Below are 56365 nucleotides of genomic sequence, written 5' to 3' on the forward strand. Positions count from 1 at the left end.
CCGCGGCAATATCGAGCAGGTCGGCTCGCCGATGGAGCTTTACCGCACCCCCGCCAACCTCTTCGTCGCCGGCTTCATCGGCTCGCCGCGCATGAACCTCATCACCGGTGACTTTGCCCGCAGCAAGAACGCGACCACCGCCGGCGTGCGGCCGGAGCATCTGGTGCTGTCGAAGGAAAGCGGGCTGTGGCAGGGCAAGGTCACCGTCGCCGAACATCTCGGCTCCGATACCTTCCTGCATCTCGAGGTGAACGGCATCGGGCCGATCACTGCCCGCACGGATGGCGAGTTCGAATGCAGGCATGGCGATACCGTCTTCATCACTCCGGACGAGACCAAGATACACAGGTTTGATGAGAAGGGTGTGGCGATATGACGGGAAGACTGGAAGGTAAATCCGCGCTGATCACGGGTTCGGCGCGCGGCATCGGCCGCGCCTTTGCGGAGGCCTATATACGCGAGGGGGCAACCGTCGCCATTGCCGATATCGATTTCGAGCGCGCCAGCAAGACCGCCCGCGAGATCGGCGAGAATGCCTATGCCGTCGAACTCGACGTGACCAAGCAGCATTCCATCGACACCGCCATTCGCACCGTGGAAGGCCAGACGGGCGGGCTCGATATCCTCATCAACAATGCCGCGCTGTTCGACCTGGCACCGATTGTCGAGATCAAACGCGAGAGCTACGAAAGACTGTTTTCGATCAACGTGTCCGGCACGCTGTTCATGATGCAGGCCGCCGCAAAAACAATGATTGCTCGGGGAAAAGGCGGCAAGATCATCAACATGGCAAGCCAGGCGGGCCGGCGCGGCGAGGCCTTGGTGGCGGTGTATTGCGCCACCAAGGCCGCTGTCATCAGCCTCACCCAGTCGGCCGGGCTCGATCTCATCAAGTACGGCATCAACGTCAATGCGATTGCGCCGGGCGTGGTCGATGGCGAACACTGGGACGGCGTGGATGCGCTGTTTGCGAAATATGAAAACCGCCCCGCCGGTGAAAAGAAGCGGCTGGTCGGGGAGGCCGTGCCCTTCGGCCGCATGGGCCGTGCCGAAGACCTGACCGGCATGGCGATCTTCCTTGCCTCCGATGAGGCACAATACATCGTCGCCCAGACCTATAATGTCGATGGCGGCAACTGGATGAGCTGAGTATCGGGCGCCTGTCGCCCGGCCTTGGCACGAACAACGTTTCCCCTTCGAGGATCGTGACATGACATGCAAACTCTCCCTCGCAACGCTTGACGACGCCAGAAAAACCGCGGCTGTTCCGGCCTATTCCCGGGCCGATCTTTCCGCCGGCATCGTGCATTTCGGCGTTGGCAATTTCCACCGCGCCCATCAGGCGGTTTATCTGGATGACCTCTTCAACACCGGAACGGACCATGACTTCGCTATCATCGGCGCGGGCGTTCTGCCGTCCGATGCGGTGATGCGCGAAAAGCTTGCCGCGCAGGATTTCCTGACCACGGTGGTGGAGCAGGACAATAACCGCACCGGCGCGCGCGTCACCGGGCCGATGATCGACATTCTGAAGGTTGGCGATACAAAGGCCATCATCGATACGCTCGCCGATCCGAAAATCCGCATCGTTTCCATGACGATTACCGAGGGCGGTTATTTCATCGATGCTTCCGGTTCCTTCAACCCGCAGCATCCGGCCATTGCCGAAGACGGCAGAAACCCGGCTTCGCCGAAAACCGTGTTCGGCCTCATCGTCGCCGGGCTGAAGGCGCGCCGCGACAAGGGGCTGCAACCCTTCACCGTCATGTCCTGCGACAACATTCCGCATAATGGCAAGGTCACCAAAAATGCGGTGGTCGGGCTCGCGGCCCTGTCCGATCCGGCCTTTGCCAACTGGATCGGCGAAAATGTCGCTTTCCCGAATTCCATGGTCGACCGCATCACGCCCGCGACAGGCGAGCGCGAACGTAATATTGCCCGCGACGATTTCGGCATCGAGGACAACTGGCCGGTCTTCTGCGAGGAGTTCAAGCAATGGGTAATGGAGGATAATTTCCCCGCCGGCCGCCCGGCGCTGGAAAAGGCCGGCGTACAGTTTGTCAGGGACGTTGCGCCCTATGAGCACATGAAAATCCGCATCCTCAATGGCGGCCACGCGGCAATCGCCTATCCGGCGGCGCTGCTCGATATTCATTTCGTGCATGAGGCGATGGAGCATCCGCTGATCCGGGCATTTCTGGCAAAGCTTGAAAATGAAGAGATCATTCCGGTCATTCCGCCGGTTCCCGATACGAATCTCGCCGATTATTTCGCGCTGATCGAGCGGCGTTTCCTCAATCCGAAGATCGGCGACACCATTCCGCGTCTGGCGCAGGACGGTTCCAACCGCCAGCCGAAATTCATTCTGCCCTCCACCGCCGACCGTCTGGCGCGCGGCGAGGATATTGTCGGCCTTTCTCTGGTTTCGGCGCTCTGGTGCCGTTATTTCCAGGGCACCTCCGACAGCGGCAAGGAAATCGCCTTCAACGATGCCAGCGCCGAACGCCTTCAGGCAGCGGCGATCAAGGCCAAGGACGATCCGATGGCCTTCCTCGCGCTTGAGGATATCTTCGGAACAGTTGCCGAATCGGAGCTTTTCCGTAAACGCTTTGCCCATGCATTGAAGACGCTGTGGCAAGAAGGCACGGCGAAGACCTTGCAGCTTTATCTGGATGACAAGCTGGCTGAAAAGTGACTGAGAGATGGAAGACGAGACCGGGCCCCTTTTGATTTTCGACTGCGACGGCGTTCTCGTCGATAGCGAGCCGGTCTCCATCTCCGTCCTTCTCGATATGCTCTCCCATCTCGGCGTGACGATGGGGGAGGAAGAGGCCTATGAGCGCTTTCTCGGCCGCAGTGTGGCCAGCATGACGGCGACGCTGTTTGAGGATTACGGTGTCGAAACCGACATCGATTTTCTCGACCATATGCGGGCGACGCTGTTTGAGCGTTTCCGCACCGAGCTTCGGCCGATTGACGGCATTGGCGAAACGCTGGACAGGCTCCTGCCGCTGCGGCGCTGCGTCGCTTCATCAAGCCAGCCGGAACGCATCCGTTATTCGCTGGGGCTGACCGGCCTGATCGACAAATTCGAACCGCATGTCTTCAGCGCCACCATGGTGAAGAACGGCAAGCCGGCGCCCGATCTTTTTCTTCATGCGGCGCGCGAAATGGGCGTTGAGCCGCGTCACTGCATCGTGATCGAGGACAGCCCGGCCGGCATTGCCGCCGCAAAGGCGGCCGGCATGGGCGTTTTTGCCTTTACCGGCGGTTCGCATGCGCGCTTTCCCGCATTCCGTGAAAAGATCGCCGGGCTTGGGGCGGATGCGGTGTTTGACGCGATGCCGGATTTGGTCCAACTTGTCGGCAATTATGTGGGGAAGGGCGGTTTTGACGGCCAAATGGAACGTGATGCGGGCTGAAGCAGATTTTGCCTGCCGTCGTCGCCGGGTCGTTGCGCAAGGGATGGAATTGCAGTCTTGATGCGTCAAAATCTCGTCGCTGTCGATGTCGGCACCGCCAGCGCCCGGGCCGGCATTTTCGATCTGGCCGGCCGGCTGCTTGCCCGCTCCACCCATCCCATCCTGATGCAGAGGCCGCAGGAAAACCACGCCGAGCACGATTCCACCGACATATGGAACGCGGTCTGCATCGTGGTGAGGGCGGCGCTTGCCGAGGCCGGGGTTTCACCGCAAAGCATTGCCGCCATCGGCTTCGACGCCACCTGCTCGCTGGTCATCCGCGATGGGCGGGGTGAGCCGGTTTCGGTTTCCGTTACCGGTGAAGACCGGTTCGACACCATCGTCTGGCTCGATCACCGGGCGATATCGGAGGCCGATAGCCTGACGGCATCCGGCCACCGGGTGCTGGATTTTGCCGGCAACAGCGTCTCGCCGGAAATGCAGATGCCGAAGCTGATGTGGCTGAAGACGCATATGCCGGCAAGCTGGTCGCGCATGTTCTTCGCTTTCGATCTGGCGGATTTCCTGACGTGGAAGGCGACCGGTTCAGCGCAGCGTTCAAATTGCACGCAGACGGCGAAGTGGAATTTTCTGGCGCAGGAAAATCCCGGCTGGCAGGCGGATTATCTGGAACTGGCGGGCCTTGCCGATTTGAGGGAGCGGGCAGGGCTGCCCGAAACCACGGTAATGCCGGGGGAAAGCATCGGCCCGCTTTCGCCCGAAGCGGCCGCCGAACTGGGTCTCGATACCGGCTGCCAGGTGGCGGCGGGCATGATCGACGCCTATGCCGGCGCGCTCGGCGCATTGGGCGGCTGCCTGTCTGCGGATGTGGGTCGGCATGTGGCGCTGATCGCCGGTACATCGAGCTGCCTTGTCGCCATGTCCGAGCGGCAGATGCCCGGCCACAGCCTCTGGGGTCCCTATTGGCAGGCGATCCTGCCGGGTCACTGGCTGGTGGAGGGCGGGCAATCGGCCACCGGCGCGCTGCTTGATCATATTGTGCGCATGCATGCGGCAGGCGGTGAGCCGGATACGGCGCTGCATGCCCGCATCGTTGCGCGGGTAACGGAATTGCGCGCGCTTGAGGGCGAGGCCTTCGCCGAGCGGCTGCATGTGCTGCCGGATTTCCACGGCAACCGCTCGCCGCTTGCCGATCCCCATGCCGTCGGCGTCATCAGCGGGCTGACTTTGGATACGTCTTTCGACAGTCTCTGCCGTCTTTACTGGCGCACAGCCGTCGCCATTGCGCTCGGCGCCCGCCATGTGCTCGATGCGATGGAGCGTTTCGGTTATGCGGTGGAAAGCCTGCACGTTACCGGTGGGCATGTGAAGAACCCGCTGCTGATGGAGCTTTATGCCGATGTGACGGGCAAGCGCATCGTCGTTCCCGCCACCGCCGATGCGGTGCTGCTCGGCACGGCGATGACGGCGGCGACGGCCGGCGGGGTGCATGCGAACCTTGCTGCTGCAGGGGCCGCCATGTATCCGGGCAATGCGGAAATATCGGGCAATCCGGCGCGTGGCCCCCGTTATGAGCGGGATTATCGCCGCTTTCTCGCCATGTATCGCCATCGTCAGGAACTGGAAAGCCTTTGATTTTCTAAAAGGAAATGACAGGCTTTAACGGCTGCCGCGCATTTCTTCTCCCCGCCGGGGAGAAGGTGGCCCGAAGGGCCGGATGAGGGGGAACGCCAGCGATAGAACGCACTCTAGCCCCTTCATCCCGCTGCCGCGACCTTCTCCCCGACGAGGAGAAAAAACGAGCGGTAACCACTCGATCCCTCGGCCCCGTATTGCCGCCAAACGCAATTAGCTGCGCAGCGCGCGTTTCAGGGCCGTGAGGTTCTTTGCCCTTGCTCTGCCGCTGTCATCGGCGCTGGCGCCAAGCGCACAGAGGGTGAATTCCAGCAGGGAGACCAGTTGCAGCAGGCCCTGGCCGCCATTCTGCGCCTGCGGCATGGCAAGGCAGAGATCTGCGCTTTCCGGTCCCCATTCATAAAAGCGTGTGGTGATCAGCAATGTCCTGTAGCCGCTCTTGCGCGCCATTGCCGACAGGCGTTGCAGCGGCGACAGGGCGCCGCCGCAATCCATGATGACGAGCAGCGCCTGCGCGGGGTCGAAATCCCACAGGGCGACATAGGCCGCGCTGTCGCTGCCGAGATAATGGATATGGCCCCGGCTCTCCAGAAGCCGCCCGTAAAAATGCCGCCCGGCATCGAGACCTTCCGGAGAGGTTGCCAGAAAAACATTGCCCGCCGTGGCGATCTCGTTCATGGCAACCCGCCAGATCGATTGGGTGGTCATGTCGAAAGCGGTCTGGATGGCCTGAATCTGCTGCGACAGAAGCTGTGAAAACGGGTTGGAATGGCGTTCGCCGCCTTCGGCCATGGCGGGCTGGTCCGCGCCGGCCGTTTCTTCGGCATGGCGCAGATCGGCGCGTATATCGCTGAATTGCCGGTATCCCAGCGAGCGCAGGAAACGGCCGACCGTCATCGGACTGAGGCTGAGCTTGGCGGCCAGCGTCTGCGCCGTCTCGAACGGCAATTCGTCCAGATGTTCGATCAGATATTTGGCGATCTTGCGCTCTGAAGGGGTGCCTGCCTTCATGGCGCGCGTAAGGTTCAACAGCAGCTTTTCCACCAACGCCTCATTCTTTTATCTTTATTGAACGATGATGCATGCGCGCGCGCAAACGAGCGTGCGAACCGCAATTTGACGGTGGGGGATAGCTTTTCCGGCCTTGTCCTCCACCGGACCGGAATGCGAAATATAATAGGTATATTATTATATTTTAGAGATACCTTTTATTCAAGAGAAATTCCATCTGCGGTTTAAATCCAGGCATTTGGCATCTTTCCGCCCGTCTTGCAGAGCGGGCGGGCAGCGCTTATCTCTCGTCTGGTAAGTGTGTTTCAACGCGAAAGGCGTCGAGGAGTTCCGGATGATTTTTGATGCGGCGAGGCTTGCCTTCCACAATCTCTTTGCCGCCGAAACCCGGTCGGTCTTCTGGAAGGTTCTGGGGCTCACGCTTCTCGTGCTTGCGGCGCTGTGGTTCGCCATCCGCTCGATCTTCATTTATTTCGCCCTGCCGTGGGTGGATACGCTGATCCCCGGCGTACCGGACTGGGCTGGCTGGCTGACCTTCGTTTTCGCCATTTTCGCCGGCATCGGGCTGGCGCTGGCGCTCGCGCTGCTCATTTCGCCGGTCACCGCCGTCATTGCCGGCCTGTTTCTCGATGATGTCGCCGAAGTGGTTGAGAAAAAGAGCTATCCGGACGATCCGCCGGGCAAGGCGATGCCGGTCGGCGAGGCCGTTCTGTCGTCCATCAAGTTCTTCGGTGTCGTCATTGCCGGCAACCTTGTCGCGCTGTTGCTGCTTCTGGTGCCGGGTATCAATCTCATCGCGTTTTTTCTGGTGAACGGCTATCTGCTCGGCCGGGAATTCTTCGAGTTCGCGGCGATGCGTTTCCGCGCGCCCGCCGAAGCGAGGTTGTTCCGCTCAAAACACCGCACCACCGTCTTCATGGCCGGGCTGGTGATCGCGGCCTTCCTGGCGGTGCCGTTTCTCAACCTGTTGACGCCGCTTTTTGCCGCCTCGATGATGGTGCATCTGCACAAGGCCGTCAGCCGGCGCGATCCCTCATTCGCTAGCGGCCGCACCGAACAGCTGCGCGGGTAACTCCACCAGCGGCGCTGGAATATCGAAGGTCTTTTCCGGCGATTTGCAGATATCGGCAATCACGCAGCGTTCGCATTCCGGTTTGCGCGCCTTGCAGCAATAACGCCCGTGCAGGATCAGCCAGTGATGGGCATGGAACAGATATTGTTCGGGAATGATGCGGATCAGCCGGTCTTCAACCTCGTCAGGGGTTTTGCCCGGCGCAAGACAGAGCCGGTTGGCAATGCGGAAGACGTGGGTATCCACCGCAAGCGTGGGCACGCCGAAGGCCATGGACATCACCACATTGGCCGTCTTGCGGCCAACGCCAGGCAGCGTCACCAGTTCCTCGCGGGTTTTCGGCACCTCGCCGCCGAAATTGTCGATCAGCATCTGCGACAGGGCAATGACGTTTTTCGCCTTGTTGCGGTAAAGGCCGATGGTCTTGATATAACCGATCAGTTCTTCCTCGCCGAGCGCCAGCATCTTTTCCGGCGTATCGGCCACCTTGAACAGCGCGCGCGTGGCCCGGTTCACGCCCACATCGGTCGCCTGCGCGGAAAGCGCCACGGCCACCAGCAGGGTGAAGGGATTGGTGTGTTCCAGCTCGCCTTTCGGCTCCGGTCGCTGAATGGAAAAGCGGCGGAAGATCTCGGTGAGCTCGTCCTTGGAATAGGCCGTTTTCACCCGCGCCGGCTTGCGCGCGGATGCCGGATTTGACTTTTTCAATGTTTGGGTGCTGGATCGTTTTTTGGCGACTGTCATGGACTATCTATAGCCAGCCCGCCCTGAGGAAAGCAACGTGGATACGCTCAACGACCAGCCGATTTTCGCGGCGGAACTCGTTCCGCACCGTTCGCTTGGCAGAAGCGGTTTCCGGCTGCTCCTGCTTTTCTCCGGCCTGGCCTGCCTTGTCTATGGCGGCTTTTTCCTCGCCACCGGGGCATGGCCGGTCGGCCTGTTCTTCGGGCTGGATTTCCTGCTTCTTTATGCCGCCTTTCGCGCCAATTACCGGGCGGCGAAGGCGCGGGAAGAGGTCAGCGTCTCGCGCACCAGCCTGTCGATCCGCAAATTTTCTCCCGCCGGGCGGATGGTGGAACATCGCTTCAATCCCTTCTGGGCGCGCTTCCGGGTGAGGCGGCATGACGAGATCGGCATCGTCTCCATGCATGTGACGGGCGAGGGGCGGGCGATCGATATCGGCTCGTTTCTCAACCCGGATGACCGGGAAAGCTTCGCGAAGGCGTTTGGTGGCGCGCTGGCGACTGTGCGGCGGCGCATGTGAACGAATCAGGAAGTTGTCGTGGCGCGGTGGTCTCCTTCCCTCATCCCTGTGCTTGTCACAGGGATCCAGCCAGCCCAAGTCTTTGGGCTGAAAAGAGTCCCTCGCCACGCGGACGCGCGTCGGCTGGATTCCTGTGACAAGCACAGGAATGGGGGTGCGCGGGTGTTCCGGCTAACGAACATTCCTTGCGTATCGTGATGCCGCGCAAGAAACGGGTGGAGACGAAGTCGCTTTAATGGTTTTCTCTTACCCGTTAGGAGATTTGCGATGAACGCCAATATTACGCTGAACGAAGACATCACCCCCATCGGAACCGATTACGACACGGTGCGCGGGGTTATCGAGCTTTTGACGCTGGATTATCGCGAGCAGCCCTCCCTCGAAGCCATTGCCGCAGAGCTTGGCCAGTCGCCGACGCAATTGCAGAAGACCTTCACCCGCTGGGCCGGCCTTTCACCCAAGGCTTTCCTGCAGGCCGTAACACTCGATCATGCCAAGCGGCTGTTACGCGAAGAGGACCTGCCGCTACTGGAAACCTCGATCGAGGTCGGCATGTCGGGGCCGGGACGCCTGCACGATCTGTTCGTCACCCATGAGGCCATGTCGCCCGGCGAATGGAAGGCCAAGGGCGGTGGGCTGACGATCCGTTACGGTTTCCACACCTCGCCCTTCGGGCTTGCGCTGGTCATGGTGACAGATCGTGGCCTTGCCGGCTGCGCCTTTGCCGATCCGGGTGAGGAAAGGGCCTGCTTCGAGGACATGGCCGGCCGCTGGCCCAATGCCAATTATGTCGAGGATCGCGAAGCGACTGCACCCTACGCCGCGCGCATCTTCGATCCGTCCATGTGGTCGGCGGACAGGCCGCTGCGCGTCGTGCTGCTCGGCACGGATTTTCAGGTGCGTGTCTGGGAAAGCCTCCTGAAAATCCCGATGGGCCGCGCCGTCACCTATTCGCACATCGCCTGCGATATCGGCCAGCCCACCGCGTCGCGTGCGGTCGGTGCTGCCGTCGGCGCCAACCCGGTGTCCTTCGTCGTTCCCTGCCATCGCGCCGTCGGTAAAAGCGGGGCTCTGACGGGGTATCACTGGGGCCTGACCCGCAAGCGGGCGATGCTCGGCTGGGAAACGGGGAAGGTGTGACGCCGGTCTCCCTCTTCCCTGTGCTTGTCACAGGGATCCAGCCAACCCAAGTCCTTGGGTTGAAAAGACTCTTCCCGTCGCGCAGACGCGCGCCGACTGGATTCCCGTGACAAGCACAGGAATGAGGGCGGGCCTAAATCGACTGACGAAGCCTAAACCAGTTCCATCAACGCCCGCGCCGCCGCCTCGTCTGTTATCAGCGTATTGCACCCGATCCGCTTGATCGTGGCGCGGATGGCGATGGCGCGGTGGGCGCCGCCGGAGGCCAGCACGATGTGTTTGGCCTTGCGCAGCGTATCGAGATCGATTGCCATGGCGCGCTGGTTGATCGGGTGATCGACCGAGCGGCCTTCGGCATCGATGAAGTTGAACATGGTATCGCAGACGCAGCCGGCATCGATGAGTTCCCGAAGTGTCTCCTTCGAAATGAAACCCTCCGACAGCGAGGTCGAATGAGGGCCGATATCGCCGCAGGAGACGATGGCGAGATCGAGCGTTTCGGCGAGATCGTAAAGCGTCGCTAGCCCGCATTTTTCGATCAGCGCCCGTTTGGTCTCAACCGAATCCACCAGGAGCGGCGCGAGGAACATGTAACATTCCGCCCCGAGCGCGCTCGCCAGCCGCCAGGTGTAATCCAGCGGGTTGGTCTGGTGCACGGCGACGATACCGCCGAGCAGCGACACGACCTTGCAATTTTCCCGGCGCGGCGGGCGGAAGCTGGAAAGCGAGGCGGTCATGGTGCGGCCCCAGCCGACGCCGATGGTAGCCTCGTTCGGCACCGCTTCGGAAAGGAACTGCCCGAGCGCCAGCCCGACCGCCTTGGCCGTGCCTTCGGCGTTCGCCTTATTCGGGGATGGGCCGGGGGAAGGGATGATCACCGCCTCGTCCAGCCCGTAAGCCGCCTCCAGCCGGCCGGCCAGCTCGACGAAATCCTCAATGCCTTCGTTGATCCATATCTGCACTTCGGAGCGCTTCATCGCCTCGTCCAGAAGGCGGATGACGGTGGAGCGGCTGATGCCCAGTTTCTCGGCGACATCCTTCTGCGTCATGCCCTGATTATAATAGAGCCATGCGGCGCGCAGCCGCAGAGACGCCGCTTCCGAATAGGCCGTATGGGTTTCTCTTCTCAGTTTCGCCACGGTTTCCGCCATTCTTTATTAGCGGCCGAGTATCGCAGGCATGAAACTTATGTCAATTGCGATGCGCAAATGTCTTGACTTTCGACCGTGCCGCTTGCGATAGTCGGAGCCGGACAAACCGCGATTTCGGCCTTGGGCGCACCCATGGTGCGGGAACGAAATGACGGCAGAGCAAGTTTTAAAGAGATCATGAAGGATCATTCGATATGACGTCCAAACTCGAACAACTTCGCGCCATCACCACGGTCGTTGCCGATACCGGCGATATCGAGGCGGTTGCGCGCCTGAAGCCGGTGGATTGCACCACCAACCCCACCATCGTTCTCAAAGCGCTCGGCACACCGGCCTTTGCCGATGCGGTGAAGGAAGCCGTCGCATGGGGCAAGAAGCAGGGTGGCCAGTCCGACGCCGTGGTTGCCGCCGTTGCCGACCGTCTTGCCATTTCCGTGGGCGCAGCCCTTGCTGGCCTCGTTCCGGGCCGTGTGTCGACCGAAGTCGATGCCGACCTTTCCTTCGATACGCAAGCCTCCATCACCAAGGCGCGCCACATCATTGCCGCCTACAAGGAGCGCGGCATCGAGCGTGAACGCATCCTCATCAAGCTCGCCTCCACCTGGGAAGGCATCAAGGCTGCCGAGGTTCTCCAGTCCGAAGGCATCGACTGCAACCTGACCCTGCTGTTCTCGCAGGCCCAGGCGATCGCCTGCGCCGAAGCCAAGGTCTTCCTCATCTCGCCCTTCGTCGGCCGTATTCTCGACTGGTACAAGAAGTCCACCGGTGAGACCTACACCGCCGAGACCGATCCGGGCGTCGTGTCGGTGCGCAGCATCTACAATTATTACAAGGCTAATGGCATCAGCACCGTCGTCATGGGCGCGTCCTTCCGCAATGTCGGCGAAATCGAAGCGCTGGCCGGTTGCGACCGCCTGACGATCAGCCCGGCGCTGCTGGAAGAGCTGGACAAGGACAGCGGCAAGCTGGAGCGCAAGCTTTCGCCTGACAATATCAAGGCAGAGCCGCTGCAGTCGCTCGACGAGAAGGCATTCCGCTGGGCGCTCAACGAAGACGCGATGGCCACCGAGAAGCTTTCGGAAGGCATCCGCCTCTTCGCCAAGGATCTGGTGACGCTGCGCGAGATGGTCCGCAAGGAACTGACGCTGGCTGCGGCCTGATACAAAAGGGGGAACCATCCACGTTCCCCCTGCGTTTAAGAGATATAAATCTCCAGTCACTCAAAACGCGATCGGGTCCCTGCCGGTCGCGTTTTTTTGTGCGTTTCAGGAATTTCCGTTTCCTGTCGCCACTTCGGAAATCCGCTTTGCCGCCTCGCGGATCAGCGCTTCACAGGCCTCGCGTGTCGGGGCCTTGCCGCCAAGCGGCGTGATATAGGGGCAGGTGATGACGGCAAGCGCCGTACCGTCCAGCGTCAGCACCGGGGCGGAAATATTGCGCACGCCGGCGGTCTGAAGGCTGTCCATGGATTCGAAACCGTTTTTGCGCACCTCCGCCAGCCGTCCCGCAAGGTCCGGCGGCACGGTTTCGCCGCTGCCGCGCACCTGTTCGGTTATCATGATCTGGCGCTGCGCCTCGGTCTGGAAGGCCAGAAGCACATGGCCGGAGCCGGTGTGGAACAGGCTCATCTGCGCGCCGACCCGCATGGACATGGCCCAATAGGTGGATGATTCCTGCTGGGCGATCACGACGACGCTGCCGCGATCATAAATTGCCAGATGGCAAGCCTGCTCGGCGCTTGCCGAAAAATCGCGCATGACAGGTGCGGCGAAAGAAACCAGCCGGCGGATCGGCGCGTGGAAATGCGCCAGCCCGAACATCTTCAGCGTCAATGAGAAGCGGTCTCCGTCAAGCCGCTGCACATAGCCGCGGCGCACCAGCCGGTCCAGCATGCGGTAAAGCTCGTTCGGGCTTTTGCCGATAGACTTGGCGATCTCGATCTGCGTCAGCCCGCCATCGGTGCGGGCCAGAAGTTCGAGAATGTCCAGACCCTTGTCGAGGGCGGGAGCGCGATATCTTTCGCTGTCGTCGTCGGTCATCTGGCCTCGATGGTGTTTTGCGCGGTCGCCGGGTGGGCAGCCTGAAAATATGGTTGCCCGATAGCCGTCATCCACGCAAGTTTGCTTGACGCCATATGAATACCGCGTTTACATATGAATTGTCGATCCATATTTGAGATCATCGAAATTCAGCGGTCCGGTGCCTGAAGGGCGGGCGGGCCTTTAGCGGGAGGCTATTCATGGTGCAGGATTTTAACGGCCGGACAGTGGTGATCACCGCCGCCGGCCAGGGTATCGGCCGGGCGACGGCGGAGCGCTTCATATCGCTCGGCGCGCGCGTCATCGCCACCGATATCAATGAGCAGGCGCTTTCGACGCTGAAGGGTGCGGAAACCCGGGTTCTGAACGTGCTCGACGGCGATGGCGTCAAGGATTTCGCCGCCGATATCGGCCATGCGGATGTGCTTTTCAACTGCGCGGGTTTCGTTCATTCCGGCACCATTCTCGATTGCGAAGAAAAGGACTGGGATTTCTCCTTCGATCTCAACGCCAAGGCCATGTACCGCACCTGCCGCGCCTTCCTGCCTGGCATGCTGGAAAAGGGCAAGGGCGCAATCGTCAACATGTCCTCCGTCGCTTCCAGTGTGAAGGGCGTGCCGAACCGTTTCGCCTATACCGCCTCCAAGGCGGCCGTAGTCGGTCTGACCAAGGCGATTGCCGCCGATTTCGTGACAAAGGGCATTCGCTGCAACGCCATCTGCCCCGGCACGGTCGATAGCCCGTCCCTGCATGACCGCCTGCGCGCCACCGGCAATTACGAACAGGCGCTGGCCGATTTCATCGCCCGCCAGCCGATGGGCCGCATCGCCACGCCGGAAGAAATCGCGGCGCTGGTTACCTATCTCGCGTCGGACGAGGCAGGCTTCACCACCGGCCAGATCCATGTGATCGATGGCGGCTGGACAGGCTGAATTCCATTACGGGAGAGAGGAGAGGCGGCCGGCTCTTGCACCGGTCGCCTTTTTTCATTCAGACGACGGCGCTTCCGGCCATCAGTGCAAGCACGAGGAAGACCAGGAAGATCACCACGGCGATGAAGAACAGGATACGGGCCACGCCCGCCGCGGCCGCCGAAATGCCGGTAAAGCCGAATACGCCTGCGATCAAAGAGATAACAAAGAAAATAAGAGCCCACTTCAGCATGGCGCTTCCCCTTTTGCAATTTTCCCGAGCCCGCCGTCCCGCGACAGGCTCGGTAAAATGACGCGCAAAAGGCGAAAATGTTCCATACGCCCGCAAAAATCGTTGTTTTAGAGTGTTTTCGCTTTGCTTCGAATAGCGAAAACACTCTAACTCTTTGTTTTGGCGCATTTCCGGACGGAAAACCGGGCTCCACTTTTCCTGGAAGTGCTCTAGAAACCCGTTTCACGCGCCGCATCGATCCGGCGGGCATTCCAGATGGTGCGGATGAAGGTGGCGACGAAAGCAAGGCTCATGAACATGACGATGGTGGGAGCCGGCGCGCTGTCGATGAGGAAGCTCAGCCATATGCCTGCCAGCGATGAGGTTATCGCCACCGCAATGGCCACCAGCAGCATGGCGGAAAAACGCCGGGTCAGCAGGAAGGCGATTGCGCCCGGCGCGACCAGCATGGCGACCGAGAGGATGATACCCACCGCTTTCAGCGCTCCGACGACGGTGAGCGACAGAACCATCAACAGGCCATAATGCAGGACACGCACCGGCAGGCCGATGGCTTTCGCATGCTGCGCATCGAAGGCGTTGACCAGCAGATCCTTGCGCAGAATGCCGAGAAACAGCGTGGCGAAAAGCGCGATCAGGCCCGTCTCCAGCATATCCGACGGCGCAATGCCCAGCATGTCGCCGAAGAGGATGTGGTCGAGATGCACATCGCTCTGCACTTTCACATAAAGCACCAGCCCCAGCCCGAACATGCCGGAAAAGACGATGCCGAGCACCGTGTCTTCCTTGATGCGGCTGTTTTCCTTGATGAAACCGGTGCCGAGCGCGCAGATCATGCCGGCGATGAAGGCGCCGATGGAAAGCGGGATGTTGACGATATAGGCCAGCACCACGCCGGGCAGCACGGCGTGGGAAACCGCATCGCCCATCAGCGACCAGCCCTTCAGCACCAGAAAACAGGAGAGCATCGCCATGGGAACCGCGATCATCAGGGTGATGATGAAGGCATATTGCATGAAGGGCAGCTGAAACGGCAGGATGGCGAGTTCGAGATAGTCGCTCATGGCGTCTCCTCCAGCGCCCTGCGGGCCTTGGCGCGGGAAGCGAGAAGCCCGTGCTTGGGCGCGAAAACGAAGGCAGCAAGGAATATCGCCGTCTGCAGCACGACGATCACGCCGCCGGTCGCACCGTCGAGGAAATAGCTGAGATAAGCGCCAACGAAGCTGGTGGTCGCGCCGATGATGAGGCTCATCAGGATCAGCCGCTCGAAACGGTCGGTCAGCAGATAGGCGGTGGCGCCGGGCGTCACCACCATGGCAACGACGAGGAAGGCCCCGACGGTCTGAAGGGCGGCAACCGTGGAGGCGGCGAGCAGGGTGAAGAATATCACCTTCAGCACTTCCGGCTTCAGCCCCACGGTGCGGGCGTGGTTCTCATCGAAGAACACCACCATGAAGTCACGCCATTTCAGCGCCAGCACGATGAGGCTGATGCCGCCGATCAGCGCGAGTTGAATGGTGTCTTCGGCGGTGATCGCCAGAATATTGCCGAGCACGATGGTCTGGATATTCACCGAGGTAGGTGAGAGCGACACCATGAACAGGCCAAGCCCGAAAAACGAGGTGAAGATCAGCCCGATGATCGCATCTTCCTTCAGCCGCGTCTTCTGGTTCAGGAACAGCATGGAGCCGGCCGCAAGCCCGCCGGAAAGGAACGCGCCGAGCGAAAAGGGCAGGCCCAGCATATAGGCGCCCGCCACGCCCGGAACAATCGCATGGGAAAGCGCGTCGCCGATCAGCGACCAGCCCTTCAGCATCAGATAGGCCGAGAGAAAGCCGCAGACGCCGCCCACCAGTGCGCTGACCCAGATGGCGTTCAGCATGTAACCATAGGTGAAAGGCTCAAGAAGGCTGTTTATCATCGACTTTTTCTTTCGGAGCCTGCGGATCATGTCCGGTCTGGCCGTTCTTGCCGTAAATCACGAAAGGCCGCTCGTCATCGGTGATGACCTTCACCCGGCGCGGATCGGCGTCGTTATGCAGGTCTGCCCCGCCAAGCACGAAGTGACGCAGGCTGCCGCCGAAGGCCTTTTGCAGGTTCTCCTCGTTGAAGGTATCCGCCGTCTTGCCCGATGCCAGCACCGTGCCCTTGACGAAGACGGCGCGGTCACAGAATTCCGGCACGCTGCCGAGATTATGGGTGGAGACCAGCATGACGCGGCCCTCGTCGCGCAGCGCCTTCAGAAGCGCGACGATCTGCTCTTCCGTCGTCACGTCGACACCGGTGAAAGGCTCGTCCAGCAGGATCACCTGACCCTCCTGCGCCAGCGCGCGGGCCAGAAACACCCGCTTCTTCTGCCCGCCGGAGAGTTCGCCGATCTGACGCTTGCGATAATCGAGCATATTGACGCGTTTCAGCGCCTCTTCGACCATGTGATGATCGCGTTTCGAGGGAATGCGCAGGAAATTCATGTGGCCGTAACGGCCCATCATCACCACATCCTCCACCAGCACCGGAAAGCTCCAGTCCACCTCCTCGGCCTGCGGCACATAAGCGACGAGGTTTTTCCGGAGCGCTTCCTTCACCGGCAGGTCGAAAATAGAGACGGAGCCGGCGGCCAAGGGCACGAAACCCATGATCGCCTTGAAAATCGTGGACTTGCCGGCGCCATTGACGCCGACAAGTGCAGTGATCGTTCCGCGGGGGATGGAAAAGCTGGCATTTCTTAATGCGGTGTGGCCGTTTCGATAGGTCACTGTCGCATTTTGAACCGTCAGGCCGCCGCCTGATTTTTTACTGCCCATTCTCATGAAGACAGCCCCTTGGCGATGGTTTCGCTGGTCACGCGCAAAAGGTCGAGATAGGTCGGAACCGGGCCGTCCGCCTCGCTCAGCGAGTCCACATAGAGGATGCCGCCATAGGCCGCGCCGGTTTCCTTGGCCACCTGCTGGGCGGGATCGGCGGAAACCGTGCTTTCGCTGAATATGACGTGGATATTGTGCTCGCGCATGGCGTCGATCACGCCGCGCACCTGCTGCGGTGTGCCCTGGCTGTCGGCATTGACCGGCCACAGGAACAGTTCCTTCAGGCCGAAATCGCGGGCGAGATAAGAAAACGCGCCTTCGCTCGTTACCAACCAGCGCTTGTTTTCAGGCAGAACAGAAAGCGTGTCGCGGATCGGCTGCACGGTGGCTCTGATCTTGTCCGAATAGGCCTTGGCATTGGTGGCATAGACATCGGCATGGGCGGGGTCGATTTCGGTCAGGCCCTTGCGGATATTTTCCACGTAGATCAAGGCGTTATCGGGGGACATCCAGGCGTGCGGATTGGGTTTTCCCTGATAGGCGCCGCCGCTGATGGCCATGGGTTCCACGCCGTCGCTCACCGTCACGCTCGGCACGCCGGAGAGGTTGGCCAGGAACTTTTCGAACCACAATTCAAGATTGAGGCCGTTACGCAAGACCAGATCGGCCTTGCGGGCTTTAAGAATATCGCGCGGTGTCGGCTGGTAGTTGTGAATTTCAGCGCCCGGCTTGGTAATGCTTTCCACCTCGGCCGCATCGCCCGCCACATTGCGCGCCATATCGGCGATGATGGTGAAGGTCGTCACGACGGTCGGTTTTTCCTGAGCAAGGGCGACGCCGGGAAGAAAAAGCGAAAAAGCGAAAATGGCGTGGCGGATTTTATGGAAGTTCACGGGGCTCACCAGATTTTGTTGCGATTAATTCGCAATACCATCTGTTATAAAATCACGCTTGTCAACGCTATTGCAAATCATTCGCAAATTAGCGCATTTCGCAAATGTCCGAAAATGGTGCGTTTTTGCCGGTGTTGCGCCGGCGGGATTAAACTTTTTTCAATGAGAAAGCGGCACTATCGCAAGGCTCGGACAGCGTGGTCCGGAGCTTGTCCCGCGTGTGTTCCTCATCCTTCGAGCCACGTTTTGGGGTGAGGGCGTAAGACGGGGTACTTGATGTCAGGATGTTGCGGGTGAAAGCTGTATTCGGACGAATGCGGTTTTCGCGCAAGCTCGTTATGATTGGAGGCGGGATCCTGCTTTTGGCGGGTGCGACCGGCTCTGTTGCCGTGTTTATCGGCAGCGAGCGGCTGCTCGGCCCATCCTACGCCTCCACCAACGGGCTTTCCTGCGACGCGGTCCAGACGGTCAATATCCGCAAGAACGGTTCTCTATGGATCCGCAAATTCATTCGCACCCAGGGCGGTGACGGCACAGAGCGGCTGAAGACTGCGCTTCGTGTCGCAAGGGCAGTTTACGACAAGCAGAAACCCGATCTGGTTCAGGTCTCCGTGCTCGACAAGAACGGTCCGCAGCTGCGTTCGGAAATGCGTGGCCGTGCCATTGCCGCACAGGTGGTTTTCATTCCCGATCCGGCAAAAATTCCCGAAGGCGCGGATGCCCATCGTTATTCGGCCTTTTATTACGATGGCGCCGCCAATGCCGGCGGCCAGTTTTACGGCCTGCGTATCGATCTGCCGCTGGAAGATGCCGAGGCGCTGGCGGCAAGCCTCAGCGATTCGGCCGATTGTGCGACCCCGGCTCTCGATGGCGGTTCCGAAGGCCATGAAGCAAAACCCGCGAAAAGTGCGACGGGACACGGCGAAACCAAAGATGACGGCGCGGGCGGCCATGGCGGCGCGCCGGCGGAGGCCAAGGACGGTGGGGCCGATCATGGCGAAACCCCATCTCCCGAAGCGCATGGTGAACCGGCTGCCGACGAACTTCTGACCTCGACGCCGGAAGCCGATGGCGGCAGCATCTTCAGCCTGTCTTATCTGAAATCGCTGATCTTCGGCAAAGGCTCGACGACCGCACAGGCGGCGGAAGAAAAGCCGGCTGCCCAAAATGCGCCGGCGGAAGAACCCGGTGCGGAGAAAAAGGCCGCGAGCCACTAAACGGGCGAGGGCGGTTTCTCCCCGAATCCTTGCGGCGACCGAATACCTCGCTTGTCAGATATCCGGCCCGATCCGCAGGCGGCCAGCGGGATTTGGAAATTTCTTCCGTTTGTTAACGATTGCCGGAGAGAAACTCTGCGACAGGGCGGCAAAGGCGGCAATGCGGGCGATCAGCTTTTCCCGATCACCCTTTGTCACGGCCTCGTAGCTCTTGATCTCGTCGATATAGCCCGTCAGCCAGTCTTGATATTTGCCTTCGTTCCAAAGGCGCTCAGTCGCAAACACCGTGTCTTCCAGCCGATCATAGGCAACGAGCGTCCGTCGCCAGCGATGCTCGTCGAAATCCAGCGCGCCATTGGCGAAGAGCGACCCGACCTCGAGGCCGTAGCTCATCAGCTTCGCAGAGCGTTCCGGCGGCATGGTGAGGTTCAGCCCGCCTTCCTCCTCGTTGAGGAAAACGCGGGCGATGCGTTCTCTCTGGCCCGGCATGGTGGCGAGCGACTGATCCTGCCAGTCCTTCGCCGAGCTGAGGATGCTGCCGAGAAAGCCGCTCATTTTTTCCATCTTGTGAACGGGCACGCCGATCCCTTCGCCCGCGGCCTGCGGGATCGTGACGCGCTTGCCGCTACTTGCGATGGATTTCGGCAATTCATCGAGGCTAAGCGCGAAAGTGGGACGCGACGGAAGCAGGGCATCGAAAAGATGGATGGGAAAGTTGCTGCTGATGCCGCCATCGGAGAACCAGATTTTCGCCTTCATGACGGGCCGCGCTTTGCCGCCGAGACGCTGCACGATATCCAGCGTGCCGCGATCGTTGGTATAGGCCGGAATGGCCTTGAACAGCACCGGGAAGCTCAGGCTCATGCGCGTTGCGATGATGACGGGCAACTGTGCAGGTTCCGGAAAAGCCTTGAGTTCGGGAAAGGGGCCGCCCGGTGTTGCGATCTGCTTCAGCCAGTTCATCACGGCCGCGGGAAAGAGCTGGCTCCATTCCGTCGGGTCGTAAGCCACCATGAGATTGGTGGTCGGAAGCGTGTGCGGCCGCCGCATCGACAGGTTCGTCGTGACCATCTTCAGGTTGATGACCGGCTTCTCCGGCTCCGCGCCGATGAGGTCGCCGAAGGTGAGCGGTGGCGCGGTTGCGGCATCGCTGCCGAAAGCGATGTCCTGGATCGATGCATGAAGCCATTCCGTCAGGCCCGGAACCTCGGCATCGGAAACCGTTAGTCCCGAGCAGAAACCGAAGCCGTCTCTTGGCAACCGGTAGAAAACCAGCCACAGGATCTGGCCGAGGATGCCGGCCAGCATTCCCACCAATCCGCCGAGAACCGACCCGGCCCAACCGCCGCCCAGAACCCACAAGGCGCCGGCGCCGATGACAATGCCAGCTATGGCTGCCAGCGGAAAAGCCAGAAGCAAGCCCAAAACCTTGCCCGGCCAGCCGCCGGCCTGCGCCCACAGCAGGTAACGCATCAGCGGGCGAAAACGGCGCTGCGGCTGGAAAAGCCTGTCCAGAATAGTGGGTATCGTATCGCAATGAGCCTGCAGGCGGGTGAAACCATCCGGGTCGTTTCTGACCGTGCGGGAATATTCCGCCGCCGCCGCAAAGGCGGCGGCAATCGCCCCGGCCGATGTGCCGCCTATCGAGCGGAAGCGATACCGGCGCGCCAGTTCCAGAACGGCATAGGGATAAACGACACCGGAGGTGATGCCGCCTTTCATCACCACGTCGCATTCCTTTTCAGGTGCGGCGAACATATCGGGCTGGTATTTGGGAAGCTCATTCTCGGGCATGCGTATCTCCCCGGCGGCTCCTGATCGAAAGCCGTCAAACACAATGCGAATGATGGAGAATGGGTATCACAAGTTGAGGCGATATCGCCAGTATATTCTACTGAAAGTTAAATAAACTGACGCGATCCGTTCGCTGAAAGCCGGATAATTACTTGCGAGCGTCTATCTATGGAGAGGAAAACCGACAGACAAACGGGGCGAAACCTCGCCACACTCTCCGACGTCAAGAAAATACGCCCCGTCGCCACTAACGAGAAAGTTGGGGCGCGGAAGGCGGCCGTGAGGCCGCCCCAGGTTTCGTCCGATCAGTCCGCCTTGTTGCGGCGGGCCGGGAAGAGGATGACGTCGCGGATCGACGGGGCGTTGGTCAGAAGCATGATCAGGCGATCGACGCCGATGCCGAGGCCGCCGGCGGGCGGCATGCCCTGGTCGATGGCGTCGAGGAATTCGTCGTCCAGCTGCTTGTCCTTTTCACCGCGGGCGTGCGCCTGCTCCAGCTGCTCCACCATGCGGCGGCGCTGTTCTTCCGGATCGTTGAGTTCGGAGAAGGCGTTGCCCACTTCCCAGGCGTTGCAATAGCTTTCGAAACGCTCGACGAGGCGCGGTTCGCCCGGCACTTCCTTGGCGAAGGGCGAGATGTCCTTCGGGAAATGCGTCACGTGGCTCGGCTGGATCAGTGTGCCTTCCACCTTCTCCTCGAAGATGAAGGCAAGGCATTCGCCCCAGGTCCAGTCCTTCTCGACAGCAAAACCGGCAGCCTTGGCGGCGGCGCGGGCTTCCTCGTCGGTCTTGATGGCAAGGAAGTCGATACCGGTCGCGTCCTTCACCGCGTCGGGCATCGGCACGCGCTTGAACGGGCCCTTGAAGGAGATGGTCTGGCCCTGGAATTCAACTTCGGTCGTGCCGTGCAGGGCAATCGCCAGCGTCTCGAACAGACGCTCCACGAGACCCATGATGTCCTCGTAATCGGCATAGGCCCAGTAGCACTCCATCATGGTGAATTCAGGATTGTGCCTTGTGGAAACGCCTTCGTTGCGGAAGTTGCGGTTGATTTCGAAGACTTTGTCGGTGAGGCCCGAAACCAGCGTGCGCTTCAGGTACAGTTCCGGCGCGATGCGCAGATACATGTCCATCTTCAGCGTGTTGTGGAAGGTCTTGAACGGATCGGCCGTCGCGCCGCCATAGATGGTCTGCAGCATCGGCGTTTCCACTTCGAGGAAGCCTTCGGCCTCCATGAAGCGGCGAATACCGGAGAGGATCTTCGAGCGCTGCAGGAAGCGCAGCTTGGATTCCTCGTTGGAGAGGATATCCAGATGGCGCTTGCGGTAACGCAGCTCAATGTCGGAGACGCCATGCCACTTTTCGGGCATCGGCAGCAGCGACTTCGTCAGCATGGTGATTTCTTCAGCGTTGATCGTCAGCTCGCCGCGCTTGGTGCGGCGCACCTTGCCGGTCACGCCGATGATGTCGCCGATATCGATCATCGGCAAAAGGTTGCGCGCTGCTTCCGGCGTCGTATCCTTGTGGGAGAAGATCTGCACCTTGCCCGAGGCGTCATGGATATCCATGAACATGCCGGAATTGCGCGAGGAATAAACGCGGCCGGCCACCGTCACCGTATCGCCGGTTTCGACGTCGGCTTCGATATCGGCGTATTTTTCCGCCAGCTCCGCATTGGTCAGCGTGCGGTGGAAATGCGCCGGATAGACATCGCCGATCTGTTCGCGCAGCAGCGCGAGTTTCTGGCGGCGCACTTCGGTGGCGTCGGAGGAAAGGGCGGTGGTTTCGGTCGTCTTGTCGTTCATCGTATTCGCCTTCAGCGGCCTTGTTCGTTGCGGTTGCCCTATGCGCTCCGGGCTTACCCCCTTTGTCCTGCCGGACATCTCCCCCTCAAGGGGGGAGATCGACAAGCGGCGGGCACCGTGCCCATGGAACGAGCGGGTGCGGCACCTGATCTCCCCCCTTGAGGGGGAGATGCCCGGCAGGGCAGAGGGGGGTAAGCCCCAAGCAAAGGGGTATATTCAGTATGCCGGCGTCACCGCCAGCACATAACTATCAGCTTCCGCTGCCCACCATCGTGGCCACAACGGCAATCGCCATCTTCAGCCGCTGGCGCACCACGGAGCGGCCGAGCAGCGCCATCGAGTCAAACAACGGCAGCGAGCGCGAGGAACCGGACATGGCCACAAACAGCGGCGGCGTCACGACGCGCAGCTTCTTGCCGGTGCGTTCGGCGACATCGCGCAGTTCGGCCTCGATCGCTTCCACATTCCAGTCCGGCATTTTTTCGAGGTCGGCGGCAACCGTGGTGAGGATTTCGTGGATTTCCTCGGGTTTGCTTTTGAGCCCGGCAAAGGAAGCCGGCGTCAGGCCGACATCGCTCGCCAGCAGGAAGCCGGCAAGGTTCGGCAATTCGCCGAGTCTGGAAATGCGGCTCTGGGCAAGCTTCAGGCCTTCGGTCAGGCGGGCATTTTCCATCGCCCATTCCAGCGTGCGGGCAATGAATTCTTCCGGCGAAAGCTTCTCGCGCAGCCAGCGGCCGTTCAGCCAGTCCAGCTTCTGGATGTCGAAGATGGCGCCGGCCTTGGACAGCGCTTCTGGGTCGAACTTCGCCGCCAGCTCGTCCATGGTCAGCAGCTCTTCGCCTTCGGCGATCTGGATGAAGAACAGGCCAAGAAAGTTCATCAGCGCTTCCGGCAGGTAACCCAGCGCGGAATAATAGGAGATCGAGGTCGGGTTCTTGCGCTTGGAAAGCTTCGACTTGTCGGCGTTGCGCATCAGCGAGAGATGCATGAACGTGGGCTGGTCCCAGCCGAAATAACGGTAAAGCAGAATGTGCTTGGGCACAGACGCCAGCCATTCTTCGCCGCGCGCCACATGGGTGATCTTCATCAGATGGTCGTCGATGACGTTGGCCATGTGATAGGTCGGCATGCCGTCGGCCTTGATCAGCACCTGCATATCGACAGAATCCCACGGGATCGAGACATCGCCATAAACGCCGTCGTGGAAATCGCACGAGCCTTCGGTCGGGATTTTCATGCGCACGACGTTGGGCTCGCCGGCGGCGACGCGGGCGGTGACTTCCTCGGCCTTGAGATTGAGGCAATGGCCGTCATATTTCGGCGGCTTGCCGGCGGCTCGCTGCGCCTCGCGCATTTCTTCCAGCCGCTCGGGCGTGCAGAAACAGCGGAAGGCATGGCCTTTTTCCAGCAGCTCTTCGGCATAAGGCCAGTACATGGCCTTGCGCTCGGACTGGCGGTAGGGACCGTAAGGGCCGCCGACATCCGGGCCTTCCGACCAGGTCAGCCCGGTCCAGCGCAGGGCTTCCAGCACTTTCTGCTCATATTCGAGGGTCGAGCGGGTGGCGTCGGTATCCTCGATGCGCAGGATGAACTCGCCGCCGTGTTTCTTGGCGAAGAGATAGTTGAACAGCGCGATATAGGCGGTGCCGACATGCGGCTCGCCGGTGGGGGAAGGTGCGATGCGGACGCGAACGCCGGAAGTGGTCATGAAATTCACTCGTCGTGACGTGGCAGTGACGTCGGGGCGGTTTCACCCTTCTGTCACGATGTTTTCGTTTGGATGCGGCAGGAAATCATGTTGGAAGACGCAATGAAAGCGCCTTTTGCACATTCCCGTTCGGCTTCGGCTTAGGCCATATTCTGCCGCAGGCGTCAAGGAAATACGAAGCCCGCACTGGTTCAGCATCCCAGCTGAGAGTCCTAGCTTACTGGCCAGACGTAAAGCAGCATGGGAATGCTGGCGATGACGATCATGATCGACAGCGGCAGGCCAAGGCGCGGATAGTCGCTGAAGCGATAACCGCCGGGACCCATGACCAGCGTATTGCACTGGTGGCCGATGGGGGTGAGGAAATCGCAGCCCGCGCCGATAGCCACCGCCATCAGGAAGGCCTCCGGCCGGAAACCGAGTGTGGTGGCGAAACCGGCGGCGATGGGGGCCATGACCAGCACGGTCGCGGCATTGTTGAGAAAAGGCGTCACCGCCATGGCGGTGAGCAGGATCATGCCGAGCGCCGCAAAGGGCGGCAATCCCTGTGCGGCATGGCCGAGCCAGGCGGCGATCAGTTCGCTTGCCCCACTGGTACGCAGGCTGTCGCTGACGGGAATAAGGGCGGCGAGCATGACGAGGATCGGCCCGTCGATGGATTTATAGACCTCGGTGAGCGGGATGGCGCCGACGACGATCATCATGAAGGCGGCGGCGAAAAAGGCGACGGAGACCGGCAGCAACCCGCTGCCGGCGGCGATCATGGCGGCGGCGAGCACGATGACGGGCAAAAGCGCGCGGCGCTGCACGCCCAGCAGGATTTCCCGCTGCGCCAGCGGCAAGAGCGAAAATTCCTGCAATACCTGCGGCAGGTTCTTGCGGCTGCCCTGCAAAAGAATGACGTCGCCCGCCTGCAATGTCAGCTCGGAGAGCCGCTGGCTGACGCGCTGGCCGCGCCGGCTGACGGCGATCAGATTGACGCCACGCGTATAGGACAGCGCGAGTTCACGCGCCGAAATGCCGTTCAGAACCGATTCATTGCTGATGACCGCTTCCATGGAAATGAGATCTGCGGTTTTCTGGCCGTTTTCCATCAGCGGCTTGCCGGAAAGCAGAAGCTTCGCCTGCGAGACGATGCGGTCCAGCCCCTCCGGGCTGCCTTCGAGGAGAATCGTGTCGCCCGCCTTCAGCGTCACGTCGGGGAAGGGGGAGATGCGTCGCGGTCCGCGCAGGATGGTGCTGGCGATCACATCGCCGTCGGCCTGTTTCAGCAATTCGCGCAGCGGCTTCTCCGCATGGGTGCTGTCGGCGGGCAGGGTGGCTTCGGCGGTATAGGCGGACTGGTCGAGAATATCCTCCACCGATGCCTGCTGGCGGTTGCGCACCGGCAGCAGCCGGTAACCGAAGGTCAGGAAGATGATGCCGATGACGGTCAGTCCCGCGCCGACGGGCGTGAAGTCGAACATCGAAAAACTCTGCCCGATCATTTCCTCGCGCAGCCGCGAGACGACGATGTTGGGCGAGGTGCCGATCTGCGTCATCAGACCGCCCAGCAGGGCGGCGAAGGCCATGGGCATCAGATAATAGGAGACCGGGCTGCCGGATTTGCGGGCGAACTGGAAGGCGACCGGCATCATGATGGCGAGCGCGCCGATATTCTTGATGAAGGCCGACATGACGGCGACGACGATCATCAGGAAGGCGAGCTGCAGGCTCTTGGAGTGCATTTCGGGGAAATATTTCTTGATCGTCATATCGACGATGCCCGACCGCGCCACCGCCGAACTGACCACCAGCGCGCTGCCGACGATGATGACGATATCGTCCGAAAAACCGGAAAAAGCTTTTTCGAAAGGCACGACGCCGAGCGCCACCGCCACGAGCAGCGCACTGCAGGCGACGACATCGTAACGCAGCCTGTCCCAGATGAACGCGACCATCATGCCGGCGATGACGGTGAAGGCGAGGATCTGGTCTGTCGTCATCTGGGCGGGTTACTTTCGCATGCGGGGAGATGGAATCGTATCTGCTTTTTTGTAAGGAACGTATCCATCAACGCAAGTGCGCAACGGGAGTTCCTCCCGCAGGCGCATATCGTTTCATTGCATGAAAAAACTGTCGATATAATCTGCTGCCCGGTCAGAGATGCCGACGATCTTGTCTGTCGCCTGGCGATAAAGCTTGAAATTGAGCTCGGTTCCGGGCTGCCCGTCGTCCCAGTCACGGAAGTCGCGAAGTTCCGCACGACCCAGCGGGCGCAGAGCGGTTGCGGTTCGTTTTATGGTGAGATCGACCCGGGGTGTCTGTCGCGCGATGCCGGGTTTGCGGGCAACTGCTTGGGCGCTTGTCACCGTGCCGCGCGCGATGAGGCCATGCCCGCCCTCATTTTCACTGGCAAACAGAAAAACGGTGTCGCCTTCCGTTATGGTCTTGCCGCCATACATGGTTTTTTGTGCGGCGAATGCGAAGGTTTCCGCGTCGGGATTTGAGATTTCCGCTTTGATGACGAAAGCCATGTTCTCTTCCCCTCCGGGCGGTGCGGGATGTCGACACCGCTTTGTCCGGTTTTGGTAGCGCAAGGCCCGCATGCGGCGGGCCCTGCAAGTCGTCGCAGCCGTCACTGCGGCTGTTTTTTCTTTCGCCTCGCATTGCGGGCCAGCATGTTGAGCAGTTCCACCAGCGCCGAGAACGCCATGGCGGCATAGACGTAGCCCTTCGGAACATGGAAGCCCATGCCTTCGGCGATCAGCGTCGTGCCGATCATCATCAGGAAGGCGAGCGCCAGCATGACGATGGTGGGGTTGCGCTCGATGAAGTTGGCGAGCGGCGTTGCGGCCAGCAGCATGACGGTGACGGCCACGATGACCGCGACGATCATGATCGGCAGATGCGGCGTCATACCGACGGCGGTGATGATGCTGTCCACCGAGAAGACGAGGTCGAGCAGCAGGATCTGGCCGATGGCGGCGCCGAAATTCATGCCCACGGGGCCGCCCACCATGTCTTCCTTGTGGTCTTCCGGGTCGACATTGTGGTGGATTTCCTTGGTGGCCTTCCACATCAGGAAAAGACCGCCGGCGATAAGGATCATGTCCTTCCAGGAGAAGGCGTGGCCGAAGAGTTCGAAGACCGGCGTGGTGAGCTGCACGATCCATGCGACGGTGCCGAGCAGGCCGAGACGCATGACGAGCGCAAGGCCTATACCGATCTTGCGGGCTTTTTCGCGCTGTTCGGGCGGCAGCTTGTTGGTGAGGATGGAGATGAAGATCAGGTTGTCGATGCCGAGCACGACCTCCATGACGATCAGCGTGACGAGCGCCACCCAGGCGGCGGGGTCAGATAGAAGAGGGAGAATGGACTCCATCAGGTAGGTTTTCCTTTCAGCAACAAGGCCAGCCGAAACATTCGGTGGGTGGAATTTATAGCGCAATACGCGAGAAACAAGGAGTTGATGGCTCCGGAGCGCAAGATTTCATCGAAATTTCGCGCAGACCGCGTATTGGCGTTCACGCCGTTGCTGAATGATCTCAGGTCTTATCGGTTCCGTAGGCAGCCATGAATACCTTGATGGCGCTGGCGATCACCCGGTCCAGTTCTTCTTCCGGAACCGGGCCTTCGATCTCTCCGAACAGGCGCAGCTTGAAGAAGGTGCCGGTGGAAAGCTCGATATATTGCCGGGCGGCCAGTTCCACGTCGTCGACCTTCAGATGGCCGAGCGCGACATGGTGCTCGATGAAATCCTGAAGCACGGTGCGGACATTGTTGGGTGCGGCGATGAAGAAGCGCTGCGCCAGCTTCGGCATGCGGTCGATGACGCCGATGACCGAGCGCATGGCCGGGATCATCTCCGAGCAGATCATCTTGTTGGCGAAGGCCTTGCCGAATTGTCTCAGCCCGTCGCGCACCTCTTCGGTGCCGGCCAGAATATTGCGCATCGAGGTGGCGAATTCCTGCCGGTGGTGATCGACCAATGCCGCGAACAGATCTTCCTTGTTGGAGAAATAGACATAGATCGTGCCCTTGGAAACGCCGGCTTCACGCGTGATGTCGTTCATGCTGGCCGCATCGAAACCCTTGCGCTTGAACACACGCCAGGCGCCAGCCAGAATCTGCTCGCGTTTGGCCGGGTCTTCACCCGCCGCAAAACGCCCGGCGGCATTGCCCGGACAGCCCGTTTCCGTTTCCGTCTCCATATCCCTGTCTTCACCTGCCATTGCTACCCGCCTCTTAGCATCGCAATGGCGTAAAAAAAATTAACCGAACGTCGAACCAATCGGTTCGATAACGCTTGATATGTGTCAGGAAAGAGATTATGTCAATCGAACCGAACGGTTCAGTTCGAAAAACTTTCTTCAATTTATCACGGTAAGCTCCCATGTCGGCCCAGAAGAATAGCGCGGTTCGCGCCGTCAACGATGCGGAAGAGGCGGATATCTCCGCCAAGGCCGAGACCTCTCCGGCAAAGCCGGCCGAGGCCGCGCCGCCGCAGCAGCCCCAGACCATTGCGGCGCCGAAGCAGAAGAAGCGTTCGAAGCTTCTGCCGGTCATCGCGGTTGCCCTTCTCGCCGGCGCCGGCTGGTACGGTTACAACTGGTGGGTCGACGGCCGCTTCATGGTGTCGACGGACGACGCCTATATAGAAGGCGATATCGCCGTCATCGCACCGAAGGTTTCGGGCTATGTCGCCAGGGTGAACGTGGTCGAGAACCAGGAAGTCAAGGCGGGCGATCCGCTGGTGACGCTGGACGACGGCGATTATCGCATCGCGCTCGATCAGGCCGAAGCCCAGATCCGCACCGAAGAACTGTCGCTGAAGCGCATCGATGCGCAGATCGTCGGCGGCGAAGCTTCGCTGGAACAGGCCGTCGCCCAGAAGGGTGCGCTGGATGCCGCCCTTCGCGGTGCCGAAATCACCCAGAAGCGCGCCAGCGAGCTGCAGGCGAAGGATGTCGGCACGGTTGCCGCCTCCGACAATGCGCAGGTCGCGCTCGATCAGGCCAGGGCGAATGTCGTGGCCGGCGATGCCGCCATCTCGTCGGCCAAGGCCAATGTGGAACTCCTGCGCGCCCAGCGCGAGGAGGCCGAAAGCACGATCCGTTCGCTGCAGCTTTCCCGCGACAAGGCCGCCCGCGATCTTTCCTTCACGGTTCTGAAGGCGCCCTATGACGGTGTCATCGGCAATCTGGCGGTTCAGAACGGCGATCTGGTTTCGGTCGGCAAGCGTCTGGCTTCGCTGGTGCCGATGAACGAGCTTTATATCGACGCCAATTTCAAGGAAACGCAGCTTGCCCGCGTCGTGCCCGGTTCGAAGGTTCGCGTGCATGTGGACGCCTTTGACGATGCGACCATTGAAGGCACGGTGCAGTCGATTTCGCCCGGCTCGGGCTCGGTCTTCTCCATGCTGCCGCCGGAAAATGCGACGGGCAACTTCACCAAGGTCATCCAGCGCGTGCCGGTTCGTATCGTCTTCTCCAGGGAAGACCTTGCAAAGCACAATCTGCGCGCCGGCCTCAGCGTCGTTGTCGATGTGGATACCCGCACGGCGCCGGAAGGCACCAGAACGGCGCAAGTTAACCCGGAAGCCAAGTAAGGCGCATCGCTGATGCGCCGTTGAGGTCAAGATCATGGCGGCTACGGTTGTCGGTACGGGCGGGGCGTCCATCCCCGCCGATCCCCCGATGGACAGGCGCAGGCTCATCGCCTTCTTCGCGATGGTCTTCGGCATGTTCATGTCCATCCTCGACATTCAGATCGTCTCCGCCTCGCTGGCGGAAATCCAGGCGGGTCTCGGCGCGGGTTCCGATGAGATCGCCTGGGTGCAGACCTCCTATCTGATCGCCGAAGTCATCATGATCCCGCTGTCGGGCACGCTGGCGCGCATTCTCTCCACGCGTGTGCTCTTCGCCACCTGCGCGGCCGGTTTCACCATATCGAGCGCGCTCTGCGCCACAGCCACCAATATCGACCAGATGATCGTCTACCGCGCGATCCAGGGCTTTATCGGCGGCGGCATGATCCCCTCCGTCTTCGCCGCCGCCTTCACGATCTTCCCGCCCTCGAAGCGTTCGGTCGTCTCGCCGATCATCGGTCTCGTCGCCACGCTTGCGCCCACCATCGGCCCGACGGTCGGCGGTTATCTCTCCAATGCCTTTTCCTGGCACTGGCTGTTCCTCGTCAACATCATCCCCGGCATCATCGTCACCATCCTCACCTGGAGCCTGATCGATTTCGACAAGCCGGAAAAGTCGCTCTGGAAGAAGTTCGACTGGTGGGGGCTGATCTCCATGGCGGTCTTCCTCGGCTCGCTGGAATATGTGCTGGAAGAGGGCAACAACAAGGACTGGTTCAACGACGAGCATATCGTCATGGGAACGGTCGCCATGGTCATCGGCGCGGTCGTGTTCTTCTGGCGTGCCTTCAAGGTGGAATTCCCTGTCGTGGATATCCGCGCCTTCGCCGACCGCAACTTCTCCATCGGCTCGCTGTTTTCCTTCGTCATGGGCATCGGGCTTTATGGGCTGACCTATCTCTACCCGCTCTATCTCGGCCGGGTGCGCGGTTACGATGCGCTGATGATCGGCGAGACCATGTTCGTCTCCGGTCTTGCCATGTTCTTCACCGCGCCGATTGCCGGCAAGGTCTCCACCAAGCTCGATCCGCGGGCGATGATGGCGATTGGCTTCATCAGCTTCGGCTGCGGCACATGGATCATGACGCATGTGACGACAGACTGGGATTTCTATGAGCTTCTGATCCCGCAGATCCTGCGCGGTTTCGGCCTGATGATGTGCATGGTGCCGATCAACAACATCGCGCTCGGCACCCTGCCGCCGGCCCGCATCCGCAATGCGTCCGGCCTGTTCAACCTTACCCGTAACCTCGGTGGCGCGGTCGGTCTTGCCATCATCAACACCATGCTGTCGCAGCGCACGGACGACCATTATGTGCGGCTGGCCGAACATGTGAGCTATTCCAACCCGCAGGCGCTGGAATGGCTGAACAGTGTCGGCGCCAACTACGATTCCTACGGGCTGGACGGCGCCTCCGTCGCCGTCAAGAAACTGGTCGGCATGGTCTCGCAGCAGGCATGGATATTGGCCTTCGCGGATGTGTTCTTCGCGCTGACGCTGTTGTTCTCGAGCCTGATCTTCATGACCGTGCTGATCCAGAAACCCAAGGCAGCGCCGCCGCCAGACGCGGCGCACTAACAAGAATCCCCTCCCATCCACCGCAGAGCTGGGGCCGTCGGAAATGACGGCCCCTTTTTTGTTTTGAATATGGAGCGAGCGGGGGCGGCATATTTCTTCTCCCCGCCGGGGAGAAGTCCGCGGCAGCGGGATGAGGGGGCAACGGTAGAGATAAACCGAGAGCTGGCCCCCTCATCCGACCCTTCGGGCCACCTTCTCCCCCTCGGGGAGAAGAAACGCGCGGCACCGTTTCGCGAAGAGCCGCCAACCCGATACCGCCTTTCCGTGAAATATGAGGTACGTACATCATTTTTCAGTTTACCTCGACTGCAAAGCTGGATATGCAAGGGGAGGGAGGAGCCATGAAGCCGACAGTTCACGATATCGCCGAGCGGGCCGGCGTCAGTCTCGCCACCATCGACCGGGTGCTGAACATGCGCCCCGGCGTGCATGCGGCAACGCGGGCACGGGTGGAGGCGGCCATTGCCGAGCTTGGTTATGTGCGCGATATCGCGGCCGCCAATCTGGCCAAGGGCCGCAATTATTCGCTGGTCTTCATCCTGCCGGGCAATGACAATTCCTTCATGGCAACATTGCGCGCCGAAGTGCGGGCCGCAGCGGCACGGGCGCATCTGGAGCGCACGGCGATCCGCGTCATCGAGGTGCCGCCGTTCAATGCCACGGCGCTGACGGAGGCTCTGGAAGTCGCGCGGCGGGAAAAGCCGTCGGGCGTCGCCTTCGTCGCCACCGATTCCGAAGATGTGGCCGAAGCCGCCGACCGGCTGGCCGAAGACGGCATCGCCACGGTGACGCTGGTGTCCGATCTTTCCGGTTCGCGGCGGGATCATTATGCCGGCGTGGACAACGTCGCGGCCGGGCGCACGGCGGCGAGCCTGATGGGACGTTTTCTCTCCGGGCGCGGCGGCGATGTCGCGGTTGTCGCCGGCTCCATGCTGGTGCGCGACCATCGCGAACGTCTGGAAGGATTTCGCGCCGTCATCGAAGCCGAATTTTCGCAATTGCGGTTGCTGTCGGTGCTGGAGGGCAGGGACGATCCGCTGACCGTCGAGACGCTGGTGCGCAAGGCGCTCGGCAATGCCGCGCTCTCCGGCATCTACAGCCTCGGCGCGGGCAATCGCGGCCTCATCCGCGCGCTTGGCGCCGCAGAGGGCGAAAGAGCGCTTTCGGTCATCGCCCATGAGCTGACGGAAAACACCGCCAATGCGCTGCGGGAAGGGCTGCTGGACGCCGTGCTCAACCAGGATGCCGGCCATGAGGTGCGCAGCGCCATCCGCGTTTTGAAGGCGCGGGCCGACGGTCTGCCCGTCATCGCCGCGCAGGAACGTATCCGTATCGACATATTCCTCAGGGACAATCTGCCCTGATGAGAGCATTTCCAGGAAAAGTGGCCGCCGGTTTTCCGTCCGGAAATGCGGTGACACTTAAAACCGCTGAAAGCGGCGCATGGCGCGCCGGAATGGAGAAATACATGTATCTCGGTCTCGATCTTGGCACATCCGGCGTCAAAGCCCTGCTGATGGACGGCGATCAGAAAATTATCGGCTCGGCCAACGGCTCGCTGGACGTTTCGCGCCCGCATCACGGCTGGTCGGAACAGGATCCGGCGGACTGGATTGCCGCCACGAAAACCGCCGTTGCCGGCCTGAAGCAGAAGTTCCCGAAGGAACTTGCCGCCGTGAAGGGCATCGGCCTTTCCGGGCAGATGCATGGCGCGACGCTGATCGATGCGGCCGGCAAGGTGCTGCGCCCCAGCATCCTGTGGAACGACACGCGCTCTTATGCCGAGGCCGCGGCGCTGGATGCCGATCCGCGTTTCCGCAAGATCACCGGCAACATCGTCTTCCCCGGCTTCACCGCGCCGAAACTTGCCTGGGTGGCGAAGAACGAACCTGAAATCTTCGCGAAAGTGGCCAAGGTGTTGCTGCCGAAGGATTATCTGCGTCTGTGGCTGACGGGCGAATACATCTCCGAAATGTCGGATTCCGCCGGCACCTCCTGGCTCGATACCGGCGCGCGCAAATGGTCTTCCGAACTTCTCGCCGCCACCGGTCTGGATGAAAAACACATGCCCTCGCTGGTGGAGGGCACGGATGAGGCGGGCGTGCTGCGCGCCGAACTTGGCTCCGAATGGGGCATTTCCGGCCGCACCGTCGTTGCCGGCGGCGCGGGCGACAATGCCGCTTCCGCCTGCGGCATGGGCACCGTGAAGGAAGGCAACGCCTTCGTATCGCTCGGCACATCGGGTGTGCTTTTCGCCGCCAATGCATCTTACCTGCCGAAGCCGGAAAGCGCGGTGCATGCCTTCTGCCATGCGCTGCCCAACACCTGGCACCAGATGGGCGTCATCCTTTCCGCCACCGATGCGCTGAACTGGTATTCGCGCCTCACCGGCCAATCCGCCGCCGATCTGACCGGCGAGCTGGGTGAAACGCTGCTTGCACCAACCGGTGTCACCTTCGCGCCCTATCTCTCGGGCGAGCGCACCCCGCACAACGACGCCGCCATTCGCGGCTCCTTCATCGGCCTTTCGCATGAAAGCGACCGCAAGGCGCTGACCCAGGCGGTGCTGGAAGGCGTGACTTTCGCGATCAGGGACAATCTCGAAGCGCTGAAATCGGCCGGCACCTCGATTTCCCGCGTCACCGCCATCGGCGGCGGTTCGCGTTCGGCCTATTGGCTGGCCTCCATCGCCACCTCGCTCGGTGTGCCCGTCGATATTCCGGCCGAGGGCGATTTCGGCGCCGCCTTCGGCGCGGCCCGCCTCGGCCTCATTGCCGCGACCGGGGCCGATCCGGTGGCGGTTTGCTCGCAGCCGGAAACGGCGCGGACCATCGAGCCGGTGTCGGCGCTGGCCGGCGCCTATGAGGAGGCTTACCGGCGCTATCATGCGCTTTATCCGGCTATTCGGGCGCTTTCGCATTGAGGTATTGAGGGTGTGGCTACCCCCCCTCTGTCCTGCCGGACATCTCCCCCACAAGGGGGGAGATCGACAAGCGGCGGACACCTCGCCCATAGAACGAGCGAGTACGGCATCTGATCTCCCCCCTTGTGGGGGAGATGTCCGGCAGGACAGAGGGGGGTGAGCCACGCTCTCCAACCTATACCGAACACCATCTAAACCCACCAAGGAGGATCACCATGAGCACAGGTTTCTTCGGCGATATTGCCAAGATCAAATATGAAGGCCCCGACAGCACCAACCCGCTGGCCTTCCGCCATTACAACCCCGACGAAATCGTCGCCGGCAAGCGCATGGAAGATCACCTGCGTTTTGCGGTGGCCTATTGGCACACCTTCACCTGGCCGGGCGGCGACCCCTTCGGCGGCCAGACCTTCCTGCGCCCATGGTTCGAAGATACGATGCAGGCGGCGAAACTGAAGGCGGATGTGGCTTTCGAATTCTTCTCGCTGCTCGGTTCGCCGTTCTACTGCTTCCACGACGCCGATGTGCGCCCGGAAGGCCGGAACTTCGCGGAGAATACGAAGAACCTCAACGAGATCGTTGATTATTTTGCCCAAAAGCAGGCCGATACCGGCGTGAAGCTTCTGTGGGGCACGGCGAACCTCTTCTCCAACCGCCGCTTCATGTCGGGTGCGGCGACCAATCCGGACCCGGATGTCTTCGCTTTCTCCGCCGCGACCGTGAAGACCTGCATGGACGCCACCAAGAAGCTCGGCGGCGCGAACTATGTTCTGTGGGGCGGCCGCGAAGGTTACGAGACCCTGCTCAACACCGATCTGTCGCGTGAACTCGACCAGCTCGGCCGCTTCCTCAATCTGGTGGTGGAATATAAATACAAGATCGGCTTCGAAGGCACGATCCTGATCGAGCCGAAGCCGCAGGAGCCGACCAAGCACCAGTATGACTACGACGTCGCCACCGTTTACGCCTTCCTGCAGAAGAATGGTCTGGAAAAGGAAGTGAAGGTCAATATCGAGCAGGGCCATGCCATTCTCGCCGGCCATTCCTTCGAGCATGAGCTCGCAATGGCCAATGCCTTCGGCATTTTCGGCTCCATCGACATGAACCGTAACGACTACCAGTCCGGCTGGGATACCGACCAGTTCCCCAACAACGTGCCGGAAATGGCTCTCGCTTATTACCATGTTCTGGCCGGTGGCGGTTTCAAGAATGGCGGCACCAACTTCGATTCCAAGCTGCGTCGTCAGTCGCTCGATCCGCAGGACCTGCTGATCGGCCATATCGGCGGCATGGATTGCTGCGCCCGCGGCCTGAAGGCGGCGGCGAAGATGATCGAGGACGGCGCGCTGTCGAAGCCGCTTGCGGAGCGTTACGCCAGGTGGGATTCGGCTGAAGCCCAGAAGATGCTGCGCGGCGAGTTGAAGCTGGAAGAGATTGCCGCCCTGGTGGAGCGCGAGGATATCAATCCCGAGCCGAAGTCCGGCCGTCAGGAATATCTCGAAAACGTGGTCAATCGTTACGTTTGACACGGGCAATAGGGGGCAACGGGAGCGTCGCCCCCTCATCGCCTCGCTTCGCTCCGGCACTTCTCCCCGGCGGGGAGAAGAACAAGCGGGTTACTTCTTGCCCGAAATGGCGTGGGCGCGACATATTTCTTCTCCCCGCCGGGGAGAAGGTGGCCCGAAGGGCCGGATGAGGGGGCTTGCTCCCCTCCTCAATAAAGCGCGGACAATTTTTCTCCGTCCTTCTTTTCCTTACAGCCACTTATCCCGAAACATCTCCCCACTCATCCCCACCCGCCATTTCCGCCGCATCATTCCTCCCGCAACCGGAACGGAAGGGCGATACGCGCGGCGCCTTTCGCGAACCGGAGGCCGGCATCGACAAGCATGGTTCTGGCAGACCGTGTTTCGGAAAGGCATTCCGCCGGGCCAGAGGCGGGAAGGACCGATCCGATAGGTGCCGTGAAAAGGCTGTGACCGACCGGCTGCCCTGGCGGCCCTGATGATGCGGCCCGGTGAATGCAACGACTTCCACCACCTCCCATCTTCCACCCGCATTCGCCGGGTCGATGCCTTGCGCCGCCGGCAAACCGCTGCGGCGGCACTCCCCCATACAAAGCGCTTTGGACTTGTTAACCGCGCATCCTGAAACGTTGTAGATTCCTGCCGCCCACGACTGTACGTGCCGGCCGACATGGTCTAAACCGCTGCTGATCTTTTCACGCTCGATGGACAGAGAAGGGCCTCGTAGATGACCGATCCCAAAACGCTAGCCGCCCGTTTCCCCGGCGATTTCCTGTTCGGCGTCGCGACCGCCTCCTTCCAGATCGAAGGCTCCACGAAGGCAGATGGCCGCAAGCCCTCCATCTGGGACGCCTTCTGCAACATGCCGGGCCATGTCTTCGAGCGTCACAATGGCGATATTGCCTGCGATCATTACAATCGCTGGGAGCAGGATCTCGATCTCATCAAGGACATGGGTGTCGAGGCCTATCGTTTCTCCATCGCCTGGCCGCGCATCATTCCGGATGGTTTCGGGCCGATCAACGAGAAGGGGCTGGATTTCTACGACCGCCTCGTCGATGGCTGCAAGGCGCGCGGCATCAAGACCTATGCGACGCTTTACCATTGGGACCTGCCGCTGACGCTGATGGGTGAAGGCGGCTGGGCCTCGCGCTCCACCGCGCACGCCTTCCAGCGATACGCCAAGACCGTGATGGCCCGCCTGGGTGACCGGCTGGATGCGGTGGCGACCTTCAACGAACCCTGGTGCGCGGTGTGGCTCAGCCATCTCTATGGCATTCATGCGCCGGGCGAGCGCAACATGGAGGCAGCCCTTGCCGCCATGCATCACATCAATCTCGCCCATGGTTTCGGCGTGGAAGCCTCCCGCCATGTCGCGCCGAAAGTGCCGGTGGGGCTGGTGCTGAACGCCCATTCCGTCATCCCGGCTTCCGATAGCGACGCCGATCTCAAGGCCGCTGAACGGGCCTTCCAGTTACACAACGGCGCGTTTTTCGATCCGGTCTTCAAGGGTGAATATCCGGCCGAGATGATGGAGGCGCTGGGAAGCCGCATGCCGGTGGTGGAGGCGGAAGACCTTTCCATCATCAGCCAGAAGCTCGACTGGTGGGGCCTGAATTATTACACGCCGATGCGCGTTGCCGACGATGCGACACCGGGCGCGGAATTCCCCGCGACCATACCGGCCCCGGCCGTCAGCGATGTGAAGACCGATATCGGCTGGGAGGTCTTTGCCCCGGCGCTCCAGTCGCTGGTGGAAACGCTCTATAAACGTTACGACCTGCCGGAATGCTACATCACCGAAAACGGCGCCTGCTATAATATGGGCGTGGAAAACGGCGAGGTGGATGACCAGCCGCGTCTCGACTATTACGCCGAACATCTCGGCATCGTCGCCGATCTCATCCGCGAGGGTTATCCGATGCGCGGTTATTTCGCCTGGAGCCTGATGGATAATTTCGAATGGGCCGAGGGCTATCGCATGCGCTTCGGTCTCGTGCATGTGGATTACGACACGCAGCTACGCACGCTGAAGAACAGCGGCAAATGGTACAGCGCGCTGGCTTCGGGCTTTCCGAAGGGCAATCACGGTTTGGCGAAGGGCTGATACCTCTCCACCGTCATCCTCGGGCTTGTCCCGAGGATCTGCAACCGATTGATTTTATTCGACGTGATTAGATCCTCGGCAGAGGGCCGAGGATGACGTTGAGAGGATGCACGGCGGTCACGCAATAAAGTTCTCCCACCTTATAATCAGTTTTCCAAACTTTTTTATCGGTTACCCCGCGGTGCCTGCTTGCGCGCGCCGTCCCGCCTCCTATGTCAGACGGGCTACGAAGGCGTAGCACCCGTTCTGGCGTCCAAGGGGCAGGGCGGGATGGTCCTCCCAGGGAAAACGAACATGCTTATCGAAAAACTCAACTGGCGTTATGCCACCAAGAAAATGGATCCTTCCAAGGCCGTGTCGGAAGACAAGGTCGAGCGTATTGTCGAGGCGGCGCGGCTTGCGCCCACCTCCAGCGGTCTTCAGCCCTTTGAAGTCATCGTCGTCACCGATCCCGAAGTGCGCGCCAAGATCCGCGAGATCGCCTGGAACCAGGCGCAGGTGACCGACGGTTCGCATCTTTTGGTCTTTGCGGCATGGGACAATTACACCGAAGAGCGGATCAACCACATGTTCGATCTGGTCAACGAAGAACGCGGCATCAAGAATGAAGGCTGGGAAGCCTATCGCCAAATGCTGCTTTCCACCTATCCGCAGCGCGAGCAGCAGGTGAATTTCGAACACGCCGCCCGTCAGGCCTATATCGGCTTCGGTATGGCCGTGGCGCAGGCCGCTTTCGAGGGCGTGGATTCCACTCCGATGGAAGGCTTCGACCCGGCGAAGCTCGATGAAATCCTCGGCCTGCGTGAAAAGGGCCTGCGCTCCGTCACCATCCTGCCGCTCGGTTATCGCCAGCCGGAAGGCGACTGGCTGGTGAACCTGAAGAAGGTGCGCCGGCCGGCCGATGAATTCGTCAGCCGCGTCTGATTTCTCCCAATCGCGAAAGCTTGACTGCCGCAGGGCCGCCTACGCGGCTTTGTGGTAGATTTTTCCTCTCTTTTCAGATAATTGAAAAAACATCCCTGTTAAAAGGTGGCGTGTGCGGGCAAGTATGCGCCATCGAATTGCCGATCCCCGGCATTTCTGAGTGAAAGCCTGACGAAATGACCCGGAAAATCAGCTGTCATCGAATGTGCCCGAAGGCTGCATGAAGAGAGCGGTTCAGCACCGCAACAGGATTTTTTGAGACCCGATCCGTCACGCATTCCCAGAGTTTACAATGAGTTTTCCATCCAGCGCGGCATCCCCCGCGCGCCAAGAACAGGCGGTCCCTGAAGGGTCGGCAAAGGAGCCTATGGTCACGTTTGAAGGCGTGACCAAGACCTTTGGCGGCGCCGGCGGCAAGCCGGGCTTCGCAGCCCTTGCCGGTATCGATTACGTCGTGCCGAAAGGCTCCATCACCGGCATCATCGGCCGCTCCGGTGCCGGCAAATCCACGCTCATCCGCCTCGCCAACGGCCTTGAAAAGCCCTCGACCGGCCGCGTGGTCGTCGATGGCGTCGATGTCGCGGCGCTGGATGAAAAGAGCCTGCGCACGCTGCGCCGTTCCGTCGGCATGATCTTCCAGCACTTCAACCTTCTGTCCTCGCGTACCGCTTTCGACAATGTGGCCCTGCCGCTCGAAATCGCCGGCATGGGCAAGAAGGAGATCGAGACGCGCGTTGCGCCGCTGCTCGATCTCGTCGGCCTTTCCGACAAGGCCAATCGTTACCCGGCGGAACTCTCCGGCGGCCAGAAGCAGCGTGTCGGCATTGCCCGTGCGCTCGCCACCCAGCCGAAGCTGCTCCTCTCCGACGAGGCGACATCGGCGCTCGATCCGGAAACGACGCAATCCATTCTCGAACTGCTGAAGCGCATCAATGCCGAGCTGGGGCTCACCGTGCTGCTCATCACCCACGAGATGGAGGTGGTGAAGACCATCGCCTCGCAGGTGGCCGTCATCGACAGGGGCCTGATCGTCGAGCAAGGCACGACCTTCGATATCTTCACCGCGCCCAAACACGAGACGACCCGCAGCCTGCTGTCGTCCTCGGTCGGCGTGAAGCTGCCGCATTGGGTCACTTCGGGCCTGAAACCGCAGGCGGCGGAAGGCGACCGCGTTCTGGTGCGTCTGGTGTTCTTCGGCGAGACGGCCTTCCAGCCGCTGACGGCGCGCCTCGTCGCCGAAATCGGCCCGGACGTGAACATCCTTGCCGGCACCATCGAGGAAATTTCCGGCCAGCCCTTCGGCTCGCTGGTCGTCTCCTATCCGGCCTCGGCGGATGTCACCGCCCGCGCCAATCGCTTTTATGCTGAGACCGGTCTTCACACGGAGGTGCTCGGTTATGTCGCCTGATATGCTATTCAGCCTTCTCTCCAAGGGCCTGTTGCAAACGCTGCACATGGTCGCCGTTGCCGGCATCGTCGGCTCGCTGATCGGCGTGCCCATGGGTGTTTTCCTTGCCACCAGCGGCAAGGGCGAGCTGTTTCCGGCGCCTATGACCAACCGGATCCTCGGCCTCGTCGTGAACGCCGCGCGCTCCACGCCCTTCATCATTCTGGTGGTGGCGATCATTCCGTTCACCCGCCTCGTCGCCGGCACCTCCATCGGCACCAGCGCAGCCATCGTGCCGCTGACGGTTGCGACCGTGCCCTTCATCGCAAGGCTGGTGGAAGCGGCGATCCGCGAGGTGGACAAGGGCCTGATCGAGGCCGCCCGCGCCATGGGCGCCACGCCGCTGCAGATCGTGACCAAGGTGCTTCTGGCCGAAGCCAAGCCCGGCATCACGCTGGCGCTCACGCTCACGCTGGTCAGCCTCATCGGTTATTCGGCCATGGTCGGCGCGGTCGGCGGCGGCGGGCTGGGCGATCTCGGCATCCGCTACGGTTACCAGCGCTTCATGCCGGATGTGATGCTGGTCGTGGTTCTGGTGCTCATCGTGCTGGTGCAGCTGGTGCAGAGCGCCGGCGATAGGCTGGCCCGCAGCTTCGACAAGCGGACCCGGAAGAATTAACTGCGTTTATAATAACAACCCAAGGAGACACCCATGAAGAAACTCATTCTCGCGGCTTCGCTCGCCGCTCTCTTCACCGCCGGTCAGGCGCTGGCCGAGACCATCAAGATCGGCGTAACCCCCGCCGAGCACGCGCAGATCATGGAGCAGGTGAAGAAGATCGCGGCCGCCAAGGGTCTCGATATCGATATCGTCGAATTCTCCGACTATGTCGTGCCGAACCAGGCGCTGGCCGATGGCGAGCTGCAGGCCAACTCCTTCCAGCACCAGCCTTACCTCGACAACCAGATCGCTGACCGCAAGTTCGATCTCGTCAGCGTCGGCACCACCATCACCACCCCGATGGGCGTTTATTCGAAGAAGGTGAAGAACCTCGACGAGCTGAAGGACGGCGCAACCGTCGGCATTCCGAACGACCCGACCAATGGCGGCCGCGCGCTGCTGGTTCTCGCTTCCAAGGGCGTGCTCAAGGTCAAGGAAGAGGCCGGCCTCAAGGTAACGCCTGCCGACATCACCGAAAACCCGAAGAACATCCAGATCGTCGAACTCGACGCCGCCCAGCTGCCGCGCTCGCTTGACGATACCGACGCTTCGGTCATCAACACCAACTATGCCACGGCTGCCGGCCTGAACCCGAAGAAGGACGCCATCGCCATCGAAAGCGAAAAGTCCCCTTACGCGAACGTCATCGCCGTTCGTGCGCAGGACAAGGACAAGCCGTGGGTGAAGACGCTGGTTGAATCCTACCAGAGCCCGGAAGTGAAGGCCTTCATTCTGGAAAAGTACAACGGCACGGTCATCCCGTCCTGGTAAGCCGCTCCAGCACTGGATCAGACCGGTATTTAAGGCGAAAACCGCTTACACTTTTCGCCATCCCGGTCTAAAAAATCACGACCTCTCCCGTTCGCGGGGGAGGTTTTTTCTTTTCCGGACGGACGCAAATCCGCCTTCCATGAAAAACCCGGGGCATTTCAGGGAAGGATTTTTCAGCGCCTCTGCCAGACTGTCGTTTTATACCCGTAGTTTTTTGGGGCGGGGCCACAATGCGGCTTAACCGCTTTTGAATGTTTCCTTCGGAAGATGATGCTTTCGAAGGGGATTTTATGCGGATTGCGCCGCGCAACATTGGGGACTATTTGCCGGTCGGGCGCAGAACCGCCGTGGGCGTCGTATTGTCCACCTTCGCGCTGGTGCTTATCATCGTCACCGCGCTGGTTTTATCCGCCTTGAGCCAGGTCCGGGAAAAGGCCAACCTGCTCGACAATGCCCGTTCGCGCGAGACGACGGCGGGCGCCCTCGTCACTTTTCGCGAACAGCTCGGCGCGACGCTGAACGACTACGCCGCCTGGGACGATGCCGCCGAATATGTCTATGCCCCTGATCGTTTCGACTGGGTGGCAAGCAATTATGGCGAGATGACGGTCAATAACGATCTCTTCGATACGGCCGTGGTCATCGATGAGGACGGCAAGGTCCGCATGGCCTATCAGGACGGCAAGCCGGTGGCATGGAAGCCCGACGCCTATTTTGCCGGCGGCCTCGGGGAAATGATCGAGCGCGTGAGTTCCATGCGTCCAGGTATCACCTCGCAGGTGACCGGTTTCGTCAAGACCGGCGACGGTATCGCCGCCGCGGGCGTTGCGCTCGTGCGGATGAAGTCCGGGGCGCTGCCGTCTGTCGGTGCGGAGCGGCGTTACCTGGTTTTCGCCCGTCATCTCAAGCAGGCGACGGTGGACAAGCTTGCCCGCAATTACGTCATCGACGGTCTGGAACTGCAATATGGCGACGGGCCTGCCGCCAACCATGTGGATATCGTCAATCCGCTGGGGGAGGTGCTGGCCCGGCTCGTCTGGCGCTCGCACCTGCCGGGAGACGTCAGCTTTCATGAGGCGCGTCCGGTTGTCTTTACCGCGCTTGGCATTGCCGGCACGTTTTTTCTGGTGCTGCTCATCATCGGTTCGGCCACGCTCGACCGCCTGAAGGCGGATGAGGCGGCGGCGCGGGAGGAGGCGCTGCGCGACCGGCTGAGCGGGCTCAGCAACCGCGCCGGGCTCTTCGCCAGGCTGAACCGCATGGTCGACAGGGGCCGCCATGACAAGACGGACATCAAGCTGCTCTATCTCGATCTCGACGGTTTCAAGGAAATCAACGATTCCTACGGTCATGCCGCCGGCGACCGGCTGATCAAGGGCGTGGCGGCGGCGCTGAGAGTGCTGGTGCCGGAAGGCGCGGTGCTGGCGCGGCTCGGCGGCGACGAATTCGCCATCGCCATTCAGGGCAACGACGTCTGGGCCGAAGGCCGCAAACTGTGTCTGGCGCTTCTCGAACTCTTTACCGAGCCTTTCAGCATTGGTGAAAGGGTGGCGAGCATCGGTTGCAGCATCGGCACCTCGGTTTCCCGCGCCGGCGACATCAATGGCGAGGAGTTGCTGCGGCGTGCCGATATGGCCATGTATCAGGCCAAGGAGAACGGACGCGGGCGTTACGTTTCCTATGAGCTGAAGATGGATGCGCTGCGCGAGGAAAAGCTGCAGCTCGAAGCCGATCTTCGCTCCGCCATTCTGAACGACGAGATACAGGTGGTCTATCAGCCGGTCGTCAGCGCCGCCACGCGCTGCATTACCGGGGTGGAGGCGCTGGCCCGCTGGCAGCGGCCGGGATATGGCTTCGTGCCGCCGGATATCTTCATTGCGGCTGCCGAAACCAGCGGCCTTATTGACCGGCTCGGCCTTCTCGTCCTGCACAAGGCCTGCGAGACGGCGCAGCAATGGCCGTCCATCAAGCTCTCGGTGAATATCTCTCCCGTACAGTTCCGCAATCCGGCCTTCTCCGGCCATGTGGCCGATATTCTCGACGCGACGCAGACGCCGCCCGAAAGGCTGCGGCTGGAAATGACGGAAGGTTATTTCATCCAGCATCCGGAACGGGCGAGTGCGGCCATCGACAAGCTGAAACAGCTTGGCCTGCATATAGCGCTCGACGATTTCGGCGCCGGCTTCGCCAGCGTCGGTTATCTGCGCCGCTTCGGTTTCGACCGGATGAAGATCGACCGTTCGCTGATCATGGCGCTCGACAAGGGCGGCCGGTCGCTGGAAATGCTGCAGGCCACCGTGGCGCTGGCAAAGTCGCTCGATATTCCGGTGACGGCCGAAGGCGTGGAAACGGAAGAGCAGGCGGCCATCCTGCATCTGTGCGGCTGCGATGAGTTGCAGGGTTACCTGTTCTCGAAACCGGTCGCGGCGGAAGAGATCACCGCCATGCTGGACGGGCAGGACGCGCCGCTCTTTGCGTTGCGGGCAGGGGCGTGAGGCTGATTACTTCCACCCATTCTTGATCACCTGAAGGTGCGGCCCATTTCTTCTCCCCGACGGGGAGAAGAAACACGCGGCGCCCGCTCAAACAAACCCCAACCGTTATGCAGGCCGATAGCCGACGGGGATTACCGCCCCAGATGCCGCTCGCCGCGCTTCTTTGCCAGTTCGATCTGCTGCTGCCGGTCGCGGAAGCGCTGGCGGTCCTCTTCGCTGCGGTCGTCGTAGCAGCTCGGGCAGGACACGCCTTCCTCGAATTTGGGGGATAGGCGCACTTCCGGCGTAATCGGGTTGCGGCAGGCGTGGCAGAGCTGGTGGTCGCCTTCGGCAAGGCCATGTACCACCGAGACGCGCTCATCGAACACGAAGCAGGCGCCTTCCCACAGGCTTTCTTCTTCCGGCACTTCTTCCAGATATTTCAGGATGCCGCCCTTGAGGTGATAGACCTCGTCGAAACCCTGTTCCTTCATGAAGGCGGTGGCCTTTTCACAGCGAATGCCGCCGGTGCAATACATGGCGATCTTCGGCTTGTTGTGCAGGCCGGGATTGTTCTTCACCCAGTCGGGAAATTCGCGGAAGGTTTTCGTCTGCGGATCGACCGCACCCTTGAAGACGCCGATGGCGGTCTCGTAATCGTTGCGGGTGTCGATGACGATTGTATCCGGATCGGAGATCAGCTCGTTCCAGTCGCGCGGGTCGACATAGGTGCCGACGATGCGGTTCGGATCGATATCCGGCACGCCCATGGTGACGATCTCTTTCTTGAGCTTCACCTTCAGCCGCACGAAAGGCATGTGCGAGGCGCGGCTTTCCTTGTGCTCCAGCGCGGTAAATTCCGGCTGGGCGCGCAGGAAGGAGAGCACGGCGTGAATGCCCGCATCCGGCCCGGCAATGGTGCCGTTGATACCTTCGGCAGCAAGCAGCAGCGTGCCCTTGACGCCGTTTTCCTGGCAGAGCGCAAACAACGGCTCGCGCAGGCTCTCGAACCGCGGCAGGCGGGCGAAATGATAAAGCGCGGCCACAAGGAAATCACCAGAGACTTCCGGGCGGGGGAGAATGGTCGTGTCGGTCATGGGCGCTGAAATACAGCGACGGCGGCCGCAAAGCAATATTTATCGGCGGGTTCGGGTATTTTGAAAATCGTCAAATATCTGCCGGAGTGAGGCAAATGGGAGGCGCTTCGTGCCTCAAATCCGACATTGGCGAAAGCGCAAGACCTGTCTTCCGTCATCCTTGGGTCTGTCCCAAGGATCTAATCACGTGGCGCAAAATCGAAACGTTGCAGATCCTCGGGACAGGCCCGAGGATGACGCCGAGCCCGACGGGACGTTTTCACGTCGTCTCCAGCCTATTTCGCCGCCTGCCGCCACAACAGGCCGACGATGCGGCTTTCGGTGCGGGCGGATTCGGAAAACACCTCGTTTGCCAGCGCAAGACCTTCCGTGCGCAGCGCCTGCTGTCGCTCGATGATGGCATCGAGCAGCAGGGCCAGCCGCTCGCCATTGCCGAAACGGTCCGGCTCGCGGTCGGCGACGGCGGCGAGAACCGAGAGATCGTGCTCGTGGCCGAGAATATCCACCAGCCGCTTGGTATCGGCCCGCTTGGCGCGCATGGCGGAAGGCCAGAGCCGGCGCATCAGGCCAAGATGCATCCAATAGGCCTGCCCGGACTTGCGCAATTCATGGAAATGCTCGACGTCGGCCTGCTCGTGGCAATCGGTGAGCGCCTTGCGCGCCCTTTTTCTCTGTTTCGCCCAGGCGCTTCTCAGCAGCCGGGCGGTGTCTTTCAACTCATCCGGCAGCGACAGGTCCTCAAGCTTCTGGCGCGCTTCCCCGCAGCCGGCAATGGCGGCGGAAATGGCTTCGTCGAGACCTGCCTCATGTTCTATGGCGTCGTCGCGGCGCGCGCGCAGCATCGCGGTGATCGAGCGCAACGCTTCGCCCTGGGCATCGGAACGCGCGAAGGCCTCGAGATATTCCGCCGTCTCCACCAGCGCCGTTGCATCGCGCGCAAAGGCGAGGGAGCGGGCGATATCGCGAATACGGGCGTTTTCCTCGCGGCCGAAATCCGGCGCCGCCTTGCGGATGAGGCGATAGAGGGCGCGCAGCCGCTTGAACCGCTTGCGGGCGTCGTGCACGGCCTCGTGCGATCCGGACGGCTGGTCGCGAAGGATCGTGACCGTATCGTCGATCAGCTCCAGCCCGGCCCGACGGATTTCATTGTCGAAGGGCTTTTTCGGATCAATTCTGAAGGGCATCCGGCAAGTCTCCGTTCGGACAGTCCATGGCGAGCGACTGGTTGGAGAAGCGCTTGTCTCCGGTGACTTCCCTGCCCAGCCAGGACGGCAGATCGGGATCGGCATTCTCGTCGTTCATTTCCACTTCCGCCACCACCAGCCCGTGATATTTCCCTTCGAAAACATCCACTTCCCAGGTGAAGCCGCCATGATCGACGGTGTGGCGGGTTTTTTCGATCACCACGCCCGGCGCGCTCGCCATCAGCTCTTCGGCGTCCTTGAGGGGTATGGAATATTCATATTCGTCGCGAACAAGCGCGCTTGCGCCGATCTTGATGGTCAGGGTCGCATCGCGCCGGTCGACGATCCTGACCCGGACCGAGCGGTTTTCCATCGAGGCGACATATGCCTGCCGGAAAGCCATGCTATGCGTGACCTCATTGCGCCATTCAACGCCTGCAACAAGAAACTTCCGTTCAATTTCCTTGGCCATGCTGTCTCCGCGAACTGGGGCGCCAGATTATCGCAATATGATAGTGTGATGAAGCGAATTGATTGAAGTATCTGGATAAAAATGCGGCTGGCGCGCCTCGACATGAAAGCCGAGGCAGGCTAATCGGTAGACGGAATTTCAATCGTTTCAATTGCGCAAGGGAGGCTCATCTTGGCCCAGGACTCCGAAAAACTGCTCTCCATCCTCAAGCTCCAGCCGGTCGTGCCGGTGCTGATCGTGGATGACGCCGCTTCCGCCGTGCCGCTTGCGCGCGCTTTGGTCGCAGGCGGCCTGAAGGCAATCGAGATCACCATGCGCACGCCGGCGGCGCTCGATGCCATCCGCGCGGTTGCGGCGGAAGTGGAGGGTGCGAATGTCGGCGCCGGCACCATTCTCAATGCCAGGGATTTCGAAGCGGCGGCGGAAGCCGGCTCCACCTTCATCGTCAGCCCCGGCATCAATAAAAGCGTGCTGGAAGCCGCGCGCGGTTCGAAGGTGCCGTTGCTTCCGGGTGCTGCCACTGCCAGCGAAGTCATGGCGCTGCGCGACGAGGGTTACAAGGTGCTGAAGTTCTTCCCGGCCGAACAGGCCGGCGGCGCACCTTATCTCAAGGCGCTGTCCTCGCCGCTCGCCGGCACCGTCTTCTGCCCGACCGGCAGCGTCTCGCTCAAGAACGCCAATGATTATCTCTCCCTGCCGAACGTCGTCTGCGTCGGCGGCTCCTGGGTCGCCCCGCGCGAACTGGTGGCGACGGGTGACTGGGCGGGCATCACCAAGCTTGCCGCCGAAGCCGCCGCATTGCGCGGCTGATTTGCATCCTGTCAAACCCGTTCACGAAGGCGTGAGCGGGTTTGACATTTGTATTCGGCCCACGGCTTCCTATCTCCCCTGTAGATTTGACCTCTACAGGAGATTTTGATGTTCGACGCCAAGAAGCTTCTTGAACAATTCCTCGGCTCGCAGGTGCCGGGCCTTTCGGGAAGCGTCCGTGACAGAGCCGGGCAGGCCGCCGATATCGCAAAGAACAATCCGCTCAAGGCCGGCGCGCTCGCCGCCGCCATTCTGGGCACTAAGACCGGCCGCAAGCTCGCCGGCAATGTCGCCACCATCGGCGGCGTGGCCGCCATCGCAGGTCTCGGTTACCTCGCCTACAAGAATTACAAGTCCGGCCAGGCGCCTGAAGTTGCGCCGAAACCCGAGCCGGAGCTGCTCGCCCCGCCCGCCGATTCCGCCTTCCACCCGCAATCGCCAGCTCTTTCCAATGATTTCGCGCTGAAACTCATCCAGGCGATGATCGCCGCCGCCAAGGCGGACGGTCATATCGATGAGAAGGAGCGCGCCAATATCATGGACAAGGTGCAGGTCTCCGGTCTCGATAGCGAAGCCGAGCGGTTCCTCGAAAAAGAGCTGGCCGATCCGCTCGACATCGACGCGCTGGTGGCTGCCGCCCGCACGGAAGAGCAGAAGGTGGAGCTTTACACCGCCTCGCGGCTTGCCATCGAGGCCGATACGCGGGCGGAGCGGGGCTATCTCGACCTTCTGGCCGGGCGGCTTGGGCTGCCGGATGCGCTGGTCGATCATATCGAGGCGACGGTGGTGGCGGCGAAGGTTTGAGGTAGGCGTTTAGCCTCGGCGGCTGTGGTTCACCCCCCTCTGCCCTGCCGGGCATCTCCCCCTCAAGGGGGGAGATCAGCCAGAAGAAAACGCTCGCTCACTCGCAACGCTGAAGATGGCCGAGAGGCCGCCTCGGGTCGATCTCCCCCCTTGAGGGGGAGATGCCCGGCAGGGCAGAGGGGGGTGAACCGCACCCGCAGACCTGACACATGCACTGTTGTCATCCCGCCCCGCTTGCCCTAATCCTTCTCCCAGCAAATGGGGAAGAGAATGCGCGATCTGAGTGATTTCAAGGGATGTCCGCCGCCGCAGCCGGTGGTGTTGAAGGGCCGTTACGTGACGGCGGAGCCGTTCGATCGCGAAAGACATCTCGCAAGGCTCTGGGCCGCACTTGGCGGCGAGGGCGTGAATGCGCTGCTCAAATATTTCCCACAAAGCGCCTTTCCCGATGCCGATGCTTTCGGCGACTGGCTCATTGGCGCGGGGCAGAAGCTCAACTGGGTCACGCTGGTCTTCGTTGAAAACGCCACCGGCGATATCGTCGGCATGGCGAGCTATATGCGGCCCGATCCCGCCAATGGCGTGGTCGAGGTGGGCTCCGTCGCCCATGGCGCGAAGATGAAGCGCTCGCCTCTTTCCACCGAGGCGCATTACCTGATGGCGAAACATGTTTTCGAGGATTTGGGGTATCGCCGTTACGAGTGGAAATGCCACAATGAAAACGAGCCCTCCAAGATAACGGCGAAGCGTTATGGCTTCACCTTCGAGGGCGTCTTCCGTCAGCATATGATCTCGAAGGGGCAAAATCGCGATACGGCGTGGTTTTCCATGATCGACGGCGAATGGCCGCTGATCGGCAAGGCCTTCGAAGCCTGGCTTGCGCCGGAGAATTTTGCGGCCGATGGCGCGCAGAAGCGCAAGCTCGAGGATATCCGTGCGGAGTTTGCCGATGCCATTGCCTGAAAATCCGGCGCCTGAAAACCCGGCGCCTGAAAAGCCGAGCTCCGGCAAGAAGGATTGGTCTCCGGCCATCGCCGCCGCCCTCATCATTGTCGGTTTCGGGCTGGTCTTTTTCGTCATGCCGAAGATCATGCTATGGCTGGGCGATTATTCGCCCTGGCTCGCCGCTGCCTTCGGCACGGTTGCCGTGCTGTGCTTCTTCCTGCTGTTCTGGCTGCGCGCGCGTTACCAGCGTCGCCGTGACGGTTAGAGCTTAAGCGACGCGCCGAGCAGCAACAGCCCCATGATGAGCACGAACAGCGCACCGGCGATCTCGATCGCATGGCTGATGCCGGCTGCCCTGCGGCTGCCGGGGCCGGCGAAACGCACGGCGAGGCCCTTTGCCGAGACAGCCATGATGGCGAGCAGAGATACCGTTATGGCCGTGCCGAGCGACATGGCGAGGACGGAGAGCACGCCGCCGAGATAAAGCCCGTTCAGAAGCGCAAAGCTCATGACGATGATCGCGCCAGAGCAGGGCCTGAGCCCCACGGCGATGATGGCTGACCATGCCTCTTGCAGGCTGAAGTTCTTTCCCTTGAGCAGCATCGGATCCGGTGCATGGGATTTGCCGCAGGCGGCGCAGAGATCGCCCGTGCCATCATGGTCGTGATCGGCAAAAACCGGCTTGCCCTGAAACCGGAGGCCAGTGCCCATGCCGGTGGTTCTGCCGACTGTCGTTTCACCTGCCGCCGCAAAAACGGCAACAGGCTCGCGCCGGATGCGCAGTGACCAGAGTTTTCGCACCAGCAGCCAGGCGCCGAACAGCGCCACCATGGCGAAGCTGGCGATCTCCATCGCCTGCGTGGCCTTCGTCATGGTGATGGAGGTGCCGCGCAGCACCAGCCAGGCCGCACCGACGAGGCCGATGGCCATCAAACCCTGAATGAGCGCCGAAACGAAAGAAATGAGAATGCCGCGTTTCAGCTGGGTCTCATTGGCGATCATATAGGACGAAATGACCGCCTTGCCGTGGCCGGGGCCGGCGGCGTGGAAAACGCCATAAGCAAAGGAGAGGCCGATCAACGAGCTGAGCGCCCAGCCATCCTCGCGCATGGCCTTCAACGCGCCGGTCAGCGCCCGATAAAACATCTGCTGGTGCACGTTGATCCATTGCATCAGCGGCGCGAAGGGGCCGCCGACGGAAAAGGAAGGCTCGGCCGAGCCGATGCCGAGCGGCGATTGCGCATGGGCCGCACCGGCCACGGCAATGAGGCCGATGGCGACGGCGAAGAGGCCGGCCCTGCGGCTCAGCATGAGACCTCCAGCCGGGTGGCGAAGAGCTTGGTCATGTCGGTGCCGGTCGGATCGTTGAAGAAGGCGTCGGTGAGCGTGCCCTGGTTCTGCGAGATCACCTCGTCGGGATCGGGACGGACGACATGGTGCTTGCAGGCATTCAGATCCTTACCCTGCGTGGCGATATCGCCATCCTTGGCGAAATCGATTGCCGTATACATGGTCGGATCCCAGGCACCGAAGCTGAGCTTGCCCTTGACGGCCAGAGGCTTGGTCGGCTTCACGGAGAAGAACATCAGGATCTGCTGATCCTTATAGTCCACGTGAATGGCCTCGGGCTTGGAAAATTCCACCGGTTTTCCATTGGCGGTGATGAAGGTGTAGTAGGAATATTCGGCGAGCGATTCCAGAACGGTATTGCCGATCTCGGCCAGCTCGTCCTTGTCGAGCTTCAGATCGCTGTTCTTGTCGTAGTCCATCACCACGCTTGCCGAGAACATCTCGTCGAAACGCCAGATGTTGCGCACCTCCTGAACGGTGCCGTTCGGCCCCTCGACGATTTCCATGCGGGCTTCGGCAAAGATATGCGGATGCGCCGCCGCGGCGACGGGAACGCAGGCAAGGCCGGCCGCGAGGAGCAAAAAGCGTCTGTTCATTATCCGGTCTGTCCTGCCTTCGAATCTGGAAGGTCTGACTCTAGCAGAAATTGGGACCGAATTTCGACCTGATGCGTCCGATCCTTCGCGCGGGCCGACACTAAATTTCAGAAGGTGCCGCTGAAACGCGAGGTGATGCTGGAGCCGCTATAGGCAAGATCGGTATCGCGCTCGCCATGCAGCAGGCGGTTGAACTCCACCTCCAGCTTGCTGTTCTTGCCGGTATCGAAGGAGAGCGTCGCGACCAGCCGGCGCTCGCTGGTATCGTAATTATAATAGATCCAGTCCTTGTGGACCCGGTGCAGCGCAAGATCGAGCCCCACCTTTTCGGTGAGCCTGCTTTTGATGACGAATTGAAAGCGCCGATGGAATTCGGCAATCGGGTCATCCGGGTCGAAAAGCGCATAGTCCTGCGAAAAGCCCGCGCCGAAGGCGATACGCTCGGTGGCTTTCACCTCGGCCTCGGCCCGCAGATAGGGGCGGGTGCGCTTTACCTTGTCGCTGATCTCATCGCCTGAAATGGATGTGAAGCCCGCTTCGGCCAGAACCGCGAAACGGTCGGAGAACCTGTAACCATAGGCCAGAGAACCTCGCAGCGTGTTGGCCGGGAAACGTTCATATTTTTCCTGCTGCCCCTCGGGCACGGCGATACGGTCGTAAGCAAGCGTCAGCCCCGCCTCGCCGCCGCCGAGTGATTGTGCATGTTCCGCTTTCAGCGATAAAAGCGCCTCGTTCGCTTCCAGTCGGGTGGGCAGGAAATAGGCCGGGCGGAACCGCGCCTTGCCTTTCATCAGGCTGGCGACACTTGCCGTCAACGTGTTCTTGCCGCCAAGGGCGAGGATGCCGAGCTGGGAAGACGCCTCCAGCTTGTGATCCAGCTGCCGGTAACCAATGTCTTCTTCCGGCAGGTGCAGGAATATATCGCCGGCATCGCTGCGGGTGCCGCGCAGCTCAAGGGCCCATTCCAGTTTTTCGGAAAATCGTTTCGTCAGCCCCAGTGCCGCGATGGTGTTATGTTCATTGGCGAAACGATAACGGGGCAGGCGAACCTCTTCCTGCTCGAGCGAATAACGCAGCTCCGCCCCCTCCAGCGTGATCTTGCCATTGAGCCCGAAGCCGGCGCGCAGCGAAATCGCGCTCAGCCGGTTGGTGTCGGCGAAATAATTGCTGTCATAAACAATGCCGGATTTATAGGTGACATTGTGTTCATCGGCCTTTTCCCCCGCCCACGCGCCGCAGGCGCAGGCAAGCCCGAGAACAAGCGCGATATATCCCCCCACCCGCATGCGCATCTCCGGTCTCTAATTAAGCAATATCTTATATTTGGATGGTTAACAAAGTTTCCCGCGCCGCTTTACTATTGCGGCGCAGGTGCTGACCGGAATTGTTTGAGAAAGGGGTGGTAGCGCGAAGTCGCGATATGTAAAATTTGATTAAAATCGCAAGTATTAGTGTTAATCGTTTATTGTAATATTAGCCTTTGCTTGAATTAGAATCCTCTAAATATACAGTTCGGTTACGCCAGATGGCGTGATCAAATAAAAGAGGAGAGAGAAATGATTGCAAAGTTCGCTTGTGTAGCCGCTATTCTTACTGTCGCTTCCGTTGGTCAGGCCAATGCGGGCGGTCTTCTGGGAGGCATCCTGTCCGGCAACAGCAACAAGGGCGGCGCCCTTGTCGTCGTCTCGCCCAGCATCGATCTCGGTGTCAGCGGCATCCTGTCCAATAACGGGATTCTGAATGGCAACAAGACCGGTATCCTGAACGGTGTGCTGAACGGCAACAAGACGTCCGTCGATGTCATCGACAACAAGAATGACGGCGGCAAAAAGCGCCGCCACTAACTGAAACGTGGAGCGGGATGGCGAAACCATCGGGCTTTTCTCCATCCCGCTCCAACGCAACAGCTCGAAAATCATCAGGGATTTTCGACGCAGACGATGCGCGCAGCGCATAAGCCGGCAATGATCCTCGAGTTGCGTGTGTTTGACGCATGGCGTTTCCGGCAAGAACAAACGGCGCATCGCATGACTGGAAGAGGGCCTCGCGGCCCTCTTTTTTTTGTCCGCGTCGCGATGTGAACGACGCGCACAGAAGTGCGGGATGGCCACTACTCGTGGTGGTCTTTGTGATGTGGTGGGAGCCGTTTTCATGTTGCGGTGGCCGACTTGTGAATATCCGCGTTAATTCTAATTTATATTTGGTAAATATTGCAGATATTAATCGAAATACGTTTCATGACGGTTATTTTATCTGTGCTATTTACGCGATTTTAACCACGATGTTCTTCAATCTACGAGTGCGTTAACCCCGTCACGACGCTGCGCTTCTGGTCGCGAAATACTCGCAGCCCGCAGGTGACGGGATGTTATTTTTCAAGGAGCTATCGCATGTTGAAACAATCACTTCTCGCGCTCGGCCTGCTCGGCGTTTTCTCCGGTGTGGCCGCTGCCGCCGATGCCGTCAGCGACATTCCGTCCGCGCCGGTCGTCAACGACGTTGCGCCTGCCTTTTCCTGGGATGGTGTTTATGTCGGTGCGTCTGCGGGTTACGGCTGGAACCGGGTCAAGTCGACGACTTTTGGCGTCACCACGAAGCATGAATTTGACGGCGGCCGTTTTTCCGGTTTCGCGGGCTATAATTTCGAAGTTGCCCCTTCCGTCATTCTCGGCGTCGAGGGCGATCTCGGTTACGCCTGGGGCGACAAGACCATTGTCACCAGCGAGGTTTCCGCAGGCCTGAATGGTTCTGCACGCCTGCGCGCCGGTTACGCGGTCGACCGCGCGCTGATCTATACCGCCGCCGGCTACACCGCGACGGACAGCGAAGTCAAAGCGCCGTTCGGCGAGGACAGCAAGGTCCTGCACGGCTGGACGGTCGGTGCGGGTATCGATTATGCCTTCACCAACAACCTGTTTGGACGCGTCGAATATCGTTACAACGACTTCGGCAAGGCAACCTACCGTACCGGTCCGATCACCTCGACCGGCGATGTCAGCGAACACGTCGTCAAGGTTGGCCTCGGCGTAAAGTTCTGACGGTTATTCCGTTTTCGACAGGGGGCGGCGCAACCTTGCGACGCCCCACGCGCTCGATGCGGCGATCCTGGCATCGATCCAGCGAACGTTCCGCCGAAGATGAAAACGCGCATTGCTTTCCAAGCGGGCTTGAACCACAGGCCGTTTTGGTGTGATGGTGGTCGCCGTCATTCCGTCCTGCCTCCCAGCCTTCAGTCGATTCCCATGCTCCAGAAAAGCACTTCGCCGGGCGCTTTCGATCGTCAGGCCTATTTGATCGCCCTGCTGGTTTTTATTGCCGGCAGCACCAATGCGGCCGTCGTGCCGTTTATCGGTTTCTATATCATCCAGGTGCTCGGCCATCCGCCGGCGACGGTCGGTTTTTACAGCGTGACGGCGGCGCTGGCTTCGATTGTCGCCAGCCGTGTTTATGGCGAGCGTGTCGATGCCGGGGTGCGGGTGAGGCCGCTGTTGATGCTTTCCGTGTGCGGCGCTTTTGTCGCGGCGGCTGCGGCGAGTTTCGGGCATCTGGCGCTGCTGGTGGCGATAACGGCGACCGGCATGGGGCTTTCCAATGCCGCCAGCACGCTCATTTTCAGTTACGGCCGGTATCATGGCCGGGTGAGGGCGCTGGATACGGCCGCCTATAATGCCTTCCTGCGAACAATGGTGTCGCTGGCATGGATGCTGATTCCCGCCGCCGCCTATCTGATCTTCGACCTTGCCGGCGCGAGCGCCGTGTTCGTGAATGCCATGCTGATGGCGGTCATCTGGGGCGGGCTTGCCCTTGCGGTCGTGCCGCGCGACCAGACCAGCCCGATGGAGCGGCGACAGGCGGGTGACGACGATACGCGGCGCAACCTGCCGCTGCTTCTGGCGGCGGCCGCCAGCTTCTGCATGTCTTTTGCCCATGCTCTCTGCGCCTCGGCCCTGCCGGTGTTTCTGGTGCGGGAGGTCGGTCTGCCGGATTACGTGCCGGGCCTGTCGCTCAGCGTCAAATGCGCCATGGAGGTTCTGTTCATCCTGCTTGCGCCGCGAATGATGCGCCGCTTCAGCGCTCGCCTGCTTCTGGGCGTTTCGGCGGTGATGGCCATCGTCGCCTTCAACGTCATCGCCTCGGTCACCACATTGCCGGCCATGATCGCGGGTGCGGCGCTGGAAGGCGCCTATTACGGCCTTTGCGCCGGCACTTGCCTTACCTTCGTGCAGGGCTTTGCGCGCGGCCGCACGGCCCGGGCGACGGCGCTCTACATGAACTCCATCTTTCTCGCCGCGCTTTTTGCGGTGCCGCTGATGGGGTTCGTATCCCAATATGCGAGTTTCGGCGTCTCGATCCGGCTCGCTTCGGCTGGCGCGGGCGCGGCCTTGCTGCTGTTGTTTTTGACGCGGCGGCAGGTGGGGGAGTAGGGCGTTCCGGCGGATGTGTAGGGCGGCCTGTTACGCCCGCGTCCATCCCTCAAGCCGAAATATCGATGATCCCGCAATCCCCCGCTTCCGAAGCAAAGGCGAGCAGCTTGCCGGTGGCGCTCCAGTCCATGCCGGTGATGGCGCCCTTGCCGGGGCGGCGCAGCAGGGCTTCCTTGCCATCGACAAGGCGAACGCCGAGGATCATGCCGTCGATGAAGCCGATGGCGAGCACATCTTCCACAGGGTGGAAGGCGACATTGGTGACCATGATGTTGGCGCGGCTGCCGAGTTCTTCCGGGGCCTTGCCCATCGGGCCGTCCTTGCCGGCAAACGGCCAGACGATGGCGGCCGGCGCGCCGGAAGAGGCGAGCCATTTGCCCTTTGCCGACCAGGAGACGGATTTGACTTTGGCGGGATAACCCGTCATGCGCATGTGGCGCGCTTCCATGCCGCCCTTGGTGGCTTCCATCTTCCAGCCGTGCAGGGCGTTTTCCTGCATGGTGGTGACGAGGAACTTGCCATC

The 56365-nt window shown here is 61.0% G+C and carries 52 protein-coding genes (1 of these 52 cut by a window edge); 29 read left to right on the plus strand and 23 right to left on the minus strand.

What is annotated here, in order from left to right; translation table 11 throughout:
- From ACQZ5G_RS24315 to ACQZ5G_RS24335, 5 genes are all read left to right on the plus strand, one after another.
- On the plus strand, positions 1 to 376 hold a 376-nt coding region (locus ACQZ5G_RS24315; protein ID WP_448739271.1), incomplete at its 5' end, for a TOBE domain-containing protein.
- The gene (locus ACQZ5G_RS24320) at positions 373 to 1149 is read left to right on the plus strand and encodes an L-iditol 2-dehydrogenase (RefSeq protein ID WP_448739270.1); all 777 of its coding nucleotides are present in this window, start codon (positions 373 to 375) and stop codon (positions 1147 to 1149) included. The genes ACQZ5G_RS24315 and ACQZ5G_RS24320, both read left to right, overlap by 4 nt.
- A 61-nt stretch (positions 1150 to 1210) precedes the next feature.
- The gene (locus ACQZ5G_RS24325) at positions 1211 to 2695 is read left to right on the plus strand and encodes a mannitol dehydrogenase family protein (protein WP_448739269.1); all 1485 of its coding nucleotides are present in this window, start codon (positions 1211 to 1213) and stop codon (positions 2693 to 2695) included.
- A 7-nt stretch (positions 2696 to 2702) separates the two neighbouring features.
- The gene (locus tag ACQZ5G_RS24330; protein ID WP_448739268.1) at positions 2703 to 3422 is read left to right on the plus strand and encodes an HAD family hydrolase; all 720 of its coding nucleotides are present in this window, start codon (positions 2703 to 2705) and stop codon (positions 3420 to 3422) included.
- 60 nt (positions 3423 to 3482) lie between these two features.
- Complete coding sequence (locus ACQZ5G_RS24335; protein WP_448739275.1) at positions 3483 to 5057, plus strand: FGGY-family carbohydrate kinase; 1575 nt, start codon at positions 3483 to 3485, stop codon at positions 5055 to 5057.
- 213 nt (positions 5058 to 5270) lie between these two features.
- On the opposite strand, the gene ACQZ5G_RS24340 is transcribed toward ACQZ5G_RS24335, so the two are convergent.
- Positions 5271 to 6104 carry a MurR/RpiR family transcriptional regulator gene (locus ACQZ5G_RS24340; RefSeq protein WP_269830156.1) on the minus strand — a complete coding sequence of 278 codons (834 nt, stop codon included), beginning with the start codon at positions 6102 to 6104 and terminating at the stop codon, positions 5271 to 5273.
- 298 nt (positions 6105 to 6402) lie between these two features.
- Between ACQZ5G_RS24340 and ACQZ5G_RS24345 the strand changes: the two genes are divergently transcribed.
- Positions 6403 to 7140 carry a sulfate transporter family protein gene (locus ACQZ5G_RS24345; protein ID WP_448739267.1) on the plus strand — a complete coding sequence of 246 codons (738 nt, stop codon included), beginning with the start codon at positions 6403 to 6405 and terminating at the stop codon, positions 7138 to 7140.
- Here ACQZ5G_RS24345 and nth read toward each other — a convergent pair.
- On the minus strand, positions 7102 to 7884 hold the full coding sequence (nth, locus tag ACQZ5G_RS24350) for an endonuclease III (RefSeq protein ID WP_035239600.1): 783 nt from the start codon (positions 7882 to 7884) through the stop codon (positions 7102 to 7104). The genes ACQZ5G_RS24345 and nth overlap by 39 nt on opposite strands.
- 37 nt (positions 7885 to 7921) lie before the next feature.
- On the opposite strand from nth, the gene ACQZ5G_RS24355 reads away from it, so the two are divergent.
- Both ACQZ5G_RS24355 and ACQZ5G_RS24360 read left to right on the plus strand, forming a co-directional pair.
- The gene (locus ACQZ5G_RS24355; RefSeq protein WP_448739266.1) at positions 7922 to 8404 is read left to right on the plus strand and encodes a DUF2244 domain-containing protein; all 483 of its coding nucleotides are present in this window, start codon (positions 7922 to 7924) and stop codon (positions 8402 to 8404) included.
- A 267-nt stretch (positions 8405 to 8671) separates the two neighbouring features.
- Positions 8672 to 9544, plus strand: a complete 873-nt coding sequence (locus tag ACQZ5G_RS24360; RefSeq protein WP_448739265.1) for a methylated-DNA--[protein]-cysteine S-methyltransferase — start codon at positions 8672 to 8674, stop codon at positions 9542 to 9544.
- A gap of 152 nt (positions 9545 to 9696) precedes the next feature.
- Here ACQZ5G_RS24360 and ACQZ5G_RS24365 read toward each other — a convergent pair whose 3' ends face one another.
- Complete coding sequence (locus ACQZ5G_RS24365) at positions 9697 to 10683, minus strand: sugar-binding transcriptional regulator (protein ID WP_448739264.1); 987 nt, start codon at positions 10681 to 10683, stop codon at positions 9697 to 9699.
- 206 nt (positions 10684 to 10889) lie between these two features.
- Here ACQZ5G_RS24365 and tal point away from each other — a divergent pair, with 206 nt between their 5' ends.
- Positions 10890 to 11855: a transaldolase gene (tal, locus tag ACQZ5G_RS24370; protein ID WP_003523123.1), complete on the plus strand. Its 966-nt coding sequence runs from the start codon at positions 10890 to 10892 to the stop codon at positions 11853 to 11855.
- 105 nt (positions 11856 to 11960) lie between these two features.
- Here the strand turns inward: tal and ACQZ5G_RS24375 are convergent, their stop codons facing one another.
- Positions 11961 to 12734: an IclR family transcriptional regulator gene (locus tag ACQZ5G_RS24375; RefSeq protein WP_035259692.1), complete on the minus strand. Its 774-nt coding sequence runs from the start codon at positions 12732 to 12734 to the stop codon at positions 11961 to 11963.
- 200 nt (positions 12735 to 12934) lie between these two features.
- Between ACQZ5G_RS24375 and ACQZ5G_RS24380 the strand changes: the two genes are divergently transcribed.
- Entirely contained in the window at positions 12935 to 13666 is a 732-nt protein-coding gene (locus ACQZ5G_RS24380; RefSeq protein WP_003499083.1) for an SDR family oxidoreductase, read from the plus strand.
- Positions 13667 to 13724: 58 nt separating this feature from the next.
- Here the strand turns inward: ACQZ5G_RS24380 and ACQZ5G_RS24385 are convergent, their stop codons facing one another.
- The 5 genes from ACQZ5G_RS24385 to ACQZ5G_RS24405 form a co-directional block, all read right to left on the minus strand.
- A complete protein-coding gene (locus ACQZ5G_RS24385; protein ID WP_003499086.1) occupies positions 13725 to 13898 on the minus strand; it encodes a DUF1328 domain-containing protein in 174 nt (57 codons plus the stop codon).
- A 209-nt stretch (positions 13899 to 14107) separates the two neighbouring features.
- Positions 14108 to 14962 (minus strand): metal ABC transporter permease, encoded by an 855-nt coding sequence (locus ACQZ5G_RS24390; protein ID WP_448739263.1) that lies wholly within the window; start codon positions 14960 to 14962, stop codon positions 14108 to 14110.
- Entirely contained in the window at positions 14959 to 15819 is an 861-nt protein-coding gene (locus ACQZ5G_RS24395) for a metal ABC transporter permease (RefSeq protein WP_448739262.1), read from the minus strand. The genes ACQZ5G_RS24390 and ACQZ5G_RS24395 overlap by 4 nt, the downstream gene beginning before the upstream one ends.
- Positions 15800 to 16708: a manganese/iron ABC transporter ATP-binding protein gene (locus tag ACQZ5G_RS24400; RefSeq protein WP_448739261.1), complete on the minus strand. Its 909-nt coding sequence runs from the start codon at positions 16706 to 16708 to the stop codon at positions 15800 to 15802. Before ACQZ5G_RS24400 ends, ACQZ5G_RS24395 begins: the two co-directional genes overlap by 20 nt.
- The gene (locus ACQZ5G_RS24405) at positions 16705 to 17595 is read right to left on the minus strand and encodes a metal ABC transporter substrate-binding protein (RefSeq protein WP_269830154.1); all 891 of its coding nucleotides are present in this window, start codon (positions 17593 to 17595) and stop codon (positions 16705 to 16707) included. Before ACQZ5G_RS24405 ends, ACQZ5G_RS24400 begins: the two co-directional genes overlap by 4 nt.
- A gap of 314 nt (positions 17596 to 17909) precedes the next feature.
- On the opposite strand from ACQZ5G_RS24405, the gene ACQZ5G_RS24410 reads away from it, so the two are divergent.
- A complete protein-coding gene (locus ACQZ5G_RS24410; RefSeq protein ID WP_448742686.1) occupies positions 17910 to 18812 on the plus strand; it encodes a hypothetical protein in 903 nt (300 codons plus the stop codon).
- Positions 18813 to 18866: 54 nt separating this feature from the next.
- Here ACQZ5G_RS24410 and ACQZ5G_RS24415 read toward each other — a convergent pair whose 3' ends face one another.
- The 7 genes from ACQZ5G_RS24415 to ACQZ5G_RS24445 all read right to left on the minus strand — a co-directional run bounded on the left by ACQZ5G_RS24415 (position 18867) and on the right by ACQZ5G_RS24445 (position 28333).
- Positions 18867 to 20606, minus strand: coding sequence for a patatin-like phospholipase family protein (locus ACQZ5G_RS24415; RefSeq protein ID WP_448739259.1), 1740 nt, complete (start codon positions 20604 to 20606; stop codon positions 18867 to 18869).
- A 305-nt stretch (positions 20607 to 20911) separates the two neighbouring features.
- Positions 20912 to 22411: a lysine--tRNA ligase gene (gene lysS / locus ACQZ5G_RS24420; protein ID WP_448739258.1), complete on the minus strand. Its 1500-nt coding sequence runs from the start codon at positions 22409 to 22411 to the stop codon at positions 20912 to 20914.
- Positions 22412 to 22661: 250 nt separating this feature from the next.
- Positions 22662 to 24119, minus strand: coding sequence for a glutamate--tRNA ligase (gltX, locus tag ACQZ5G_RS24425; RefSeq protein WP_269830150.1), 1458 nt, complete (start codon positions 24117 to 24119; stop codon positions 22662 to 22664).
- A gap of 212 nt (positions 24120 to 24331) precedes the next feature.
- Complete coding sequence (locus ACQZ5G_RS24430) at positions 24332 to 26104, minus strand: SLC13 family permease (protein ID WP_448739257.1); 1773 nt, start codon at positions 26102 to 26104, stop codon at positions 24332 to 24334.
- Between the two features lie 114 nt (positions 26105 to 26218).
- Positions 26219 to 26707 carry a hypothetical protein gene (locus ACQZ5G_RS24435; RefSeq protein WP_448735565.1) on the minus strand — a complete coding sequence of 163 codons (489 nt, stop codon included), beginning with the start codon at positions 26705 to 26707 and terminating at the stop codon, positions 26219 to 26221.
- 29 nt (positions 26708 to 26736) lie between these two features.
- Complete coding sequence (locus ACQZ5G_RS24440) at positions 26737 to 27483, minus strand: TerC family protein (protein ID WP_080853574.1); 747 nt, start codon at positions 27481 to 27483, stop codon at positions 26737 to 26739.
- Between the two features lie 163 nt (positions 27484 to 27646).
- Positions 27647 to 28333, minus strand: coding sequence for a TetR/AcrR family transcriptional regulator (locus tag ACQZ5G_RS24445; RefSeq protein WP_448739256.1), 687 nt, complete (start codon positions 28331 to 28333; stop codon positions 27647 to 27649).
- Between the two features lie 161 nt (positions 28334 to 28494).
- Between ACQZ5G_RS24445 and ACQZ5G_RS24450 the strand changes: the two genes are divergently transcribed.
- From ACQZ5G_RS24450 to ACQZ5G_RS24500, 11 genes are all read left to right on the plus strand, one after another.
- On the plus strand, positions 28495 to 29709 hold the full coding sequence (locus ACQZ5G_RS24450) for an HlyD family secretion protein (protein WP_448739255.1): 1215 nt from the start codon (positions 28495 to 28497) through the stop codon (positions 29707 to 29709).
- A 34-nt stretch (positions 29710 to 29743) separates the two neighbouring features.
- Positions 29744 to 31327, plus strand: a complete 1584-nt coding sequence (locus tag ACQZ5G_RS24455) for a DHA2 family efflux MFS transporter permease subunit (protein ID WP_003520997.1) — start codon at positions 29744 to 29746, stop codon at positions 31325 to 31327.
- Between the two features lie 341 nt (positions 31328 to 31668).
- Positions 31669 to 32691, plus strand: coding sequence for a LacI family DNA-binding transcriptional regulator (locus ACQZ5G_RS24460; RefSeq protein ID WP_448739254.1), 1023 nt, complete (start codon positions 31669 to 31671; stop codon positions 32689 to 32691).
- 104 nt (positions 32692 to 32795) lie between these two features.
- The gene (gene xylB, locus ACQZ5G_RS24465; RefSeq protein WP_448739274.1) at positions 32796 to 34250 is read left to right on the plus strand and encodes a xylulokinase; all 1455 of its coding nucleotides are present in this window, start codon (positions 32796 to 32798) and stop codon (positions 34248 to 34250) included.
- A gap of 215 nt (positions 34251 to 34465) precedes the next feature.
- Positions 34466 to 35776 carry a xylose isomerase gene (gene xylA / locus ACQZ5G_RS24470; RefSeq protein ID WP_004433392.1) on the plus strand — a complete coding sequence of 437 codons (1311 nt, stop codon included), beginning with the start codon at positions 34466 to 34468 and terminating at the stop codon, positions 35774 to 35776.
- 727 nt (positions 35777 to 36503) lie between these two features.
- Positions 36504 to 37883 (plus strand): GH1 family beta-glucosidase, encoded by a 1380-nt coding sequence (locus ACQZ5G_RS24475; RefSeq protein WP_004433395.1) that lies wholly within the window; start codon positions 36504 to 36506, stop codon positions 37881 to 37883.
- A 294-nt stretch (positions 37884 to 38177) separates the two neighbouring features.
- Positions 38178 to 38807 (plus strand): NAD(P)H-dependent oxidoreductase, encoded by a 630-nt coding sequence (locus ACQZ5G_RS24480; protein ID WP_004433398.1) that lies wholly within the window; start codon positions 38178 to 38180, stop codon positions 38805 to 38807.
- A 367-nt stretch (positions 38808 to 39174) separates the two neighbouring features.
- A complete protein-coding gene (locus ACQZ5G_RS24485) occupies positions 39175 to 40215 on the plus strand; it encodes a methionine ABC transporter ATP-binding protein (RefSeq protein WP_004433400.1) in 1041 nt (346 codons plus the stop codon).
- Complete coding sequence (locus tag ACQZ5G_RS24490; protein WP_004433403.1) at positions 40205 to 40873, plus strand: methionine ABC transporter permease; 669 nt, start codon at positions 40205 to 40207, stop codon at positions 40871 to 40873. Before ACQZ5G_RS24485 ends, ACQZ5G_RS24490 begins: the two co-directional genes overlap by 11 nt.
- A 33-nt stretch (positions 40874 to 40906) precedes the next feature.
- Positions 40907 to 41686, plus strand: coding sequence for a MetQ/NlpA family ABC transporter substrate-binding protein (locus ACQZ5G_RS24495; protein WP_004433407.1), 780 nt, complete (start codon positions 40907 to 40909; stop codon positions 41684 to 41686).
- Between the two features lie 251 nt (positions 41687 to 41937).
- Positions 41938 to 44181, plus strand: a complete 2244-nt coding sequence (locus ACQZ5G_RS24500) for a bifunctional diguanylate cyclase/phosphodiesterase (protein ID WP_448739253.1) — start codon at positions 41938 to 41940, stop codon at positions 44179 to 44181.
- Positions 44182 to 44312: 131 nt separating this feature from the next.
- On the opposite strand, the gene trhO is transcribed toward ACQZ5G_RS24500, so the two are convergent.
- The 3 genes from trhO to ACQZ5G_RS24515 all read right to left on the minus strand — a co-directional run bounded on the left by trhO (position 44313) and on the right by ACQZ5G_RS24515 (position 46913).
- Complete coding sequence (gene trhO / locus ACQZ5G_RS24505; RefSeq protein WP_137005591.1) at positions 44313 to 45257, minus strand: oxygen-dependent tRNA uridine(34) hydroxylase TrhO; 945 nt, start codon at positions 45255 to 45257, stop codon at positions 44313 to 44315.
- A 275-nt stretch (positions 45258 to 45532) separates the two neighbouring features.
- Complete coding sequence (locus tag ACQZ5G_RS24510) at positions 45533 to 46441, minus strand: CHAD domain-containing protein (protein ID WP_448739252.1); 909 nt, start codon at positions 46439 to 46441, stop codon at positions 45533 to 45535.
- Positions 46425 to 46913, minus strand: coding sequence for a CYTH domain-containing protein (locus ACQZ5G_RS24515; RefSeq protein WP_448739251.1), 489 nt, complete (start codon positions 46911 to 46913; stop codon positions 46425 to 46427). Before ACQZ5G_RS24515 ends, ACQZ5G_RS24510 begins: the two co-directional genes overlap by 17 nt.
- A gap of 171 nt (positions 46914 to 47084) precedes the next feature.
- On the opposite strand from ACQZ5G_RS24515, the gene ACQZ5G_RS24520 reads away from it, so the two are divergent.
- The 4 genes from ACQZ5G_RS24520 to ACQZ5G_RS24535 all read left to right on the plus strand — a co-directional run bounded on the left by ACQZ5G_RS24520 (position 47085) and on the right by ACQZ5G_RS24535 (position 49737).
- On the plus strand, positions 47085 to 47723 hold the full coding sequence (locus ACQZ5G_RS24520) for a 2-dehydro-3-deoxy-phosphogluconate aldolase (protein WP_035226090.1): 639 nt from the start codon (positions 47085 to 47087) through the stop codon (positions 47721 to 47723).
- Positions 47724 to 47831: 108 nt separating this feature from the next.
- Positions 47832 to 48527: a tellurite resistance TerB family protein gene (locus ACQZ5G_RS24525; protein ID WP_004433421.1), complete on the plus strand. Its 696-nt coding sequence runs from the start codon at positions 47832 to 47834 to the stop codon at positions 48525 to 48527.
- Positions 48528 to 48797: 270 nt separating this feature from the next.
- Positions 48798 to 49490, plus strand: a complete 693-nt coding sequence (locus tag ACQZ5G_RS24530; RefSeq protein ID WP_448739250.1) for a GNAT family N-acetyltransferase — start codon at positions 48798 to 48800, stop codon at positions 49488 to 49490.
- Positions 49477 to 49737, plus strand: a complete 261-nt coding sequence (locus ACQZ5G_RS24535) for a hypothetical protein (RefSeq protein ID WP_448739249.1) — start codon at positions 49477 to 49479, stop codon at positions 49735 to 49737. Before ACQZ5G_RS24530 ends, ACQZ5G_RS24535 begins: the two co-directional genes overlap by 14 nt.
- Here the strand turns inward: ACQZ5G_RS24535 and ACQZ5G_RS24540 are convergent.
- From ACQZ5G_RS24540 to ACQZ5G_RS24550, 3 genes are all read right to left on the minus strand, one after another.
- Positions 49734 to 50783 (minus strand): nickel/cobalt transporter, encoded by a 1050-nt coding sequence (locus tag ACQZ5G_RS24540; RefSeq protein WP_448739248.1) that lies wholly within the window; start codon positions 50781 to 50783, stop codon positions 49734 to 49736. The genes ACQZ5G_RS24535 and ACQZ5G_RS24540 overlap by 4 nt on opposite strands.
- Entirely contained in the window at positions 50777 to 51418 is a 642-nt protein-coding gene (locus tag ACQZ5G_RS24545; protein ID WP_004433429.1) for a DUF1007 family protein, read from the minus strand. Before ACQZ5G_RS24545 ends, ACQZ5G_RS24540 begins: the two co-directional genes overlap by 7 nt.
- A gap of 107 nt (positions 51419 to 51525) precedes the next feature.
- Complete coding sequence (locus tag ACQZ5G_RS24550; protein ID WP_448739247.1) at positions 51526 to 52704, minus strand: hypothetical protein; 1179 nt, start codon at positions 52702 to 52704, stop codon at positions 51526 to 51528.
- Positions 52705 to 52974: 270 nt separating this feature from the next.
- Between ACQZ5G_RS24550 and ACQZ5G_RS24555 the strand changes: the two genes are divergently transcribed.
- The 3 genes from ACQZ5G_RS24555 to ACQZ5G_RS24565 all read left to right on the plus strand — a co-directional run bounded on the left by ACQZ5G_RS24555 (position 52975) and on the right by ACQZ5G_RS24565 (position 55842).
- Positions 52975 to 53262: a hypothetical protein gene (locus tag ACQZ5G_RS24555; protein ID WP_004433441.1), complete on the plus strand. Its 288-nt coding sequence runs from the start codon at positions 52975 to 52977 to the stop codon at positions 53260 to 53262.
- 546 nt (positions 53263 to 53808) lie between these two features.
- Positions 53809 to 54456, plus strand: a complete 648-nt coding sequence (locus ACQZ5G_RS24560; RefSeq protein WP_059758498.1) for an outer membrane protein — start codon at positions 53809 to 53811, stop codon at positions 54454 to 54456.
- 204 nt (positions 54457 to 54660) lie between these two features.
- Positions 54661 to 55842 carry an MFS transporter gene (locus tag ACQZ5G_RS24565; protein WP_448739245.1) on the plus strand — a complete coding sequence of 394 codons (1182 nt, stop codon included), beginning with the start codon at positions 54661 to 54663 and terminating at the stop codon, positions 55840 to 55842.
- Positions 55843 to 55891: 49 nt separating this feature from the next.
- Here the strand turns inward: ACQZ5G_RS24565 and ACQZ5G_RS24570 are convergent, their stop codons facing one another.
- Positions 55892 to 56365: the 3' end of a WD40 repeat domain-containing protein gene (locus ACQZ5G_RS24570; RefSeq protein ID WP_448739244.1), read on the minus strand. 519 nt of this gene lie beyond the right edge of the window; 474 of the gene's 993 nt are visible here — the last part of the coding sequence; its start codon lies beyond the right edge, outside the window — the gene reads right to left on this strand; it ends in the stop codon at positions 55892 to 55894.

The sequence above is a fragment of the Agrobacterium sp. 22-214-1 genome (assembly GCF_053522465.1).

What these genes read in the sequence shown, in the direction of transcription:
- ACQZ5G_RS24460 (WP_448739254.1), top strand. Translation starts at nt 31,669, where the DNA reads ATGAAGCCGACAGTTCACGATATCGCCGAGCGGGCCGGCGTCAGTCTC.
- ACQZ5G_RS24510 (WP_448739252.1), bottom strand. Translation starts at nt 46,441, where the DNA reads ATGCCCTTCAGAATTGATCCGAAAAAGCCCTTCGACAATGAAATCCGT.
- ACQZ5G_RS24550 (WP_448739247.1), bottom strand. Translation starts at nt 52,704, where the DNA reads ATGCGGGTGGGGGGATATATCGCGCTTGTTCTCGGGCTTGCCTGCGCC.
- ACQZ5G_RS24495 (WP_004433407.1), top strand. Translation starts at nt 40,907, where the DNA reads ATGAAGAAACTCATTCTCGCGGCTTCGCTCGCCGCTCTCTTCACCGCC.
- lysS (WP_448739258.1), bottom strand. Translation starts at nt 22,411, where the DNA reads ATGAACGACAAGACGACCGAAACCACCGCCCTTTCCTCCGACGCCACC.
- ACQZ5G_RS24430 (WP_448739257.1), bottom strand. Translation starts at nt 26,104, where the DNA reads ATGACGACAGACCAGATCCTCGCCTTCACCGTCATCGCCGGCATGATG.
- ACQZ5G_RS24525 (WP_004433421.1), top strand. Translation starts at nt 47,832, where the DNA reads ATGTTCGACGCCAAGAAGCTTCTTGAACAATTCCTCGGCTCGCAGGTG.
- ACQZ5G_RS24390 (WP_448739263.1), bottom strand. Translation starts at nt 14,962, where the DNA reads ATGAGCGACTATCTCGAACTCGCCATCCTGCCGTTTCAGCTGCCCTTC.
- ACQZ5G_RS24335 (WP_448739275.1), top strand. Translation starts at nt 3,483, where the DNA reads ATGCGTCAAAATCTCGTCGCTGTCGATGTCGGCACCGCCAGCGCCCGG.
- ACQZ5G_RS24515 (WP_448739251.1), bottom strand. Translation starts at nt 46,913, where the DNA reads ATGGCCAAGGAAATTGAACGGAAGTTTCTTGTTGCAGGCGTTGAATGG.
- ACQZ5G_RS24325 (WP_448739269.1), top strand. Translation starts at nt 1,211, where the DNA reads ATGACATGCAAACTCTCCCTCGCAACGCTTGACGACGCCAGAAAAACC.
- ACQZ5G_RS24360 (WP_448739265.1), top strand. Translation starts at nt 8,672, where the DNA reads ATGAACGCCAATATTACGCTGAACGAAGACATCACCCCCATCGGAACC.
- tal (WP_003523123.1), top strand. Translation starts at nt 10,890, where the DNA reads ATGACGTCCAAACTCGAACAACTTCGCGCCATCACCACGGTCGTTGCC.
- ACQZ5G_RS24395 (WP_448739262.1), bottom strand. Translation starts at nt 15,819, where the DNA reads ATGATAAACAGCCTTCTTGAGCCTTTCACCTATGGTTACATGCTGAAC.
- ACQZ5G_RS24490 (WP_004433403.1), top strand. Translation starts at nt 40,205, where the DNA reads ATGTCGCCTGATATGCTATTCAGCCTTCTCTCCAAGGGCCTGTTGCAA.
- ACQZ5G_RS24320 (WP_448739270.1), top strand. Translation starts at nt 373, where the DNA reads ATGACGGGAAGACTGGAAGGTAAATCCGCGCTGATCACGGGTTCGGCG.
- ACQZ5G_RS24440 (WP_080853574.1), bottom strand. Translation starts at nt 27,483, where the DNA reads ATGGAGTCCATTCTCCCTCTTCTATCTGACCCCGCCGCCTGGGTGGCG.
- ACQZ5G_RS24530 (WP_448739250.1), top strand. Translation starts at nt 48,798, where the DNA reads ATGCGCGATCTGAGTGATTTCAAGGGATGTCCGCCGCCGCAGCCGGTG.
- ACQZ5G_RS24545 (WP_004433429.1), bottom strand. Translation starts at nt 51,418, where the DNA reads ATGAACAGACGCTTTTTGCTCCTCGCGGCCGGCCTTGCCTGCGTTCCC.
- ACQZ5G_RS24555 (WP_004433441.1), top strand. Translation starts at nt 52,975, where the DNA reads ATGATTGCAAAGTTCGCTTGTGTAGCCGCTATTCTTACTGTCGCTTCC.
- ACQZ5G_RS24380 (WP_003499083.1), top strand. Translation starts at nt 12,935, where the DNA reads ATGGTGCAGGATTTTAACGGCCGGACAGTGGTGATCACCGCCGCCGGC.
- ACQZ5G_RS24455 (WP_003520997.1), top strand. Translation starts at nt 29,744, where the DNA reads ATGGCGGCTACGGTTGTCGGTACGGGCGGGGCGTCCATCCCCGCCGAT.
- ACQZ5G_RS24445 (WP_448739256.1), bottom strand. Translation starts at nt 28,333, where the DNA reads ATGGCAGGTGAAGACAGGGATATGGAGACGGAAACGGAAACGGGCTGT.
- ACQZ5G_RS24435 (WP_448735565.1), bottom strand. Translation starts at nt 26,707, where the DNA reads ATGCGGGCCTTGCGCTACCAAAACCGGACAAAGCGGTGTCGACATCCC.
- ACQZ5G_RS24415 (WP_448739259.1), bottom strand. Translation starts at nt 20,606, where the DNA reads ATGCCCGAGAATGAGCTTCCCAAATACCAGCCCGATATGTTCGCCGCA.
- ACQZ5G_RS24540 (WP_448739248.1), bottom strand. Translation starts at nt 50,783, where the DNA reads ATGCTGAGCCGCAGGGCCGGCCTCTTCGCCGTCGCCATCGGCCTCATT.
- nth (WP_035239600.1), bottom strand. Translation starts at nt 7,884, where the DNA reads ATGACAGTCGCCAAAAAACGATCCAGCACCCAAACATTGAAAAAGTCA.
- xylA (WP_004433392.1), top strand. Translation starts at nt 34,466, where the DNA reads ATGAGCACAGGTTTCTTCGGCGATATTGCCAAGATCAAATATGAAGGC.
- ACQZ5G_RS24410 (WP_448742686.1), top strand. Translation starts at nt 17,910, where the DNA reads ATGCGGTTTTCGCGCAAGCTCGTTATGATTGGAGGCGGGATCCTGCTT.
- ACQZ5G_RS24565 (WP_448739245.1), top strand. Translation starts at nt 54,661, where the DNA reads ATGCTCCAGAAAAGCACTTCGCCGGGCGCTTTCGATCGTCAGGCCTAT.
- xylB (WP_448739274.1), top strand. Translation starts at nt 32,796, where the DNA reads ATGTATCTCGGTCTCGATCTTGGCACATCCGGCGTCAAAGCCCTGCTG.
- ACQZ5G_RS24330 (WP_448739268.1), top strand. Translation starts at nt 2,703, where the DNA reads ATGGAAGACGAGACCGGGCCCCTTTTGATTTTCGACTGCGACGGCGTT.
- ACQZ5G_RS24475 (WP_004433395.1), top strand. Translation starts at nt 36,504, where the DNA reads ATGACCGATCCCAAAACGCTAGCCGCCCGTTTCCCCGGCGATTTCCTG.
- gltX (WP_269830150.1), bottom strand. Translation starts at nt 24,119, where the DNA reads ATGACCACTTCCGGCGTTCGCGTCCGCATCGCACCTTCCCCCACCGGC.
- ACQZ5G_RS24485 (WP_004433400.1), top strand. Translation starts at nt 39,175, where the DNA reads ATGGTCACGTTTGAAGGCGTGACCAAGACCTTTGGCGGCGCCGGCGGC.
- trhO (WP_137005591.1), bottom strand. Translation starts at nt 45,257, where the DNA reads ATGACCGACACGACCATTCTCCCCCGCCCGGAAGTCTCTGGTGATTTC.
- ACQZ5G_RS24560 (WP_059758498.1), top strand. Translation starts at nt 53,809, where the DNA reads ATGTTGAAACAATCACTTCTCGCGCTCGGCCTGCTCGGCGTTTTCTCC.
- ACQZ5G_RS24375 (WP_035259692.1), bottom strand. Translation starts at nt 12,734, where the DNA reads ATGACCGACGACGACAGCGAAAGATATCGCGCTCCCGCCCTCGACAAG.
- ACQZ5G_RS24480 (WP_004433398.1), top strand. Translation starts at nt 38,178, where the DNA reads ATGCTTATCGAAAAACTCAACTGGCGTTATGCCACCAAGAAAATGGAT.
- ACQZ5G_RS24535 (WP_448739249.1), top strand. Translation starts at nt 49,477, where the DNA reads ATGCCATTGCCTGAAAATCCGGCGCCTGAAAACCCGGCGCCTGAAAAG.
- ACQZ5G_RS24385 (WP_003499086.1), bottom strand. Translation starts at nt 13,898, where the DNA reads ATGCTGAAGTGGGCTCTTATTTTCTTTGTTATCTCTTTGATCGCAGGC.
- ACQZ5G_RS24500 (WP_448739253.1), top strand. Translation starts at nt 41,938, where the DNA reads ATGTTTCCTTCGGAAGATGATGCTTTCGAAGGGGATTTTATGCGGATT.
- ACQZ5G_RS24345 (WP_448739267.1), top strand. Translation starts at nt 6,403, where the DNA reads ATGATTTTTGATGCGGCGAGGCTTGCCTTCCACAATCTCTTTGCCGCC.
- ACQZ5G_RS24400 (WP_448739261.1), bottom strand. Translation starts at nt 16,708, where the DNA reads ATGAGAATGGGCAGTAAAAAATCAGGCGGCGGCCTGACGGTTCAAAAT.
- ACQZ5G_RS24450 (WP_448739255.1), top strand. Translation starts at nt 28,495, where the DNA reads ATGTCGGCCCAGAAGAATAGCGCGGTTCGCGCCGTCAACGATGCGGAA.